The following is a 56,763-nucleotide window of genomic DNA, read 5'->3' as shown; positions in this document are numbered from 1 at the left end:
AGCGCCGCGCTCGTCGACGCCGTCGTGGGGGAGAACGAGGAGAACCTCACCGAGCTGCTGGGCAACCTGACGTCCTCGATCGAGCCGCTGTCGCGCCGCACGGCCGGCCTGCAGGCCATCTACATCCTGTACCCGTACCTCGTCCAGGGCTCCTACAGCGTGGTCGACAAGGGCCCCGACGGACGCTACGACGCGTCCTTCGGCCTGGTCCTGACGCCGCAGCCCAAGGCCTGCGAGGCTGGATACACTGCCGCGGACCGGCCTCCGGAGGACCGTTCGCCGGCCGAGTTCGACGTCGGCACCGACTGCGCCGACCCCGACCTGGTGCCGCGCGGCTCGAGGACGTCCTCCGTGAACCGACCGCCTGCGGCTTCGGAGGGGAAGCCGTCCACCGAGGGAGAGAACACATGGAGCGCGCTGCTTCTGGGACCGAGCACGGCGAGGTGACCGACGCACCGCCCCGAGGGATCGTCCGGCTGCTCACGGCGCTCGTCGTCGTGGGCGTGCTGGTCGGCGTCGTCGGGCTCGTCGTGCCGCGCGCCTTCGCCGGCGACGACGACGCGTCGTCCCGCCAGGACCTCGTCACGGCGGCGAACGACTTCGCCACCGCGTACAACACCTACGACGTCGCCGAGCTCGACGACTACCAGGAGCGCATGTCCGGGCTCCTGACCACGGACTACCGCGAGCAGTTCGACCAGGTCACCGAGGCGATCTTCGGCACCCTGGCCTCGCGCAAGCAGCGCAGCAGTGACCCCGAGGTGCTGGCCGTCGCCATCGACTCCTTCGACCCCGACTCGGCCGAGGTGCTCGTGGCCGTCGACGCGTCGGTGTCCAACACCGACCAGAAGGCCGCGGTGCGCCGCCACTTCCGCTGGAAGGTGGCCTTCCTGCGCCAGGACGGCGCCTGGAAGGTGGACGACTTCGAGAGCATCGCGGCGATGACCGCCGAGACCGGTCAGCCGCCGTCCGAGGGAGAGCCGCAGCAGCAGGAGGAGGGCCAGTGAGCGAGCGCAGCGAGCGAACCATGCCGACTCTCGCGGGCGGCCGTCCGCACCATGACTTCCTCCAGGAGGGACGCCCGTGAGCGAGCGCAGCGAGCGAACCATGCCGACTCTCGCGGGCGGCCGTCCGCACCATGACTTCCTCCAGGAGGGACGCCCGTGAGCGAGGCGCAGCGCCCCCAGCGCCGCCGGATCGCCGGCGAGACCCGCCCGGGAACCGGCGCCCCGGCGCGGCGTCCGGCCACGTCGGCACCGCGTCCGACCCGGCCGGTCGCCCCGGCGCGACCGGCGTCGAGCGGCGCCGGGCCGGCCGACGTGGCACCGAGCGAGCCCGCCGGCCCCACCCGGTCCGAGCGCCGCGCGGAGAAGCGCGCCCGTCGCGAGGAGTCCAAGGCCGCGCGTCCGCCGCGCCGCCGGCTGTCGCGCGCCGCGCTGCGGGTCGTCGTCCCGCTGACCGTGCTGGCGCTCGTCGCGCTCGGGCTCGGCGCCTGGGCGGCGGTCGACGGCTACGACCGCTGGCAGGGCGACGACGACGTGGCCTCCGCGCAGCGCCAGGCGGCCGCCGCCGCGGGCACGGCGATGGAGACGGTGTTCAGCTACCGCTTCGACGAGCTCGAGCAGCACGAGCAGGACGCGACCGCGCTGATGACCGACGGCTTCGCCGAGCAGTTCGACTCGATCGCGCCGGCGCTGGACGAGCTGGCCCCGCAGCGCCAGGTGCAGGTGCGCACCGTGACGCGGAGCGCTGCTCCGCGCGAGTGCGGCGACGAGTGCGCCGACGACCGGGCGTCCGTGCTGGTGTTCTTCGACCAGGCCCGGGTCACCGCCGACACCCAGGAGCCCACCGTGTTCGGCAACCGGGTCGTGGTCTCGATGAAGCGGGTCGACGGGCGCTGGCTGGTCGACGACATTCGCGCGTTGTGAGGTGCACGACGTCGTCCGGCCCGGACATGACGACGGCCCCGCTCGGGGCGGGGCCGGAAGCGACCTACTTTGACCGTTCCTCAGGAACTTGTCAAGGACCGGGGTTGAGTTCTGGAGTGTCGTGGGGCTAGACTGATCTTTCGCGCCTGCCTTGACCTCCCTGTGCCCTTGACCGGGATCTCGTGGCGTGCGCCGAAACAGAGTTTACATCGCTTGCGAGCCCTCGGAAGGATCACTCTTGGCCGCCTCGCGCACTCCCGTCGCACAGTCCGCCCCCCGTCGCATCTCCTTCGCAAAGATCGAGGAGCCGCTCGCGGTTCCTGAGCTGCTGGCCCTCCAGACCGACAGCTTCTCCTGGCTGGTCGGCGATGGTAAGTGGAAGGCCGAGGTCGAGCAGGCGCTCGCCGAGGGCCGTACGGACGTCTCCACCAAGTCGGGTCTGGAGGACATCTTCGAGGAGATCTCCCCGATCGAGGACTTCTCCGAGACGATGAGCCTGTCGTTCCGCGACCACCGCTTCGAGCCGCCGAAGTACTCGGTCGAGGACTGCAAGGACCGCGACGTCACGTACGCCGCGCCGCTGTTCGTCACCGCCGAGTTCATGAACAACGAGACCGGCGAGATCAAGAGCCAGACCGTGTTCATGGGCGACTTCCCGCTCATGACCGACAAGGGCACCTTCATCATCAACGGCACCGAGCGTGTCGTCGTGTCCCAGCTCGTCCGCTCGCCGGGCGTCTACTTCGAGCGCACCCCCGACAAGACGTCCGACAAGGACATCTACACGGCCAAGGTCATCCCGTCGCGCGGCGCGTGGCTGGAGTTCGAGATCGACAAGCGCGACCTCGTCGGCGTCCGTCTGGACCGCAAGCGCAAGCAGAGCGTCACCGTCCTGCTCAAGGCGCTCGGCTGGACCGAGGCGCAGATCCTCGAGGAGTTCGGCCAGTACGAGTCGATCCGCCTGACCCTGGAGAAGGACAACACGTCCGACCAGGACGAGGCCCTGATCGACATCTACCGCAAGCTGCGTCCGGGCGAGCCGCCGAGCAAGGAGGCCGCGCAGACGCTGCTGGACAACTACTACTTCAACGGCAAGCGCTACGATCTGGCGAAGGTGGGCCGTCACAAGCTCAACCGCAAGCTGGGCCAGACCGCCGCGTTCGACCAGCAGACGCTGACGATCGACGACATCGTCGCCGCGATCAAGTACATCGTCGCGCTGCACGCCGGCGAGACCGAGATGGAGATGCCGGCCGGCCCGACGATCGTCGAGGCCGACGACATCGACCACTTCGGCAACCGCCGCATGCGCACGGTCGGCGAGCTGATCCAGAACCAGCTCCGCACCGGCCTGGCGCGCATGGAGCGTGTCGTCCGCGAGCGCATGACGACCCAGGACGTCGAGGCCATCACGCCGCAGACCCTGATCAACATCCGCCCGGTCGTCGCGGCGCTGAAGGAGTTCTTCGGCACCAGCCAGCTGTCGCAGTTCATGGACCAGAACAACCCGCTCGCGGGCCTGACGCACAAGCGTCGTCTGTCGGCCCTCGGCCCGGGTGGTCTGTCGCGTGAGCGCGCCGGCTACGAGGTCCGTGACGTCCACCCGTCGCACTACGGCCGCATGTGCCCGATCGAGACCCCCGAGGGTCCGAACATCGGCCTCATCGGCTCGCTGGCCTCCTACGCGCGGATCAACGCGTTCGGCTTCGTCGAGACGCCGTACCGCAAGGTCGTCGACGGCGTCGTCACCGACCAGATCGACTACCTCACCGCCACGGAGGAGGACCGCTTCATCGTCGCGCAGGCGAACTCGCCGCTGACCGACGACAAGCGCTTCGCCGACGACCGCGTCCTGGTCCGCCAGCGCGGTGGCGAGGCCGAGCTCCGTCCGTCGGCCGAGGTCGACTACATGGACGTCTCGCCGCGCCAGATGGTGTCGGTCGCGACCGCGCTCATCCCGTTCCTCGAGCACGACGACGCCAACCGCGCGCTCATGGGCGCGAACATGCAGCGTCAGGCCGTCCCGCTCCTGGTGAACGACGCCCCGCTCGTCGGCACCGGCATGGAGTACCGCGCCGCCGTCGACGCCGGTGACGTCGTCGTCGCCAAGGCGTCGGGCGTCGTCAAGGAGGTCTCGGCCGACGCGGTCGAGATCATGCAGGACGACGGCAACAACTTCACCTACCGCCTGGCGAAGTTCCGTCGCTCGAACCAGGGCACGTGCATCAACCAGCGTCCGCTCGTCGCCGAGGGGCAGCGCGTCGAGGTCGGCACCCCGCTGGCCGACGGCCCGTGCACCGACGAGGGCGAGATGGCGCTCGGCACGAACCTGCTCGTGGCGTTCATGCCGTGGCAGGGCCACAACTACGAGGACGCGATCATCCTCTCCCAGCGGATCGTCCAGGACGACCTGCTGACCTCGATCCACATCGAGGAGCACGAGGTCGACGCCCGCGACACCAAGCTGGGCCCCGAGGAGATCACGCGGGACATCCCGAACGTCTCCGAGGAGATGCTGGCCAACCTCGACGAGCGCGGCATCATCCGCATCGGCGCCGAGGTCAGCAACGGCGACATCCTCGTCGGCAAGGTCACGCCCAAGGGCGAGACCGAGCTGACCCCCGAGGAGCGCCTGCTCCGCGCGATCTTCGGCGAGAAGGCGCGCGAGGTGCGCGACACGTCGCTCAAGGTCCCGCACGGCGAGTCCGGCACCGTCATCGGCGTGCGCGTCTTCGACGCGTCCGAGGGTGACGAGCTCAGCCCCGGCGTCAACCAGCTCGTCCGCGTCTACGTCGCGCAGAAGCGCAAGATCAGCGACGGCGACAAGCTGGCCGGCCGCCACGGCAACAAGGGCGTCATCTCCAAGATCCTCCCGATCGAGGACATGCCCTTCCTCGAGGACGGCACGCCCGTCGACATCGTGCTCAACCCGCTCGGTGTCCCCGGCCGCATGAACATCGGCCAGGTCCTCGAGCTGCACCTGGGCTGGATCGCGAAGCAGGGCTGGGACGTCAGCGGCATCGCCGAGGAGTGGGCCGAGCGGCTCACGTCCATCGGTGCCGACACGGCCCCGTCGGGCAGCAACGTCGCGACCCCGGTCTTCGACGGTGCGCGCGAGGACGAGCTGCAGGGCCTGCTGGCGAACACGCTCCCGAACCGCGACGGCGACCGCATGGTCGGCCCCGACGGCAAGGCGCGCCTGTTCGACGGTCGTACCGGCGAGCCCTTCCCGGGCCCGATCTCGGTGGGCTACATGTACATGCTCAAGCTGCACCACCTGGTCGACGACAAGATCCACGCCCGTTCGACCGGCCCGTACTCGATGATCACCCAGCAGCCGCTCGGCGGTAAGGCCCAGTTCGGTGGCCAGCGCTTCGGTGAGATGGAGGTCTGGGCGCTCGAGGCCTACGGCGCCGCGTACGCGCTGCAGGAGCTGCTGACGATCAAGTCCGACGACATCCTCGGCCGCGTGAAGGTGTACGAGGCCATCGTCAAGGGCGAGAACGTCCCCGAGCCGGGCATCCCCGAGTCCTTCAAGGTGCTCGTCAAGGAGATGCAGTCGCTGTGCCTGAACGTCGAGGTGCTGTCCAGCGACGGCACCGCGGTCGAGATGCGCGACGCGGAGGAGGATCTCTTCCGCGCCGCCGAGGAGCTCGGCATCGACCTCTCGCGTCGTGAGCCGTCCAGCGTCGAAGAAGTGTGACGTCACACTTCCCCGCCTTCGTTCGAATTTTTGGTGAAAGGTAACTGAGCTACATGCTCGACGTGAACTTCTTCGATCAGCTGAAGATCGGTCTTGCCACCGCTGACGACATCCGTCAGTGGTCGCACGGCGAGGTCAAGAAGCCTGAGACCATCAACTACCGCACGCTCAAGCCCGAGCGCGACGGCCTGTTCTGCGAGAAGATCTTCGGTCCCACCCGGGACTGGGAGTGCTACTGCGGCAAGTACAAGCGCGTGCGCTTCAAGGGCATCATCTGCGAGCGCTGCGGCGTCGAGGTGACCCGCTCCAAGGTCCGTCGTGAGCGCATGGGCCACATCGAGCTGGCCGCCCCGGTCACGCACATCTGGTACTTCAAGGGTGTGCCGAGCCGTCTGGGCTACCTGCTCGACCTGGCGCCGAAGGACCTCGAGAAGGTCATCTACTTCGCGGCCTACATGATCACGCGCGTCGACGAGGAGGCGCGTCACCGCGACCTGTCCTCGCTCGAGGCCAAGATCGACATGGAGCGCAAGCAGCTCGAGAACCGTCGTGACAACGAGGTCAACGAGCGCATGCAGAAGCTCGAGGAGGACATCGCCGCCCTCGAGGCCGAGGGTGCGAAGGCCGACGCGAAGCGCAAGGTCAAGGACGCCGCCGAGCGTGAGGCCCGTCAGCGTCGTGACCGCGTTCAGCGCGAGATCGACCGCCTCAACGAGGTCTGGGACCGGTTCAAGAGCCTCAAGGTCCAGGACCTCGAGGGCGACGAGCTGCTCTACCGCGAGATGACCTACCGCTTCGGCAAGTACTTCGAGGGCTTCATGGGCGCGCGCGCCATCAAGGAGCGCCTGGAGTCCTTCGACCTCGACGCCGAGGCCGAGAACCTGCGCGAGATCATCGCCACCGGCAAGGGCCAGAAGAAGACCCGTGCGCTCAAGCGCCTCAAGGTCGTCTCGGCGTTCCTGGCCAGCGGCAACCACCCGCGCGGCATGGTGCTGGACGCGGTCCCGGTGATCCCGCCGGAGCTGCGCCCGATGGTCCAGCTGGACGGTGGCCGCTTCGCGACCTCCGACCTCAACGACCTGTACCGCCGCGTCATCAACCGCAACAACCGGCTCAAGCGCCTGCTCGACCTCGGCGCGCCCGAGATCATCGTCAACAACGAGAAGCGGATGCTGCAGGAGGCCGTCGACTCGCTGTTCGACAACGGCCGCCGCGGCCGTCCGGTGACCGGCCCGGGCAACCGCCCGCTCAAGTCGATCTCGGACATGCTCAAGGGCAAGCAGGGTCGCTTCCGCCAGAACCTGCTCGGCAAGCGCGTCGACTACTCCGGCCGTTCGGTCATCGTCGTCGGCCCGCAGCTCAAGCTGCACCAGTGCGGTCTGCCCAAGCAGATGGCCATCGAGCTGTTCAAGCCGTTCGTGATGAAGCGCCTGGTCGACCTGAACCACGCGCAGAACATCAAGAGCGCCAAGCGCATGGTCGAGCGCGGCGTCCGGGCCGAGGTCTGGGACGTGCTCGAGGAGGTCATCACCGAGCACCCGGTGCTGCTGAACCGCGCGCCCACCCTGCACCGTCTGGGCATCCAGGCGTTCGAGCCGCAGCTCATCGAGGGCAAGGCCATCCAGATCCACCCGCTCGTCTGCTCGGCCTTCAACGCCGACTTCGACGGTGACCAGATGGCCGTGCACCTGCCGCTGAGCGCCGAGGCGCAGGCCGAGGCCCGCATCCTCATGCTGTCGACGAACAACATCCTGAAGCCGGCCGACGGACGTCCCGTCACCATGCCGACCCAGGACATGATCATCGGTCTGTACTTCCTCACGCTCGAGCGCGAGGGCCTGCAGGGCGAGGGTCGCGCGTTCACGTCGCCGGCCGAGGCGCAGATGGCGTTCGAGCGGGGCGAGATCACCCTGCAGAGCAAGATCAAGCTGAAGGTGAACGACGAGCTGACGACCACGACGCTGGGTCGCGCGCTGTTCAACGCGACGCTGCCGGAGGACTACCCCTTCGTCAACTACCAGGTCGGCAAGAAGCAGCTCGGCGTGATCGTCAACGACCTGGCCGAGCGCTACAGCAAGGTCGACGTCGCCAACGCGCTGGACGCGCTGAAGGACACCGGCTTCCACTGGGCCACCCGCTCGGGCGTCACGATCTCGATCGACGACGTCTCGACGCCGGGCAACAAGCCCGAGATCCTCGGCAAGTACGAGGACCAGGCGGCCAAGGTCCAGACGCAGTTCGACCGCGGTCTCATCACCGAGGACGAGCGTCGTCAGGAGCTCATCGAGATCTGGACCCAGGCCACGGCCGAGGTGTCCGGCGAGATGGAGAAGACCTTCGACCACGACAACCCGATCTACATGATGGTCAACTCGGGTGCTCGTGGAAACATGATGCAGCTGCGTCAGATCGCCGCCATGCGTGGACTGGTCGCCAACCCCAAGGGCGAGATCATCCCGCGTCCGATCAAGGCGAACTTCCGCGAGGGCCTGAGCGTCGTCGAGTACTTCATCGCGACGCACGGCGCCCGCAAGGGTCTGGCCGACACCGCCCTGCGCACCGCCGACTCGGGCTACCTGACGCGTCGCCTGGTCGACGTCAGCCAGGACGTCATCATCCGCGAGGAGGACTGCGGCACCGAGCGCGGTCTGCCCAAGGTCATCGCGACCCGCCTCGAGGACGGCACGCTGGTGCCCGAGGAGCACGTGGAGACCTCGGTCTACTCGCGCACCGCGGCGGTCGAGATCGCCAACCCCGAGACGGGCGAGGTGCTCGTGCCCGCCGGTGGCGAGATGGGCGACGTCGAGATCAGCGCGCTGGTCTCGGCCGGCGTGGAGTCGATCCGCGTCCGCACCGTCCTCACCTGCGAGGCGGCGGCCGGTTCGTGCGCCAAGTGCTACGGCCGCTCGCTGGCGACCGGCAAGCTCGTCGACATCGGCGAGGCGGTCGGCACCATCGCCGCCCAGTCGATCGGTGAGCCCGGCACGCAGCTGACGATGCGTACCTTCCACACCGGTGGTGTGGCCGGTGACGACATCACGCACGGCCTGCCGCGCGTCGTGGAGCTGTTCGAGGCCCGCCAGCCCAAGGGCAAGGCCCCCATCACGGAGGCCGCCGGCCGGGTCGAGATCAACGACACCGACAAGACCCGCAAGCTCGTCGTCACCCCCGACGACGGCTCGGAGCCGCTGGAGTACCCGGTCACCAAGCGTGCCCGTCTGCTCATCGCCGACGGCGACCACGTCGAGGTCGGCCAGCAGCTCACGCACGGCACCCCGGACCCGCAGGAGGTCCTGCGCATCCTCGGTGTCCGCCGGGCGCAGGAGCACCTCGTGGACGAGGTCCAGGAGGTCTACCGCAGCCAGGGCGTGGCGATCCACGACAAGCACATCGAGATCATCGTGCGCCAGATGCTCCGTCGCGTGACGGTCATCGAGCAGGGCGACTCGAACCTCATCCCGGGCGACCTGGCGGACCGCGCCACGTTCGAGGAGGAGAACCGTCGCGTCGTGGCCGAGGGCGGCACTCCCGCCTCGGGCCGTCCGGTGCTCATGGGCATCACGAAGGCCTCGCTGGCCGTCGAGTCGTGGCTGTCGGCCGCCTCCTTCCAGGAGACGACCCGCGTCCTCACCGACGCCGCCATCCACGGCAAGTCGGACTCGCTGCGCGGTCTGAAGGAGAACATCATCATCGGCAAGCTGATCCCGGCCGGTACCGGCCTGGACCGCTACCGCCAGATCCGGGTGGAGCCGACCGAGGAGGCGCGTGCGAACGCGTACTCGGTGAGCTCGTACGAGTCGTACGACTACGGCTTCGGCAACCCGACCGGCGAGTCGGTGCAGCTGGACGACTACGACTTCACGTCGTACGACAGCTGAGCAGCTGAACACGAAGGGCCCCGCACCTCACGGTGCGGGGCCCTTCGTCGTCCCCGGCGCGGACGCCGGGTGCGGGGCGGGCTACTTCTTGAACAGCCAGGTCAGCTGGGGCTCGAAGACCGGGCGGAACAGGTCGGCCACCGACTTGGTCATGAGCAGGTTGGCCAGCACGACGGCCGCGGCGATGCAGCCCAGGACCGACACGGCACCGTACGGCTCGAGCTTGGCCCACAGGTCGAACTGGCGGTCCAGCAGGATGATCACGTAGCCGTGCAGCAGGTAGCAGTAGAAGGTGCGTGAGCCGAAGCGCGTCGTCCACGACTCGCGCCGCGGCACGAGCGACAGGAAGGCCAGCGACAGCACCAGGCCGACGACGATGAGGAAGGCGCGCACGGCCAGGCCGTCCATCGGGCCGGCTTCCAGCGGCGCCTCGTCGTAGCGCATCTTCCACAGCAGCCACTCGGTCGTCCAGTCCGACGCGTACAGCTGGCAGACGACGAACGAGCCGGCGAGCAGGGCGGCGGACGCGATGCGGATGCGCCACTGGCCGAGGGCCATGAAGCGGTCCCGGCTGAAGTGCATGCCGATGACGTAGAACGGCAGGAAGCCCAGCACCTTGGGCAGGGCCAGGACGTTGGGGATCTCGATCAGGCCGGCGAGCAGCGAGATGACGATCGAGATGGTGATCGGGTAGCGCACCGTCCGCCAGATCGGCGTCGTGAGGCGGTAGATGATCAGCGCCGCCATGAACCAGCCCAGCCACTGCGGCGACAGCGGCATCAGGTGCTCGGGGGAGCCGTCGTAGTGCTTGGTGATGAGCTGCAGGCTCAGCTCGACGAGCAGGTACGGCACCACGAGCGTGCTGATCATGCGCCGCACCTGGCGCTGGTCGCCGACGTAGTTGCGGGCCGTGTAGCCGGAGATGAGCACGAAGAACGGCATGTGGAACAGGTAGATCCACGTGTAGACGCCGCGCGCGGAGTCCATCACCACGAGGTCGGTGAGCGAGTGGCCGATCACCACGAGCAACATCACCCAGTAGCGGGCGTTGTCGAGGTACGCGACCCGCTTCTTCACGGGCTGGGTGGTCGTCTGCAGCGGGGCGAGCTCAGTCATCGTGTGCTTGACTCTAGAGGCGAAGCCTGAGGGCTTCCTGTCGAGAACGAGGCCGGAGGAGACCCCCGTGACGCGCCGCACCCAACGCCTCGGCGCGTACGCCGTGGCCCTGCGCGACTCGCGCATCCTGCTCACCCGCATCAGCCCGGTCGGCTTCCCGGCCGGAACCTGGACGCTGCCCGGGGGCGGCGTCGACCACGGGGAGTCCCCGCACGACGCGGTGCGCCGCGAGCTGCACGAGGAGACCGGGCTGGCCGCCCTCGACGCGCGGCTGGTGGACGTCCACGACGTGCACGTGGTGGACGTCGGCCGCGACGACGCCTACGAGGACTACCACGGGGTGCACGTGCTCTACGCCGTGCGCGTGGACGTAGCGCAGGAGCCGCACGTCGTCGACGTGGGCGGCAGCACCGACGTGGTGCGCTGGGTGGAGCTCAGCGAGGTCGGCGGCCCGGACTACCCGGTGCTGCCGATGGTCGAGCACGTCCTGCGGACGCTCGACGGCTACCGCTGGGCCGGCGCGGCCTGACGCATGAGGAAGGCGTAGGCGCCGCGGCCGGTGGCCACGTACGCGCCGAACGCGCGGCTGCCGTCGATCGTGCGACCGGTGTAGGTCGTGGTGATCTCGTTCAGCTCCTCGATCGTGTTGGTGACCGGCTCACCGGCACCGGACGCCCAGGAGCGGGCGAGCTCGTCGGCGTCGGCGAACTGCGGGAGCTGGACCATGACGAACGACGGACGGTCGCTGGTGAGCAGCAGGGTCGCGTCCTCGGGGAGCGTCCACGTGCCGCCCAGCAGCGGGGAGTCGGCCGGGGCGGCCAGGTCCATCCGCGGCCAGACCGCCTCGGTGACCGGGGCGGTGGCGTCGGGGTCGGGCATGTCGTCGATGCCCTCGGTCTCCTTGCCCTCCTGGCCCTCGCGCGGGTCGCCGGCGTAGGCGATCTGCAGGACCATCACCGGGTCGCCGTCGGAGGCGGGGAAGCCTGTGCGGGTCTGCAGCGAGCCCACGGCGACGTCCAGGGTGATCGAGACGTCGCGGCCGCCGCCGGTCAGGCCACGCTCGGCCAGGTGGCAGCCGGTGTAGCGGCCGGCCTGCACGGGGCAGTAGGCGGCCAGGTTCGCCGGGTCGATCTCGTTGTCGGGCAGGACGGCCGCGATCTGGCCGAGCATGCGGTGCACGACGTCGGACGGCTCCCCGTCGATGCGCATGGCCGAGATGGTGACGTCGGGCGACGGCTGCTCCTCGAGCAGGTCGTAGGTGTCGTCGCTGGGTCGGTTGGTCGGCGTCGGCGTGGGGGTGGGCGGGGTCTCGCCGTCCTCCAGCTCCTCCTGCAGCGCGGCCTCGTCCTCGGCCTTCTTCTGCGCCACGGCCGCGTCGAGGTCGGCCTGGTAGGCGGCGACGAGCGCGTCGCTGCGGTAGCGGACGAGCGGACCGAGCTGGGTGGCGCCGCGCGGGACGCGCATGCCGTAGCCGATCGGGCTGTCGGGACCGGACTCGTGGTCGCCGACCTGGTCGCTCAGCGACGCGGTCGAGGCGGTCGCCTCGGGGTCGGCGGTCTCCGCGGAGCCACCGTCGCAGGCGGCGGTCGCGGTGAGCATGCCGAGCGTCGCCACGGCGGCGAGCAGTCGCTTCGTCCTCATGAGTCCTCTTCTCCCGGGTCCGCACCAGGGTAGTGGAGCCCGCCCAGCCCGACGGCAGTCGTATCCTCGGAGGGCATCGCCCCGAGGAGGCCGCGTGACCAGCATCGTCCCGACCAGCCCCGAGACCGTCTTCACCTATGGAGCGCCCGGTCTCAAGTTCGGCGTGGGAGCGCGCCACGAGCTCGGCCACGACCTGCGCCAGCTCGGCGCCCGGCGCGTCCTGCTGGTGACCGACCCGGGGGTCGCGGCCACCGGGCGTCCGGCCGAGATGGCCGAGGCCGTGCGGGCCGCGGGCGTCGAGGTCGTCGTCTTCGACCGGGTCCGGGTCGAGCCGACCGACCGCAGCCTGGCCGAGGCGGTGGACGCCGCCCGCGCGGCCTCCCCGTTCGACGCGGTCGTCGCCGTGGGCGGCGGCAGCGCGATCGACACCGCCAAGGCGGTCAACCTCATGCTCACCAACGACGGCGAGCTCATGGACTACGTCAACGCCCCGGTCGGCGGGGGCAAGGCGCCCGAGAAGCCGCTGCTCCCCCTCGTCGCGGTGCCGACCACCACCGGCACCGGCAGCGAGAGCACCACCATCTGCGTCCTGGACGTCGTCGACCAGCACGTGAAGACCGGCATCTCGCACGCGCGGCTGCGCCCGACGATGGCCGTCGTCGACCCCGAGCTGACGATCACCCAGCCGTCGCAGGTCACCGCCGCGGCCGGCATGGACATCCTGTGCCACGCCCTGGAGAGCTACACCGCCCGCGGCTACACCAGCTACGAGCGCAAGACCGCCGAGCAGCGGGTGCCGTACTGCGGCGCCAACCCGATCTCGGACATGTGGAGCGAGAAGTCGATGAGCCTGCTCGCCGGCTCGTTCCGCCGGGCGGTCAGCCACGGCGACGACCTGGACGCGCGCACCGAGGTCGCCCTCGCCGCGACGTTCGCCGGCCTGGGCTTCGGCAACGCCGGCGTCCACATCCCGCACGCCAACGCCTATCCCGTCGCCGGGCAGGTGCGCGACTTCCGGCCCGAGGGCTACCCCGTGCTGGACGGCGACGACCACGCGATGGTGCCGCACGGCATGGCCGTGTCGCTCACCGCGCCCGAGGCGTTCCGGTTCACCTTCTCCTCGGCCCCCGAGCGCCACGTCCGCGCGGCCCAGCTGCTCGAGCCCGGCGCGACCCCGGGCGACGACCCGGCCTCGCTGCTGCCCGACGTGCTGACCCGGCTCATGCGCGACATCGGCGTGCCGTCGGGCCTGGCCGAGGTCGGCTACGGCGAGGGTGACGTCGACTCGCTGGTCGAGGGCACGCTCAAGCAGCAGCGCCTGCTCGCCACCGCGCCGCGCGAGGCCTCGGCCGACGACCTGGCCGGCATCCTGCGCGGCTCGCTCGAGCTGTGGTGAGCGTCGTCCCGGACGCCGCGGTCGACGTCGTCGCCGCGCTCCGGAGCCGGGGCGTCGCGGACGTCGACGACTCGACGCTGACCCGGGCGATGTACAGCACGGACGCCTCGCTGTACCGCGTCGTGCCGCAGGTGGTCGTCCGCCCGCACGACGCCGACGAGGTCGCCGCCGTGCTCGACGCGTGCCGCGAGACCGGCACCCCGCTCACCTCCCGCGGTGCCGGCACCTCCATCGCCGGCAACGCGATCGGCACCGGCGTCGTCCTGGACTTCCTGCGGCACATGAACCGCGTGCACGACGTGGACGCCGAGTCGCGCACCGCCCGGGTCGACCCCGGCGCCGTGCACGCCGTCGTCCAGCGCGCCGCAGCGCCGCTCGGCCTGCGCTACGGCCCCGACCCGTCCACGCACACCCGCTGCACGGTCGCCGGCATGATCGCCAACAACGCGTGCGGCAACCGCGCGTTGGGCTACGGCCGCGCCGCCGACAACGTCGCCGGCCTGGACGTGCTCACCGCCGCGGGGGAGCGGCTGACGCTGCGCCGCGGCGAGCGCACCGCGTCCCCGACCCTGGACCGGCTCGAGCAGGTGGTCGGCGCCGACCTCGGCACCGTGCGCACCGAGCTCGGGCGCTTCGGCCGCCAGGTCTCCGGCTACAGCCTCGAGCACCTGCTGCCCGAGCGCGGCTTCGACGTCGCCTCGTTCATGGCCGGCACCGAGGGCACGCTGGGCGTCTTCCTCGGCGCGACCATCGACCTGGTCGACGAGCCGCCGCACCGGCACATGGTGCTGCTGGCCTACCCCACGATGGCCGAGGCCGCCGACGACGTGCCGGCGCTGCTCCCGTTCGAGCCGGTCGCCTGCGAGGGACTCGGCGCGCGCATCGTGCAGGTCTACCGCGCGGCCAAGGGCGCGTCCGCGGTGCCCGACATGCCCGAGGGCGGCGGCTACCTCTACGTCGAGATCGCCGGCCACGACGAGACCGAGCTGGCCGACCGCGCCGCGCGGATCGAGCAGGCGTCGTCGGCCCGCGCCGCGCGCTACGTGACGTCGCGCGCCGAGCAGGCCGTGCTGTGGCGCATCCGCGAGGAGGGCGCCGGCCTCGCGTCGCGCGTCTGGGACCGGCCCGCGCTCGCCGGCTGGGAGGACGCCGCGGTGCCGCCCGAGCGGCTCGGGGCCTACCTGCGCGACTTCGAGCGGCTCATGGACGACCACCAGGTGCAGGGCGAGCCGTTCGGCCACTTCGGCGACGGCTGCGTGCACGTGCGCATCACGTTCCCGTTGGACGAGGTGGGCGGCCGCAGCGTCTACCGCTCCTTCCTGCAGGACGCCGCCGCGCTGGTGGCGAGCCACGGCGGCTCGCTGTCCGGCGAGCACGGCGACGGCCGTGCCCGCTCCGAGCTGCTGCCGGCCATGTACTCGCCGAAGGCCATCCGGCTGTTCGAGCAGGTGAAGGGCGTCCTGGACCCCGACGACGTGCTCAACCCCGGCGTCCTGGTGCGCCCGGCCCCGTTCGACGACGACCTGCGCGGCTCCGGCCGCGGCCACGCCCCGCCGCTGCGCCGCACCGGGCTGCGCCTGCTGCACGACGACGGCGACCTGGGCCAGGCCGTGCACCGCTGCACCGGCGTGGGCAAGTGCCTGGCCGACAACCGCGGCACCAACGGCGTCATGTGCCCCTCCTTCCAGGCGACCCGCAACGAGAAGGACTCCACGCGCGGCCGTGCCCGCACGCTGCAGGAGATGGTCGACGGACGCCTGGTCGACCAGGGCTGGCGCTCGCCGGAGGTGCACGAGGCGCTCGACCTGTGCCTGTCGTGCAAGGGCTGCCTGCACGACTGCCCCACCGGCGTCGACATGGCCAGCTACAAGACCGAGGTGCTGCACCAGACGTACGCCGGACGCGTGCGCCCGCGCAGCCACTACGTCATGGGCAAGCTGCCGCTGTGGGCCCGGCTGGGCGCGCCGTTCGCGCGGCTCACGAACGTCCTGCTGCGCACGCCCGGAGTCGCCCACCTGGCCCGCTGGGTCTCGGGCATCGACCAGCGGCGCAGCATCCCGGCCTTCGCCGCGAAGCCGTTCACCCGGCACGCCCGCACCCGCCCCGCCGCCGCGCGGCCCCGCGTGCTGCTGTGGTCGGACTCGTTCACCGAGTACTTCGCCCCCGCCGGCGGGCACGCCGCCGTCGAGGTGCTGGAGGCCGCCGGCTACGACGTCGAGCTGCTCGACCGCTCCGCCTGCTGCGGCCTGACCTGGATCACCACGGGCCAGCTCGACGCCGCCCGGCGCATCCTCGGCCGCACCGTCGAGGTGCTGCACGAGTACGTCGCCGCCGGTGTGCCGGTCGTCGGGCTCGAGCCGTCGTGCCTGGCCGCGCTGCGCTCGGACGCCGTGGAGCTCGTCGACGACCCGCGCGCCGCGCAGGTGGCCCTGGGCGTCTTCACCCTGTCGGAGCTGCTCACCCGCACCGAGGGCTGGAACCCGCCGGACCTGACCGGCACCGAGGTCGTCGTCCAGCCGCACTGCCACCAGTCCAGCGTCCTGGGCTTCGAGGCCGACCTCGCCGTGCTCGAGCGCGCGGGCGTCACCGTCACGCGGCTCAGCGGCTGCTGCGGGCTGGCCGGCAACTGGGGCGTGGAGAAGGGCCACTACGAGACGTCCGTGGCCGTCGCGGAGACCCAGCTGCTGCCGGCGGTGCGCGCCGCGGGCCCGGACGCGGTCGTGCTGGCCGACGGCTTCTCGTGCCGCACCCAGCTCGACGACCTCGTCGACGTTCAGGCCGTCCACCTGTCCCAGCTGCTGTCCGGAGGATCCGTCCATGACTGAGCACGCACCGATGCGCCTGGACCACCTGCCGGTGCTGGGCGAGCAGATGGCCCGCTTCGTGACGCTGCTGGGGGAGGCCGACGAGAACCTCCCGGTGCCGACCTGCCCCGGCTGGTCGGTGCGCGACCTGGCCGTCCACCTCGGCACGATGCACCGCAAGGCGGGCGCGGTCGTCCTCGGCGGCACGCTGGTCGAGACGCCGGAGCCGCTCGTGCTCGGCTCGCTCACCGACTGGTACGCGGGTTGCGCCTCCGCCCTCGTGCTCGCGCTCCAGGCCGTCGACCCGGCCGAGCCGGTGCCGAACTGGGCACAGCTGCACGAGACGGCGGGCTTCTGGCGCCGGCGCCAGCTGCACGAGACCCTCGTCCACACCGTCGACCTGGCGGTGGCCCTCGGGCTGCCCGAGGACGGCTGGCCGGGTGCCGAGGGCTGGGGCCCCGACGCCCAGGTGGCGGCGGACGGCGTCGACGAGCTGCTCACCGTGATGCTGCGCGTGCGGGCGCTGCGCGGCGTGCCGCCGACCCTCGAGGCGCCGATCCGGCTGGAGACCACCGACACCGACGACGCGTGGGTGCTGGAGCCGGGCGACCTGCCCGTCGTGCGTCCGGCCGGCACGCCGCACGAGGCCCTGGTGCGCGGCACCGCGGCCGACCTCTACCTGGGCCTGTGGGGCCGCGTCGGCACCGACCGGCTGGACGTCCGGGGCGACGCCGCGACCGCGTTCCTGGCCGGCCCGCTCGGCCTGTGACCCGGACGGCGTCCCGGCGTGTCACGCTTGACGGGGCGATTTTGACCCGCCAGACCCCACCCGGTAGTCTTTGAGACCGTGCCCGAAATCTTCGGGCCGACGTGCGTGCCCACTTCGAGGGCCCGCGCCCTCCAGGCAACATCCATTCTGCAGAAGGAAGTTCGTAGTGCCCACGATCAACCAGTTGGTTCGCAAGGGCCGCCAGAGCAAGGTGGTCAAGACCAACACGCCGGCCCTCAAGGGTTCGCCTCAGCGTCGCGGTGTCTGCACTCGCGTGTACACCACGACCCCCAAGAAGCCGAACTCCGCGCTGCGCAAGGTTGCACGTGTCCGCCTCTCGAGCGGCACCGAGGTCACCGCGTACATCCCCGGTGAGGGTCACAACCTGCAGGAGCACTCGATCGTCCTCGTCCGCGGCGGTCGTGTGAAGGATCTCCCGGGCGTCCGTTACAAGATCATCCGTGGCTCGCTCGACACCCAGGGTGTCAAGGGCCGCAAGCAGGCTCGCAGCCGTTACGGCGCGAAGAAGGAGAAGAGCTGATGCCGCGCAAGGGTCCCGCCCCGAAGCGTCCCATCGAGACCGATCCGGTCTACGGGAGCCAGCTGGTCACCCAGCTGATCAACAAGATCCTGCTCGACGGCAAGAAGCAGGTCGCGCAGCGCATCGTCTACACCGCCCTGGAGGGCACCCGCGAGAAGACCGGCACCGATCCGGTCATCACGCTGAAGCGCGCACTCGACAACGTGAAGCCGACCCTCGAGGTCAAGAGCCGCCGCGTCGGCGGTGCGACCTACCAGGTCCCGATCGAGGTCCGCGCCTCGCGCCAGACCACGCTCGCCCTGCGCTGGCTGGTCAAGTACTCCAGCGAGCGTCGCGAGAAGACGATGGCCGAGCGCCTGATGAACGAGCTCCTCGACGCCAGCAACGGCCTCGGCGGCTCGGTCAAGAAGCGTGAGGACACGCACAAGATGGCCGAGGCCAACCGCGCCTTCGCCCACTACCGCTGGTAAGTCGAGTCACCGGGGAGTCCGCGCTCGCGCGACGCCCGCTGGACTTCCCAGACCTGACAGCAGACTTTCGAAGGAACTGACGCCACGTGGCAACCGACATCACCACCGACCTGAAGCGGGTCCGCAACATCGGCATCATGGCGCACATCGATGCCGGCAAGACCACCACGACCGAGCGCATCCTCTTCTACACCGGCATCACGTACAAGATCGGTGAGGTCCACGAGGGTGGCGCCACGATGGACTGGATGGAGCAGGAGCAGGAGCGCGGCATCACCATCACGTCCGCCGCGACGACCTGCTGGTGGAAGAACCACCAGATCAACATCATCGACACCCCCGGCCACGTCGACTTCACCGTCGAGGTCGAGCGCTCGCTGCGCGTCCTCGACGGCGCGGTCGCGGTGTTCGACGGCGTCGCCGGTGTCGAGCCCCAGTCCGAGACCGTCTGGCGTCAGGCCGACAAGTACGGCGTCCCGCGCATGTGCTTCGTCAACAAGCTCGACCGCACGGGCGCGTCCTTCGACTTCTGCGTCAAGACGATCCGTGAGCGCCTCGGCGCCACGCCGCTCGTCCTGCAGCTGCCGATCGGCGCCGAGTCCGACTTCATCGGCGTCGTCGACCTGGTCGGCATGCGCGCCCTCGTCTGGCGCGGCGAGACCGCGATCGGCGAGGACTACGCCGTCGAGGAGATCCCGGCCGACCTGGCCGACGCGGCCGCCGAGGCGCGCGAGGCGCTCCTGGAGACGCTGTCCGACGTCGACGACGAGATCGCCGAGAAGTTCCTCGAGGGCGAGGACATCTCGGTCGACGAGCTGAAGGCCGCGATCCGTCGCGCCACGCTCGGCACCAAGCTCAACCCGGTCCTGTGCGGCACCGCGTTCAAGAACAAGGGCGTCCAGCCCCTGCTCGACGCGGTCGTCGACTTCCTGCCCTCGCCGATCGACGTCGGCGCGGTCAAGGGCCACAGCGCCAAGGACGAGTCGGTCGAGGACACCCGCGAGCCCTCCGACGAGGCGCCCTTCTCGGGCCTGGCGTTCAAGATCGCCACCGACCCGCACCTGGGCAAGCTGACCTTCGTCCGCGTCTACTCGGGTCGCCTCGAGGCCGGCACGCAGGTGCTCAACGTGACCAAGGGTCGCAAGGAGCGGATCGGCAAGGTCTACCAGATGCACGCCAACAAGCGTGAGGAGATCGCGTCGGTCGGCGCCGGCCAGATCGTGGCCGTCATGGGTCTCAAGGACACGACCACCGGCGAGACGCTGGCCGACTCGGCCAAGCCGATCGTCCTGGAGTCGATGACCTTCCCCGACCCGGTCATCCAGGTCGCCATCGAGCCCAAGACCAAGAGCGACCAGGAGAAGCTGGGCGTCGCGATCCAGAAGCTCGCCGAGGAGGACCCGACGTTCCAGGTCCACACGGACGAGGAGACGGGTCAGACGATCATCGCCGGCATGGGCGAGCTCCACCTCGACATCCTGGTCGACCGCATGAAGCGCGAGTTCCGCGTCGAGGCGAACGTCGGCAAGCCCCAGGTCGCGTACCGCGAGACCATCAAGGGCACCGTCACCGGTCACAGCTACACGCACAAGAAGCAGACCGGTGGTTCGGGCCAGTTCGCCAAGGTCGTCATCGGCGTGGCCCCCAACGGCCCCGACGCCGGTGGCGAGGGCGGCTACGAGTTCGTCAACGAGGTCAGCGGCGGTCGCGTCCCGAAGGAGTACATCCCCTCGGTCGACGCCGGCGGCCAGGCGGCCATGGAGTTCGGCGTCCTCGCCGGCTACCCGATGGTGGACGTCAAGTTCACCCTCGAGGACGGCGCCTACCACGACGTCGACTCCAGCGAGCTCGCGTTCAAGCTGGCCGGCAACATGGCGTTCAAGGAGGCTGCGCGCAAGGCCAACCCGGTCCTGCTCGAGCCGATGTTCGCCGTCGAGGTCACGACGCCCGAGGACTACATGGGCGACGTGATCGGCGACCTCAACTCCCGCCGTGGCCAGGTTCAGGCCATGGAGGAGGGCTACGGTGGCGCCAAGCTCGTCAAGGCGCTCGTGCCCCTGTCCGAGATGTTCGGCTACGTGGGCGACCTGAGGTCCAAGACCTCCGGCCGTGCCTCGTACTCGATGCAGTTCGACTCCTACGCCGAGGTCCCGAAGGCCGTGGCCGAAGAGATCATCAAGAAGGCCCGCGGCGAGTAATCCACGGTCCGTCCGTTAAGGTGGCCTGAGGTGTCCGTTCGCGGGACCCAACGGCGTTCAACAGCAACAACAATCCCAGGAGGAGCCCACAGTGGCTAAGGCGAAGTTCGAGCGGACCAAGCCGCACATGAACATCGGCACCATCGGTCACATCGACCACGGCAAGACGACGCTGACCGCGGCGATCACCAAGGTGCTGCACGACAAGTACCCGGACCTCAACGAGGCTTCGGCGTTCGACCAGATCGACAAGGCTCCCGAGGAGCGTCAGCGCGGCATCACGATCTCGATCTCGCACGTCGAGTACCAGACCGAGAACCGCCACTACGCGCACGTCGACTGCCCCGGTCACGCCGACTACGTCAAGAACATGATCACCGGCGCGGCTCAGATGGACGGCGCGATCCTGGTGGTCGCCGCCACCGACGGCCCGATGCCGCAGACCCGTGAGCACGTCCTCCTGGCCCGCCAGGTCGGCGTCCCCGCGATGGTCGTCGCGCTGAACAAGTGCGACATGGTCGACGACGAGGAGATCCTGGAGCTCGTCGAGCTCGAGGTCCGCGAGCTGCTCAACGAGCAGGAGTTCGACGGCGACAACGTCCCGGTCGTCCCCGTGGCCGCCTTCCCGGCGCTGCAGGGTGACGAGAAGTGGGCCGAGTCGATCCTCAACCTGATGAACGCGGTCGACGAGTACATCCCGCTGCCCCCGCGTGAGACGGACAAGCCGTTCCTCATGCCGGTCGAGGACGTCTTCACGATCACCGGTCGTGGCACCGTCATCACGGGTCGTATCGAGCGCGGCATCATCAAGGTGAACGAGACCGTCGAGATCGTCGGCATCCGCGAGGAGAAGCAGACGACGACCGTCACCGGCATCGAGATGTTCCGCAAGCTGCTCGACGAGGGCCAGGCCGGCGAGAACGTGGGCCTCCTGCTTCGTGGCACGAAGCGCGAGGACGTCGAGCGCGGCATGGTCATCATCGCGCCCGGCACCACGACTCCGCACACGGACTTCGAGGGCCAGGTCTACATCCTGTCGAAGGAGGAGGGCGGCCGTCACACGCCGTTCTTCAACAACTACCGTCCGCAGTTCTACTTCCGCACGACGGACGTCACCGGCGTCGTCACGCTGCCCGAGGGCACCGAGATGGTCATGCCCGGCGACAACACCGAGATGAGCGTCAAGCTCATCCAGCCGATCGCCATGGAGGAGGGCCTGCGCTTCGCCATCCGCGAGGGCGGCCGTACCGTCGGCGCCGGCCGTGTCACGAAGATCAACGCGTGACCTGCTGACACCAGCGCTGAAGCCCCTCGGACCTTCGGGTCCGGGGGGCTTCGTCGTTCTCACGCGCGGCCACCGGCGGCTGTGAGCGGTTCGTCACCGGAAGTCACCGGCGGACGACCGCAGGCGAAACATCGGCTTCCTAGCCTCGACGCGAGCGCCGGCACCGGGCCGGCCCGCACAGGGGAGCGGCGATGACGACCGACGTACGCGAGATCGCGCCGGAGCGGACCTCCGGGACCCGGCGTCCCGGACGCTGGATCGACCACTGGGAGCCCGAGGACCCGGAGTTCTGGGCCCGGACCGGGCAGCGCGTCGCCCGGCGGAACCTGGCCTGGTCGATCTTCGCCGAGCACCTGGGCTTCTCGGTGTGGCTGCTGTGGAGCGTCAGCGCCGCCATGATGGCGAGCGCCGGGTTCGACCTCACCGCCCAGCAGCTGTTCTGGCTGCTCGCCGTGCCGAACCTGGTCGGCTCGCTGCTTCGGGTGCCGTACACCTTCGCGGTGCCGCGGTTCGGCGGCCGCAACTGGACGATCGCCAGCGCGGTGCTGCTGCTCGTCCCGACGTTGCTGTTCGTCGTGGTCGTGCAGCGTCCCGGCACGCCGTACTGGGTGCTCGTGCTCGTCGCGGCCACCGCGGGCCTGGGCGGCGGCAACTTCGCCTCGTCCATGGCCAACATCAACTTCTTCTACCCGGCCGAGCGCAAGGGCGCGGCGCTGGGGCTCAACGCCGCGGGCGGCAACCTCGGCGTGGCGATCATCCAGCTGTTCCTGCCCGTGGTCGTCGGTGGCGCCGGGCTGTTCGGGCTGGTCAAGGCGGCCGAGTCCGGCATCCACCTGGAGCGGGCCGGTCTGCTGTACGCCGCGCTGGCCGTGGTCGCGGCCGCGGGGGCCTGGGCCGGCATGGACAACCTGCGCAGCGCCCGCTCGACGGTGCGCGAGCAGCTGTCGGTCGTCCGCTACCGGCACACCTGGGTCATGTCGTTCCTGTACGTCGGCACGTTCGGCTCGTTCATCGGCTACTCCGCCGCGATGCCGCTGCTCATCAAGCTGAACTTCTGGAACCAGCCGGTGCCGGGGGTGGACGGCATCGGCGTGAACTTCGCCTACTTCGCCTTCCTCGGGGCGCTCGTCGGCTCGGTGGCCCGCCCGTTCGGCGGGTGGCTCGCCGACCGGCTCGGCGGCGCGCGGGTGACCGTCGGCTGCTTCGCGCTCATGGTGGCCGGGACCCTGGGCGTCCTGGCCACGCTGCGGTCGCTCGAGCCGGTGCCGGCCCAGCCGACCGACGGCGTCGACCCGGCCACGTTCGCCTACGCGCCCGACGTCGTCGCGGCGGTCGACCACAACACCGGCCTGTTCGGCTGGTTCCTGCTCACCTTCCTGGTCGTGTTCGCCGCCGCGGGCGCCGGCAACGGGTCGACGTACCGGATGATCCCGGCGATCTGGCGCTCGTACGCCGACACCGGCACCGAGGAGGGGACGCCGGCGCGGGCCGCGGCACGCGCCCGCTCGGTGAAGGAGGCGTCCGCGGTCATCGGACTGGCCGGGGCGGTCGGCGCGATCGGCGGCTTCCTCATCCCGATCACCTTCGGGTCCCCGTGGGTGAGCGACCCGATCGAGGCGGTGCAGACCGCGTTCGTCGTCTTCACCGGCTTCTACGTCGTGTGCGCGGTCGTCGCGTGGGCGGTCTACCTGCGGCGGGGCGCACCGATGGCGAGGGCCGGCGTGTGACCGACACCCACTGCCCGTACTGCGCCCTGCAGTGCGCCCAGCGGCTGAGCGGCACGGAAGCCGGCGACCTGGCCGCGGAGCCGCGCGACTTCCCGACGAACCGCGGCGGCATGTGCCAGAAGGGCTGGACCAGCCCGGAGCTGCTCCGCGTGCCCGACCGGCTCACCGAGCCGCTGCGGCGCACGGCGTCCGGAGCGCTCGAGCCGGTCGGATGGGACGAGGCGCTGGACGACGTCGCCGACCGGCTGCGGGCGCTGGGCCGTGACGAGGTCGCGGTGTTCGGCGGTGGCGGCCTGACGAACGAGAAGGCCTACCAGCTGGGCAAGCTCGCCCGGCTCGCGCTGCGGACCCGGTTCATCGACTACAACGGCCGGTTCTGCATGGCCGCCGCGGCGGCGGCCGCCAACCGGACTCTCGGGCTGGACCGCGGGCTGCCGTTCCCGCTGGCCGACCTCGCCGACGCCGACGCCGTCCTGCTGCTCGGCAGCAACCTGGCCGACACGATGCCGCCGAGCGTCCAGCACCTGGCCGCCGTGCGCGAGCGCGGTGGGCTGGTGGTCGTCGACCCCCGGCGCTCGGCCACCGCGGCGCTGACCGACGACGGCGCCGGCGTCCACCTCGCCCCGGTGCCCGGCACCGACCTCGTCCTGCTGCTGGGCCTGCTGCACGTCGTGCTGGGGGAGGGGCTGGCCGACGAGGCGTACCTGGCCGAGCGGGTCGAGGGGGTGGACGACGTCCGGGCCGCGGTCGCCGAGTGGTGGCCCGAACGGGTCGCGTCCACGACCGGCGTGCCGGCGACGGCGCTGCGCCGGGTGGCCCGGCTGCTCGCCGACGCCAGCCCGCACCGGGGCGGACGGGGCGCGTTCGTGCTGACCGGCCGCGGCAGCGAGCAGCACGTCGACGGCGCCGACACGGTGACCGCGGCGATCGACCTCGCCCTGGCGCTGGGCCTGGTCGGGGCCGAGCGCGGCGGCTACGGCGCGCTCACCGGCCAGGGCAACGGGCAGGGCGGGCGCGAGCACGGGCTCAAGGCCGACCAGCTGCCCGGGTACCGCTCCATCGCCGACCCTGCCGCGCGCGAGCACGTCGCGGGGGTGTGGGGCGTGGACCCCGACGTGCTGCCCGGTCCCGGCGTCCCGGCCGTCGAGCTGCTGGCGTCACTCGGGCGTCCCGGCGGCCCGCGCGCCCTGCTCGTGCACGGGAGCAACCCCGTCGTCAGCGCCCCCGACGCCCGCGCGGTCCGGCGCCGGCTCGAGTCGCTCGACCTGCTCGTCGTGTGCGACGTGGTGCCGTCGGAGACCGCGCTGCTGGCCGACTACGTCCTGCCGGTCACCCAGTGGGCCGAGGAGGAGGGCACCATGACCGGCATCGAGGGCCGCGTGCTGCGCCGGCGCCGCGCGGTCGAGCCGCCGCCGGGCGTCCGCGACGAGCTGTGGGTCATGGCCGAGCTGGCTCGACGGCTCGACGCACCGGGCACCTGGTCGACCGACCCGCGCGAGGTGTTCGACGAGCTGCGCCGGGCCAGCGCCGGCGGCCGTGCCGACTACGCGGGCATCAGCTACGAGCGGCTGGACGCGGGGGAGGCGCTCTTCTGGCCGTGCCCCGACACGTCCCACCCCGGCACGCCGCGCCCTTTCGGCGAGCGGTTCCCCACGGCGTCCGGCCGGGCCCGGATGGTGCCGGTGCGGCCCCGTGGTCCGGACGACGTCGTGCGGGCGGACGCCCCGGTGTGGCTGGTGACCGGACGCCTGCTCGAGCACTACCAGTCCGGCGCCCAGACCCGTCGGGTCGAGCGGCTGAACCGCAGCCAGGCCGGCGCCTACGTCGAGATCCACCCCACGCTCGCGGCCCGCATCGGGCTCGACGGGCACGAGGACGTGGTCGTCACCTCGGCGCGCGGCACGATGACCGCGCCGGCGCGGGTCAGTGCGCAGGTGCGCCCGGACACCGTGTTCGTCCCGTTCCACTTCGCCGGGGACGACCTGGTCAACGCCGTGACCAACGACGCGACCGACCCCGTCTCGGGCATGCCCGAGCTGAAGGTGTGCGCGGTGACCGTCGAGCGGGCCGTCCGATGAGGGTCGTGGTGGTCGGCGCCGGCATGGTGGGCCACCGGTTCGCCGACGACCTCGCCCGGCTGGCGCCGCACGCCGAGGTCGACCTGGTGGGCGCCGAGCCGGACGCGCCGTACAACCGCGTGCTGCTGACCGAGCTGCTGGCCGGCCGGGTCGAGGCCGCCTCGTTGACGCTTCCCCGTCCGGCCGCCGGTGTGCGGGTGTGGGGCGGGTCCGAGGCGCTGCACGTCGACCGCGAGCGCCGCGTCGTGGCGACGGCCGAGCGGACGTTCGCCTACGACCACCTGGTGCTGGCCACCGGCGCCCGGGCCCGCCGGCTGCCGGTCGACGGTCTGGGCGACACGATGCCGCGGGGCGTGCACGTGCTGCGCTCGTTGGACGACGCCCGGGCCGTCGAGGTCGCCGCGCGCGGTGCGCGGCGCGCGGTGGTGGTGGGGAGCGGCCCGCTGGGGCTGGAGGCGGCGTGCGCCCTGGCCCACCGCGGCGCGCCCGTCACGCTCGTCTCGGCGTCTCCGACCGTGCTCGCCCGCGACCTCGACCCGGTGGCCGGCGAGGTCGTCGGCCGCGCGCTGCACGGGCTGGGCCTGGACGTCCGCGCGTCCGCGGTGCTGCAGGCGGTCGAGACCGTCGACGGGAGGGTCGCCGGGGTGCGGCTCGACAGCGGCACCGTCGAGGCCGACCTGCTGGTGCTGGCCTGCGGCTCGGAGCCCGAGACCCGGCTGGCCCGGGCGGCCGGGCTCGCGGTCGACCGTGGCGTGGTGGTCGGTGCCGACCTGGCGACCGACGACCCCCGGGTGTCGGCCATCGGCGACTGCGCCCGCACGCCCGAGGGCACGAGCGGACTGGTGGGCCCCGGCTGGCAGCAGGCCGCCGCCCTCGCGCGCCGCCTGGCCGGGGCCGCGGCAGCGCCGGCCCCGACCGTCGCCGGCGCCGCGATGCGGCTCAAGGCGGTGGGCCTGGACGTCGTCACCGAGGGGGTCCGTGGCTCCGGAGCCGGGCCGGAGGACCGGGTGCTCGCCGTCCACGACCCGCACGCCGGACGCCACGTCGAGCTGGTCGTGCGCCACGACGAGCTGGCCGGCTTCACCTGCGTGGGCGACGGCGACCTCGCCGCCCACCTGGCGACGCAGGTCGGACGGCCCGGCGTCCTGCCCCCGGACCCGCTCCAGCTGCTGCTCGGGACGTCCGGGGCGGCGCCCACGACGTCCGGAAGTCCCACGACGATGCCGGCGGCGACCACCGTCTGCCGCTGCAACGGGGTGACCAAGGGCGACCTCGTGGCCGCCTGGGAGGACGGGTGCACGAGCGTCCCCGCGCTGGCCGACCGCACCCGCGCCACGACGGGCTGCGGCGGGTGCCGGGTGCTCGTCCAGGGCGTCGCGCAGTGGCTGGAGCAGGTGGACCCGCCGGCCTCACAGCCGGCGACGACGCCGCGTGAGCGATCCGTTCCGGCGACGTAACCGCGGGCGCCGGGGCAGGAAACCTGGCCTTCCTACCGTCGAGCCATGACCCAGAAGAAGAGGCTCGTGGTCGTCGGGGCCGGCATGGTCGCCCGGCGGCTGGTCGAGGCGCTGGTCGAGCGCGGCGCCACCCGGGACTGGACGATCGAGGTGTTCGGCGAGGAGAGCCGGCCGCCCTACGACCGCGTCGCGCTGACGTCGTTCTTCACGCTGCGCGACGCCGACGAGCTGCTGCTCGGCGACCAGGCGCTGTGGCGCGAGCCGGATGTCCGGCTGTACCGCAGCTCGCCGGTCTCGGCGATCGACCGCGAGGCCCGCACCGTCACCGCGCGCGGCACGACCCACGCCTACGACGCGCTCGTGCTGGCCACCGGCTCGTACGCCGCCGTCCCGCCGATCGAGGGCACGGACGCCGAGGGGTGCTTCGTCTACCGGACGGTCGACGACGTGGCCGAGCTGCGCGCCTGGGTGACCGAGCGCCAGGGCGAGGGACGTCCGCCGGTCCGCGGCGTCGTGGTCGGCGGTGGGCTGCTCGGTCTCGAGGCGGCGGGCGCGCTGGACCAGCTGGGCGCCCACGCGACGGTCGTCGAGTTCGCCGACCGGCTCATGCCGGTGCAGGTCGACCGGGCCGGCGGCGAGGCGCTGCGGCGCATCGTCGAGGGTCTCGGCGTGGACGTCCGCACGTCCACCGCCACCTCGCGCATCCGCCGCGACCGGCGGGGCCGGGTCAAGCAGATGGACTTCGCCGACGGCGACAGCCTGGCCACCGACGTGGTCGTGCTCGCCACCGGCGTCCGCCCGCGCGACGAGCTCGCCCGGGCCGCCGGGCTGGACGTGCACGAGCGCGGTGGCGTGCTGGCCGACGACGCCTGCCGCACCAGCGACCCCGACGTGTACGCGATCGGCGAGGTCGCGTGCATCGCCGGACGGGTCTGGGGCCTGGTGGGGCCGGGCTACACGATGGCCGAGGTCGTCGCCGACCGGCTGCTCGGCGGCGAGGCCACGTTCGAGGGTGCTGACATGTCGACGAAGCTGAAGCTGCTCGGCGTCGACGTGGCCAGCTTCGGCGACGCGTTCGCCGCCACGGCCGGGAGCCTCGAGGTCGTGTACGCCGACCCGGTCGCGGGCGTCTACAAGAAGCTCGTGCTGAGCGACGACGCCTCGACCCTGCTCGGCGGCGTGCTGGTCGGCGACGCGTCCGCCTACACGACGCTGCGGCCGCTGGTCGGCAACCCGCTCGGCGGCGACCCGACCGCCTGGCTCCTGCCGGACGGCGTCGAGCCGCCCAGCGCCGGGGCCCTGCCGGACGAGGCGACGGTGTGCTCGTGCAACAACGTCACCGCCGGTAGCGTCCGATGCGCCGTCTCCGACGGCGGGTGCACCGACGTGGCCGGGGTGAAGGCGTGCACCCGCGCGGGGACGAGCTGCGGGTCCTGCCTGCCGCTGGTCAAGACGCTGGTGAACGCCGAGCTCGAGGCCGCGGGCGTCGAGGTCAGCGACGCCCTGTGCGAGCACTTCGCGCTGAGCCGGGCCCAGCTGTTCGACGTCGTGCGGGTCAGCGGCATCACCACGTTCAGCGAGCTGGTCGACCGGCACGGCACCGGGCGCGGCTGCGACATCTGCCGCCCGGTGGTGGCCTCGATCCTGGCCAGCCTCGGTCACGGGCACGTCCTGGACGGCGAGAACGCCGCGCTGCAGGACACCAACGACCACGTCATGGCCAACATGCAGAAGGACGGCACGTACTCCGTCGTCCCGCGCATCCCCGGCGGGGAAGTGACGCCCGAGGGGCTGATCGCCATCGGTCAGGTCGCGGCGGACTTCGGGCTGTACACCAAGATCACGGGCGGCCAGCGGATCGACCTGTTCGGCGCCCGCATCGAGCAGCTGCCGGCCATCTGGCAGCGGCTCGTCGACGCCGGCTTCGAGTCCGGGCACGCCTACGGCAAGTCGCTGCGCACCGTGAAGTCCTGCGTCGGGCAGACCTGGTGCCGGTTCGGCGTGCAGGACTCGGTCGGCCTGGCCGTCGCGCTCGAGCTGCGGTACCGCGGCCTGCGCTCGCCGCACAAGATCAAGCTCGGCGTCTCCGGCTGCGCCCGTGAGTGCGCCGAGGCCCGCGGCAAGGACGTCGGCGTGATCGCCACCGACCAGGGCTGGAACGTGTACGTCGGCGGCAACGGCGGCTTCACCCCGCGCCACGCCCAGCTGCTCGCCGAGGACCTGAGCACCGAGGAGCTGGTGCGCACGATCGACCGGTTCCTCATGTACTACGTGCGCACCGCCGACCGGCTGCAGCGCACGGCGACGTGGCTGGAGTCGGTCGAGGGTGGGCTGGACGCCGTCCGGGCCGTCGTCATGGACGACTCGCTCGGCATCGCCGCCGACCTCGACGCCGCGATGGCCGGCCACGTCGACCGGTACGAGGACGAGTGGGCCGCCACCCTGGCGGACCCCGAGAAGCTGCGCCGGTTCAGCGCGTTCGTCAACGCCCCGGACGTCGGCGACCCCGACCTCGCGTACGTCCAGGAGCGCGGCCAGAAGCGTCCGGCCACCGAGCAGGAGCGGGCCGTGCTCATCGGCGGGGCGACCATCCCGGTGCGTGGGGCGGAGGTCCCGGCATGAGCGGATGGACGCAGGTGTGCGCGCTGGACGACCTGGTGCCCGACCGGGGTGCGGCCGCCCTGGTCGGTGGGGAGCAGGTGGCGCTGTTCCGGCTCGCGTCGGGCGCGGTGCACGCGGTCGACCACCGCGACCCGTTCACCGGCGCCAACGTCCTGGCCCGTGGCCTGGTCGGGTCCCGTGGGGAGCTGGCGACGGTAGCATCGCCCCTGCACAAGCAGGTCTTCTCGCTCGCGACCGGCCAGTGCCTGGACGACCCGGCGGTGCGCCTGCGCGTGTGGCCGGTGCGGGTCGCCGGCGGACAGGTCGAGGTCGCGGTGGCGGCGGACGAGGCGAAGGGGGTGGCGTGAGCGACGCGGTGCCGACGTCCCCGCTCGGTCCGGTCCTCAGCGGCGCGCGCGTCCTGGTGACCGCGCAGCGCCGTGCCGACGACATCGTCAACGCCCTGCAGCGCCGCGGGGCGTCCGTCGTCGTCGCCTCCTCGCTCGGCGTCGAGTCCCACATCGACGAGGAGAGCCTCGTCGCCGAGACGCGCGCCCTGGTCGAGCGGCCCGCGGACGTCGTCGTCGTGACCACCGGCATCGGCTTCCGCAGCTGGCTGGACACCGCCGAGGCCGTGGGCCTGGGCCACGAGCTGATCGAGTCGCTGCAGCACAGCCGCGTGGTCGCCCGCGGTCCCAAGGCCCGCGGCGCCCTGCAGGCCGCCGGCCTGGTGCCCGACTGGGTGGCCGAGTCCGAGACGTCCGCCGAGATCGCCGACTTCCTGCGCGCGGACGGCGTCGCGGGCCAGCGCATCGTCGTGCAGCACCACGGGGCCGGCGACGACGGCCTCGAGCGGCACCTCACCGCCGCCGGGGCCACCACCTCGAGCCTGGTCGTCTACCGCTGGGGCCCGCCGGCCGACCCCGAGGCGGTCCGCCGCTCGGCGCGCGAGGCCGCCGCCGGCGGCTACGACGCGGTCATGTTCACGTCCGCGCCCGGCGCCGCCGCGTGGCTGGAGGCGCTGCGGGCCGAGCAGGCGCTCGGACCGGTCATGGGGCTGGTCGACGCCGGGATGCTGCGGCTGGCCGCGGTCGGCGAGGTGACCGCCGCCCCGCTGCGCGACCTCGGCCTGGACGTCCTGGTGCCGCCCCGCGCCCGGCTGGGCGCGCTGCTGCGCAGCCTCGTGCTCGACCTCGGCGACGACGAGGGAGCCCTGCCCACGCCGGCCGGGATGCTGCGCGTGCGGGCCACCGCCGCCACGCTTGACCACACGCCGCTCCCGGTCTCGCCCGGCGGGCTGGCGCTGCTGCGCTGCCTGGCCGCCGACCCCGGACGCGTCCGCAGCCGCGACGAGCTGCTCGACGTCCTGCCCGGCGACAGCCGCGACCCGCACACCGTCGAGGTCGCCGTGGCGCGGCTGCGCGAGGCGGTCGGGCGCGAGGTCGTCCGCACCGTGGTCAAGCGGGGCTACCGGCTCGAGCTCGCCGGCGCCTGACCTCACAGCCGCACGCCCGGTGACGAGAGGTCGCCGTCACGCAGGGTTTGCGCGCGGCGGACGGGCCCGAAACACGCGCTTCCTAGCGTGGTCGGTGACCCAGGAGGTACCCGTGCACCAGATCGTCGTCGCCAGCCACGGCACCCGCGACCCCCGCGGACGCCGCGCGGTCGCGTCGCTCGCCGACGCCCTGCGCCGCGTGGTCGGCCCGCTCGAGGAGTCGTTCGTCGACGTGCAGGAGCCGAGCCTGGAGGCGGTGCTCGCCGCCGGCGACGGACGCTGGGCCACCCGCCGGGTCGTCCCGCTGCTGCTGTCGGCCGGCTTCCACACCCGCGTGGACGTCGCGCGGGCCGCCGACCGTCCGGGCGTGAGCGTCGCCGGGCCGATGGGGCCGGACCCTCGCCTGGTCGACGTGCTGCTGGACCGGCTCGCCGAGGCCGGCGCGAGCCCGGATGACCAGGTCGTGCTCGGCGCCGCGGGCACCCGGGACCCGTCCGGGCAGGCGCACCTCGCGCTCACCGCCCGGCGCCTGTCCCGGGCGTGGGGGGCGCCCGTGCCGGTCGGCGTGCTCGGCGGCACCGGCGAGCGGCTGCCCGACGTGGTGGCGCGCGTGCGGCGTCCGGGACGCCGCGTGGTCGTGGCCGACTACCTGCTCGCGCCCGGCTACTTCGACGACCTCATGCGCGAGGCGGGGGCCGACCGGGTCTCCGCGCCGCTGCTCGACGACCGCACGCCCGACCACCGGCTGGTCGACCTCGTCGCCGACCGCTGCGCGGTGCCGGCGGCGCTGGCCGCCGCGCGCTGAGCGGCGGTCAGCCGAAGGTCATCGAGAACGGGTCGGCGGCCACCGAGACGAGCGGACGTCCGGCGGTGAGCCAGGCCAAGGGGCTGCGGGCGGGCACGTGCCAGGTGAGCCGGGCCGGTCGCAGCCGCCCGGACGCCGCGACGCGGCTGACCAGCGTCCGGCCGTCCCGCTCCTGGGCGATGCGGCTGGCGACGCGCACCGGTGCGGCCAGGCGGCCGACGCCGTCCTCGCCCACCGTGGCCAGCAGCCGGCCGTCGGCGGCCACCGACGTCTGGCGTCCGGGACCGAACGAGGCCAGCTGCTTGGGCACGGCCCACAGCGCGCGTCCGCCGGCGAGCGAGGCCTCGCTGTCGACCCAGATGTCGGTGACGCTCAGCGCCGGACGGCGCCCGACCCGCACGAGCACGCCGGCCAGCAGCTCGCGGTAGGCCAGGTCGCCGCCGGGACGGTAGTCGACCAGCATCGTCACGGCCGCCGCGTGTCCGGGCCCGAGGGGCAGCGGACGGGCGCCCGGCGGCAGCGCCGGGACCGCGCCGACCGGCACGCGCCACGTCGTGATCAGCCCGCGGCCGACCAGGTGCCAGGGCTCCGGCGGGTACGGCGTGCTCACGCCGGCTCCGGCTGGGCGGCGCGGCGGGCGGCGTCGCCCTGGCGCACCTCGACGACCGGCAGCCGCAGCGCGGCCGGGGCGGTCTCCGGCACGACCGGACGGCGCGGGGCGACGGGGGAGAGCCGGCGGTAGGGCTCGCCCGGCGCCGGGCGCGGGTCGGCCTCGCCCTTGTTCGGCCACAGCGACACGGCCCGCTCGGACATCGCGGTGATGGTCAGCGACGGGTTGACGCCCAGGTTCGCGCACACCGCCGAGCCGTCGATGACGTGCAGGCCCGGGTAGCCGTGCACCCGGTGGTACGGGTCGATGACGCCGCGGTCGGCGTCCTCGCCCATGGGCACGCCGCCGAGCAGGTGCCCGGTGGTCGGGATGTCGACCAGGTCCAGCCACGTGCCGGCCGGCTCGCCGCCGGTGTGCTTCGCGATCGCGCGCGCCGCCTCGTGGCCGAGCCGGATCCAGGTCGGGTTCGGCTCGCCCTCGCCCTGGCGCGTCGACATCACCCGGCGGCCGAGCCGCTTGCGGGTGAACGTCGACAGCGAGTTGTCGTACGTCTGCATGATCAGCAGCGGGATGGTCTCCTGCGACCAGCGCCGCGGGTCGTGGAACCAGAGCAGCGACCGCCGCTTGCGCCACATGTTGCGCAGGCCGACGCCGAGGCGGCGCTTGCCGTCGACCGGGTCGACCATCATCGCCATGAGCAGGCCCATGGTGTTGCTGCCCGGCCCGTAGCGGCACGGCTCGAGGTGGGTGTGGTCGTCCAGGTGGATCGAGGACGTGATGGAGACGCCCTGGCTGTAGTCGGCCGCCGGCTTGTGCGTGCGGACGCCCAGGATCGCCTCGGAGTTGGTGCGGGTGAGCTGGCCCAGCCGCGGCGACAGCCCGGGCAGCGACCCGTTGTCGCGCAGCCGGTGCAGCAGCCGCTGGGTGCCGATCGCGGCGGCGCTGAACACGACCTGGTCGGCGGTGAGCACCGTCGTGCGGTGGCGCGCGGCGTTGTTCGTCCCGCGCGTGTGCACCGCGTAGCCGCCGCCGGGCAGCGGCCGGACGTCGGTGACGGTGGTCAACGCGTGCACCCGGGCCCCGGCCTGCTCGGCCAGGTAGAGGTAGTTCTTCACGGTGGTGTTCTTGGCCCCGACGTTGCACCCGGTCATGCAGTCGCCGCAGTGGATGCAGGTGGTCCGCTCGGGCCCGACGCCGCCGAAGTAGGGGTCGGCGACCTTCGTGCCCGGTGCGATCCCGCGGCTCTCGCCGAACAGCACGCCGACGTCGGTCGGGCCGAACGTGTCCTCCACGCCCATCGCCCGGGCGGCACCGAGCACCGCCTCGTCCGACGGGGTGATGCGCGGGTACGCCTCGACGCCGAGCATCCGCTTCGCCTGGTCGTACGCGGGCGCGAGCTCGGCCTTCCAGTCGGTGAACCGCGCCCAGCTCGTGTCGCGGAAGAAGCCCTCCTTCGGCTCGTACAGCGTGTTGGCGTAGACCAGCGACCCGCCCCCGACGCCCGCGCCGCTCAGCACGAGGACGTCCTTGAGCAGGGTGATCTTCTGGATGCCGAGCAGCCCGGCGGCCGGCGCGAACAGGTAGTCGCGCGCCCGCCAGGACGTCTTCGCGAGCTCGTCGTCGGCGAACCGGCGGCCGGCCTCGAGGACGCCGACGCGGTAGCCCTTCTCGGTGAGCCGCAGGGCGGTGACGCTGCCGCCGAACCCCGAGCCGATGACCAGGACGTCGTAGTCGTGCTGGGCCTCGCTCACGCGGGCACCTCCTCGTAGTCGGACCACCGGACGGTCTCGAGCCGGTGGGCGTACTCGGCCGTGCGGCCGGGCCAGTTCGTGCTGATGTGCCCGTCGCTGCCGCGGTACCAGCTGGCGCAGCCGGTCCACACGCTGCCGTCCAGGCGGGTGCGCATCTCGTCCTCGAAGGCGGCGGCGACGTCGGGCCGGACGTCCAGCCGCGTGCCGGGCCGCTCCGCGCGGCGCTGCACCAGCTGGGCGACGTAGCGCGCCTGGGGCTCGAGCATGCCCAGGATCGAGCTGCCGCCCAGGTTGGTGTGCGGGCCGTACAGGCAGTAGAAGCCGGGGAACCCGGGCACCGCGACGCCCAGGTGCGCGCTGGCGCCGTCGGCCCACTGCTCGTGCAGGTCGCGCCCGCCGACGCCGGTGACGGTGAGCGTCGACAGGAAGTCGGTGGCCGCGAACCCGGTGCCCCACAGCAGCACGTCCGCCTCGTGCAGCACGCCGTCGGCGGTGCGGACGCCGGCGGGCTCGATGCGCTCGATCCGCTCGGTCACCACGTCCACGTGGGGCCGGTCGAGCGCCGGGTACCACTCGTTGGAGAACAGCAGCCGCTTGCAGCCCAGCGGGTAGTCGGGCACCAGCCGCGCCCGCAGCGCCGGGTCCTTGACCTGGTGGCGCAGGTGCATCCGCCACACGCCGCGCAGCACCCAGGTGAGCAGGCCGTCCTGCCCCAGCGCGGCGTTGAGCTGCTCGGTGAGCCGGAAGATCGCGGTGCGCTCGAGCCGGCGCAGGCGGGGGAGCCGGTCCAGGACGGCGTGGTGGAGCCGGCCGTGCCGGTGGTCGGGCTTGGGGACGACGTAGGGGGCCGAGCGCTGCACGACCGTGACGTGCGCGGCCTGCTCGGCCACGCGCGGCACGAACTGGATCGCGCTGGCGCCGGTGCCGACCACCACCACCCGCTTGCCGGTCAGGTCGACGTCGTGGCGCCACTGCGCGGAGTGGAAGGCCGGGCCGGCGAACGTCTCGCGGCCGGGCAGGTCGGGGACGACCGGCTCGGACAGCTGGCCGACCGCCGACACGACGACGTCGGTCTCGATCGTCTCGCCGTCGGCGGTCGTGACGTGCCAGGTGCCGCTCGTCTCGTCGTAGCGCGCGCCGGTCACCGCGGTCTTGGTGCGGACCAGGTCGCGCAGGCCGCGCTGGGCGGCGGTCTCGCGGATGTAGTCGAGGATCTCCGGCTGGGGTGCGTACCGCCGGCCCCAGGGGCGGTCGGACGCCCACGACCACGAGTACAGCGCCGACGGCACGTCGCAGGCGGCGCCGGGATAGGTGTTGTCGCGCCAGACGCCGCCGACCTCGTCGGCGCGCTCCAGCACCTGCACGTCGGCGACGCCGGTGCGCTGCAGCTCGGCGGCCGCGGCCAGGCCGCCGAAGCCGGCGCCGACGACCAGGACTCGGACTCGTGGGGTGCTCACCCTCGGCAGGCTAGGCGCGGACGAGTGTGACCGGGAGCACGTCAGCGGCCAGATACGGCATGATGACGGCCATGTCCCTCGCGCTGCTGCCCTCGCAGGCCGGCTGGGACTTCCCGCGCGCCGCGGCCGGGCTCGAGCCGGTGCTGAGCCTCACCGACGCGCTCAAGGTGCCCCGCTCGGCCGTGTTCGCCGGCGTCCGGCTGCCCGTGGACGGCCGCGACCCCGACGCGATGATGACCGCCCGCCAGGAGCTGGACGTCATGGCCAACGTCGCCCGTGAGCTCACCCGGCGGGGCGTCCCCGCCGTCGAGCTGGGCCGGCGCTACCACCTGACGACGTTCGGGGTGCTCGGCTTCGCCATGCAGTCCGCCCCCACCTTCGGCGCCGCCATGGAGGTCGGGCTGCGGTTCCTGGACCTCAGCCACTCGTTCGCCACGCCGTCGGTCACCGGCGACGAGCGCGGCGTCCGGGTCACGGTGCGGCGTCCGCCGGACGTCCCGGACGACGTCGGCCGGTTCCTGGCCGAGCGCGACCTCGCCGCCATCTGCCAGCTCATGCGCGAGGCGCTGCCGGGGGCCGAGGCGGGCGTGGCCGTGCAGCTCAGCGGCGAGGCCCCCGCCGACCCGCGTCCGTACCGGGCGGTCCTGGGCACCGAGCCGCGGTGGGGGAGCGCCACCGACGCGCTGGTGCTCGACCCCGCGCTGCTCGACACCCCCTTGCCGCAGGCCAGCGCCGCGACCCACGCCTGGTGCTCGCGGCTGTGTGCCGACCTGGCCTCGGCCCGGCGCGGTGACGCCGGGCTCGACCAGGTGCGGGTCCTGGTCTCCCAGCTGCTCCCCTCGGGCGCGGCCATGAAGGACGTCGCCGAGGCGCTCGGCACGAGCGAGCGCACGCTGCGCCGGCGGCTCGCCGAGTCCGGGGCGACCTACCGCGAGGTGCTCGAGGACGTCCGGCGCAGCGCGGCTCCGGGGCTGCTGGAGTCGGGCCTGTCGACCGACGACGTGGCGGCCCGCCTGGGGTACGCCGACGCGGCCGGGTTCGCCCATGCCTACCGGCGCTGGTTCGGCACGGGACCGCGCACCCGACGCGGCTGAGCCCTCCGGACGTACCGAGGGCCCCGCACCCTCCGGTGCGGGGCCCTCGACGCGAAGCTCAGGACGTCGGCAGGTCGACCTTCCAGACCTTCGTCGGGATGGTCTGGTCGCTGCCGATGACGTTCGCGCCCAGGCGCTTGTACTGCAGCTGGTAGGCGTCGGCCCGCGTGTTCACCTGGAACGCCTGCCAGCCCGTGCCCTGCTCGCCGGCGTCGGGAGCCTCGAAGGGCGTGAACCCCGCGGCCTCCATGTCGCCGTCGACGATCGTGGTGCTCGCGCCGGCGAGCGTGCCGTCCGGGGTGTACAGCGAGAACACGCCCGACAGCCCGCCGGAGTACTTCTCGCCGGACGTGGCGTCGATCTGCACCAGCACCCACTCGCCGCCGCCCTCGGCGATGGCGGTGTTGGACGTCACCGGGAAGTCGCGCACGACGCCGGTGATCTTCACCGTGTCGCCCATGGCGTCGTCCTGGATGGTCTCGTCGACCTTCAGCTGCGTCTGCTCCGCGGCCGGGGCTCCGCTCGTCTCGGCGGGCTCCGGGGTCGCGCTGGTCTCCGCCGAGGCCGACGGGGTCGAGTCCGCGGACTCGGAGTCGTCGGAGCCGCCGCAGGCGGCGAGAGTCAGGACGGCGGCCGCGGCGAGGACGGCGAGGGGCATGGGACGCAAGCTGGCTCCTGGGAGGAAGCGGCGCCGGGTGGACGGACAGGACTCGTCCTGCGTGCCCCCGAGCACCAGATGAGAAAGTTGTCATGTTCACCCTGGCCGAGCCCGGGGGAGCGTGCCACCCGGGGCCGCGACGCGCCACGGACGCCGTGACGCAGGCCGCGCGGACCTGATTTGTGCTATCGGGGGATCGTCTGACAGACTAGTCAGGTTGCTCCGGTGGGTTCGCTGGGGCGTCGTCGCAGGATCTCCCCCTCGGGGCCGGGGTCAGCGACGTCGCCGGACCTGAGAACCTGCCTGGCTCGCGGAACCTCCTCGGAGGGGCTGCAGGCCCAACTCACCAACTCGAGATCGGCACATCGATGGCGCTGCGCGCCGCGACACGCCCGACCTCGGGGGTCGGAGGGGGAGTAGCCGTTCTCCCCCGGCCGGGGCGAGAACGACAAGCGGTAAACGACGAGAAGGACGAACTGAGAGCATGGCGGGACAGAAGATCCGCATCAGGCTCAAGGCCTACGACCACGAGGTGATCGACACCTCGGCGCGCAAGATCGTCGACACGGTCACGCGCACGGGTGCGAAGGTGGCCGGGCCGGTGCCGTTGCCGACCGAGAAGAACGTGTTCTGCGTGATCCGTTCGCCCCACAAGTACAAGGACAGCCGCGAGCACTTCGAGATGCGTACGCACAAGCGGCTCATCGACATCATCGACCCGACGCCCAAGACCGTCGACTCGCTCATGCGACTCGACCTGCCTGCCGGCGTCGACATCGAGATCAAGCTCTGAGGGGTAGACGACCTATGAGCACGACTTCCACCGCGAACGCGCGCGGCCTCCTCGGCCGCAAGCTCGGCATGACCCAGGTCTGGGACGCCGACAACCGCGTCATCCCCGTGACCGTGATCGCTGCCGACACCAACGTCGTCACGCAGATCCGCACGCAGGAGACCGACGGCTACACCGCCGTCCAGATCGGCTTCGGCGAGATCGCCGGCCGCAAGGTGAACAAGCCGGAGTCCGGCCACTTCGCCAAGGCCGGTGTGACCCCCCGCCGCCACGTCGTCGAGATCCGCACCGAGCTGATCGCCGACTACACGCTGGGCCAGGAGGTCTCCCCGGAGATCTTCGCCGCGGGCGACGTCGTCGACGTCACCGGCACCAGCAAGGGCAAGGGCTTCGCCGGCGTCATGAAGCGTCACGGCTTCGCCGGCGTGGGCGCCTCGCACGGCGCGCACCGCAACCACCGCAAGCCGGGCTCGATCGGTGGCTGCGCCACCCCGGGTCGCGTCTTCAAGGGCCTGCGCATGGCCGGCCACATGGGCACCGACACCGTCACCACGCAGAACCTCAAGGTTCACGCGGTCGACGTCGAGAAGGGCCTCATCCTCGTCAAGGGCGCCGTGCCCGGTCCCAAGGGCCAGCTCGTCGTCATCCGCAACGCCGCGAAGGGAGCCTGACGCCATGGCGAAGACCGTCGACGTCGACCTGCCCGTCGACCTGTTCGGTGCGCAGACGAACGTCCCGCTCATCCACCAGGTCGTCACCGCGCAGCTCGCTGCCGCCCGTCAGGGCACGCACGACACCAAGAGCCGCGGCGAGGTCCGCGGTGGTGGCAAGAAGCCGTACCGCCAGAAGGGCACCGGCCGCGCCCGTCAGGGCTCGATCCGCGCTCCCCAGTACACCGGTGGTGGCGTGGTGCACGGCCCGACGCCGCGCAGCTACGACCAGCGCACGCCCAAGAAGATGAAGGCCGCCGCCCTGCGCGGTGCCCTCTCGGACCGGGCCCGCTCGGGTCGCCTGCACGTCGTCGACAGCCTGGTCACGGGTGACAACCCGTCGACCAAGGCCGCCGTCGAGGCGCTGCTCGCCATCTCGACCCGTCCGCGCGTCCTCGTGGTCATCGACCGCAACGACGAGCTGACGATCAAGAGCCTGCGCAACGCCAAGCAGGTCTGGCTGATCAGCTACGACCAGCTCAACACCTACGACGTCGTCCGCAGCGACGACGTGGTCTTCACGCAGGCCGCGTTCGACGCCTTCGTCGCCGCTCGCTCGGCCGAGGGTGTCGAGACGGTCAAGCTGAGCGCCGCCGTCACCGAGGCCCCGGCTCCGGCCGCCGCCCCGAAGAAGGCCGCGCCCAAGAAGGCCGCCGCTCCCAAGGCCGAGACGACCGAGGCTCCGGCCGAGGCCGCCACCGAGGGTGCGACCAAGACCCAGCCGTACGGCCCGGGCTCGAAGGCGCCGCTCAAGAGCGGCAACGCGCCCAAGGGTCACGAGGTCAAGGGTGCTGCCGGCTCCTACTACACCGCGGACGACGCCGGCTACGCCGACGCCGAGGCCGAGGTGTGGTTCGACTCCGCCGAGACGGCCCAGGCCGCGGGCTTCACCGCAGGAGGTAGCAAGTGACCACGCAGCGCAAGGACCACCGTGACGTCCTGCTCGCCCCGGTCGTCAGCGAGAAGACCTACCGTCTGATCGAGGACAACAAGTACACCTTCGAGGTGCACCCGGACGCGAACAAGACCGAGATCAAGATCGCCGTGGAGAACATCTTCGGCGTCAAGGTCACGGCCGTGAACACGCTCAACCGCGTGGGCAAGGTCCGTCGTACCCGCACCGGCGAGGGCAAGCGCAAGGACACCAAGCGCGCCATCGTCTCGGTCGCGGCCGGCCAGACCATCGACATCTTCTCGGCGCCGAGCGCCTGAGACGACGAGGACTGATTTTCCATGGCTATCCGTAAGTACAAGCCGACCACCCCGGGCCGTCGTGGCTCGAGCGTGGCCGACTTCGCCGAGATCACCCGCACCACGCCGGAGAAGTCGCTGGTCGAGCCGCTGCCCAAGAAGGGCGGCCGCAACAACCAGGGTCGTATCACGACGCGTCACCAGGGCGGCGGTCACAAGCGCGCCTACCGCGTCATCGACTTCAAGCGTTACGACAAGGACGGCGTGCCGGCCAAGGTCGCTCACATCGAGTACGACCCGAACCGCACCGCCCGCATCGCGCTGCTGCACTACGCCGACGGCGAGAAGCGCTACATCATCTGCCCCGAGGGTCTGCGTCAGGGCATGACGGTGGAGTCCGGCACCGGTGCCGACATCAAGCCCGGCAACAACCTGCCGCTGCGCAACATCCCCGTCGGCTCGGTCCTGCACAACATCGAGCTCCGCCCCGGTGGCGGCGCGAAGATGGGCCGCTCGGCCGGTGCCCGCGTCCAGCTGGTCGCCCGTGAGGGCAACCGCGCGCAGCTGCGTCTGCCCTCGGGCGAGATGCGCTACGTCGACGTGCGCTGCCGCGCCACCATCGGCGAGGTCGGCAACTCCGAGCAGTCGAACATCAACTGGGGCAAGGCCGGCCGCAAGCGCTGGAAGGGCGTCCGCCCGACCGTCCGTGGTGTCGCCATGAACCCGATCGACCACCCGCACGGTGGTGGAGAGGGCAAGACCTCCGGTGGTCGCCACCCGGTCAGCCCCTGGGGCAAGCCCGAGGGCCGCACGCGCAAGCGCAAGGCCAGCGACCAGCTCATCGTCCGCCGTCGCAAGACCGGCAAGCGGTAAGGAAGGACTGACCCATGCCGCGTAGTTTGAAGAAGGGCCCGTTCATCGACGGCCACCTCGAGAAGAAGGTGGACGCTCAGAACGAGGCCGGAACCCACCAGGTGATCAAGACCTGGTCGCGCCGCTCGATGATCCTGCCGTCCTTCATCGGACACACGATCGCCGTGCACGACGGCCGGAAGCACGTCCCGGTCTTCGTCACCGACTCGATGGTCGGCCACAAGCTCGGAGAGTTCGCGCCCACGCGCACCTTCCGTGGCCACGAGAAGGACGACCGGAAGGCGAAGCGCCGATGACCGCCGCGACCCGTCAGAACTCCAGCGCCCGTCGGGACAGCCTCCTCGGTGACGAGGCCGGCTCCTTCGCGGTCGCGCGCTTCGTGCGCGTCACCCCGCAGAAGGCCCGCCGTGTGGCCGCGCTCGTGCGCGGCGCCGACGTCGACAGCGCCCTGGCGACCCTGCAGTTCGCGCCGCAGGCCGCCTCCGAGGTCTTCTACAAGCTCGTCGCGTCGGCCGTGGCCAACGCGACCAGCACCGAGGAGCTCGACCGCGCCAACCTCGTCGTGAGCAAGGTCCTCGTCGACGAGGGCCCGACCATGAAGCGTTGGCGGCCGCGCGCCAAGGGCGCTGCCAACCGCATCCTCAAGCGCACCAGCCACATCACCGTGGTCGTGCAGCCTGCGGACGACACGAACAAGAAGGGTGGGAACCGCTAGTGGGACAGAAGATCAACCCGCACGGCTTCCGACTGGGCATCTCGACCGACCACAAGAGCCGCTGGTACGCGGACAAGCTGTACAGCAGCTACGTCGGCGAGGACGTCAAGATCCGCAAGCTGCTGACCAAGGGCATGGATCGCGCCGGCATCAGCCGCGTGGAGATCGAGCGCACGCGTGAGCGTGTCCGCGTCGACATCCACACCGCGCGTCCGGGCATCGTCATCGGCCGCCGTGGCGCCGAGGCCGACCGCATCCGCGGCGACCTGGAGAAGCTCACCGGCAAGCAGGTGCAGCTGAACATCCTCGAGGTCAAGAACTCGGAGATGGACGCGCAGCTGGTCGCCCAGGGCGTCGCCGAGCAGCTCTCCGGTCGTGTGCAGTTCCGTCGCGCCATGCGCAAGGCGATGCAGTCGACCATGCGCTCGGGCGCCAAGGGCATCCGCATCCAGTGCTCGGGCCGTCTCGGCGGCGCCGAGATGAGCCGCTCGGAGTTCTACCGCGAGGGACGCGTGCCGCTGCACACCCTGCGTGCGGACGTCGACTACGGCTTCTACGAGGCCAAGACGACCTTCGGCCGCATCGGCGTGAAGGTCTGGATCTACAAGGGCGAGGTCGCCGGCACCCGCGCCGAGCGCGAGGCCGAGGCCGCCAAGCGCGCCGCGGCCCCCGGTGGTCGCCGTCCCGCCCGTGGTGGTCGTCGTCCCGAGCGTCCCGCTCGCGACGCGCAGGCCACCGAGGCTGCGCCCGCGGCCGAGGCCGCTGCGGCGCCGAGTGGAGAGGCCAGCTGATGCTGATTCCCCGCAGGGTCAAGTACCGCAAGCAGCACCACCCGAAGCGCCGTGGAATGGCCAAGGGTGGCACGCAGCTGGCGTTCGGCGAGTACGGCATCCAGGCCGTCGAGGGTCACTACGTGACCAACCGACAGATCGAGTCCGCTCGTATCGCCATGACGCGTCACATCAAGCGTGGCGGCAAGGTGTGGATCAACATCTACCCCGACCGTCCCCTGACCAAGAAGCCCGCCGAGACCCGCATGGGCTCGGGCAAGGGCTCGCCCGAGTGGTGGGTCGCCAACGTCAAGCCCGGACGCGTCATGTTCGAGCTGTCCGGCGTCCCGGAGGACGTGGCCCGCGAGGCGATGCGCCGCGCGATCCACAAGCTGCCCATGAAGGCCCGATTCATCACGCGAGAGGGTGATCAGTGATGGCGAACGCCACCACCGCCGCCGACCTGCGTGGCCTGTCGGCCGACGACCTGGCCGAGAAGCTGCGCGAGGCGAAGGAGGAGCTGTTCAACCTCCGCTTCCAGAACGCGACCGGTCAGCTCGAGAACAACGCCCGCCTGCGCACCGTCCGCAAGGACATCGCCCGGATCTACACGGTCCTGCGCGAGCGCGAGCTGGGCATCGTCGAGGACAACGAGGTCTCGGCATGAGCGCGAACAAGAAGGAAGATGCCGTGAACGAGCGGAGCGCCCGCAAGGTCCGTGAGGGCCTGGTCGTCAGCGACAAGATGGACAAGACCGTCGTCGTGAACGTCGAGGACCACGTCAAGCACGCCCTCTACGGCAAGGTCCAGCGCCGTAACACCAAGCTCAAGGCCCACGACGAGACCAACGCCGCCGGCGTCGGCGACCGCGTCCGCATCATGGAGACGCGACCGCTGTCGGCGACCAAGCGCTGGCGCGTCGTCGAGGTCCTCGAGAAGGCCAAGTAGGAGACGATCGATGATTCAGCAGGAGTCGCGACTCAAGGTCGCCGACAACACCGGTGCGAAGGAGATCCTCTGCATCCGTGTGCTCGGCGGCTCCGGCCGGCGCTACGCCGGCATCGGTGACACGATCGTCGCCACCGTCAAGGACGCCATCCCCGGCGGAAACGTCAAGAAGGGTGATGTCGTCAAGGCCGTCATCGTCCGGACCGTGAAGGAGCGCCGTCGTCCCGACGGTTCCTACATCAAGTTCGACGAGAACGCGGCCGTCATCCTGAAGGCCGACGGAGACCCGCGCGGCACGCGCATCTTCGGCCCGGTCGGCCGTGAGCTTCGCGACAAGAAGTTCATGCGCATCATCTCGCTCGCTCCGGAGGTGCTCTGAGATGGCTCTGTCCATCAAGAAGGGTGACCAGGTCAAGGTCATCGCCGGCAAGGACAAGGGTGTCGAGGGCAAGGTCATCGAGGTCCTGACCGACGCGCAGCGCGTCGTCGTCGAGGGCGTCAACCGCGTCAAGAAGCACACCAAGGCCGGCCAGCCCGGCGCCGGCACCACGGGCGGCATCATCACCGCCGAGGCGTCGATCCACGTCTCGAACGTGCAGCTGCTGGTCGACGGCGACGACGGCAAGACGACGTCGCGCGTCGGCTACCGCCGCGACGACGTCACCAAGCGTCGCCCCGACGGCTCCACGTACGAGGCCCAGCGCTCCGTGCGCATCGCCAAGAAGACCGGAAAGGAGATCTGAGCATGGCGACCACGACCGAGATCCCTCGTCTCAAGGCCCGCTACCGCGAGGAGATCCTCCCCGCGCTGCGTGACCAGCTCGAGATCAAGAACGTCATGCAGGTCCCCGGCCTGACCAAGATCGTCGTCAACATGGGTGTCGGCGACGCGGCCAAGGACGGCAAGCTGATCGAGGGCGCCGTGCGCGACCTCACCGCGATCACCGGCCAGAAGCCGCAGGTCACCAAGGCCCGCAAGTCCATCGCGCAGTTCAAGCTGCGCGAGGGCATGCCGATCGGCGCGCACGTCACGCTGCGCGGCGACCGCATGTGGGAGTTCCTGGACCGCCTGCTGACGCTGGCGCTCCCGCGCATCCGCGACTTCCGCGGCCTGTCGCCGAAGCAGTTCGACGGCCGGGGCAACTACACGTTCGGTCTCACGGAGCAGGTCATGTTCCACGAGATCGATCAGGACAAGGTCGATCGTCAGCGCGGCATGGACATCACCATCGTCACGACGGCGACCACCGACGAGGAGGGGCGCGCGCTCCTCAAGCTCCTCGGCTTCCCCTACAAGGAGAACTGACATGGCGAAGACTGCCCTCCGGGTCAAGCAGGCCCGCAAGCAGAAGTTCGCGGTGCGCGAGTACACCCGCTGCCAGCGCTGCGGTCGTCCGCGTGCGGTCTTCCGCAAGTTCGGCCTCTGCCGCATCTGCCTTCGCGAGATGGCGCACCGCGGCGAGCTCCCGGGCATCACCAAGAGCTCCTGGTAATTCACCTCTGATGCCGTAGGTCCTCCCACACCGTCCGCTCCGGCGGCTGGGACGGGATGTGAAACCGCGGCAGGAACGGAAACACAGCAATGACAATGACGGACCCGATCGCGGACATGCTCACGCGTGTGCGCAACGGCAACCAGGCGTACCACGACTCCGTGACCATGCCGTTCTCGAAGCTGAAGGCCGGCGTCGCCGAGATCCTGAAGCGCGAGGGCTACATCACCGACTTCTCGGTGAAGGAGCCCAGCGAGGGCGAGGTGGGCAAGTCGCTCACCATCACGCTGAAGTACGGCAAGCACCGCGAGCGCTCGATCGCCGGCATCCGCCGCATCAGCAAGCCGGGCCTGCGCGTGTACGCGAAGTCCAACAACCTGCCCAAGGTCCTGGGCGGTCTCGGCGTGGCGATCATCTCCACGTCCCAGGGACTGCTCACCGACCGTGAGGCCAACAGCAAGGGTGTAGGCGGAGAAGTCCTCGCCTACGTCTGGTGAGAGGGGACGTTTCATGTCGCGCATTGGCAAGATCCCCGTTCCCGTGCCCGCGAACGTCACCGTGACGATCGACGGCCAGGACGTCACCGTCAAGGGTCCGAAGGGCGAGCTCTCGCACTCGGTCGCCGAGCCGATCACCGTCGCCAAGAGCGAGGACGGATCGCTGCTCGTCGAGCGCCCGAACGACGAGCGTCGTAGCAAGGCCCTCCACGGCCTGTCGCGCACCCTCGTCAACAACATGATCGTGGGCGTCACCGACGGCTACGAGAAGAAGCTCGAGATCGTCGGCGTCGGCTACCGCGTGCTGGCCAAGGGCCCGTCCGCGATCGAGCTGAACCTCGGTTTCAGCCACTCGGTCCCGATCGAGGCGCCCGAGGGCATCACCTTCACCGTCGAGTCGGCCACGAAGTTCGCGGTCCTCGGCATCGACAAGCAGAAGGTCGGCGAGGTCGCGGCGAACATCCGCAAGCTGCGCAAGCCCGAGCCGTACAAGGGCAAGGGTGTCCGGTACGCCGGCGAGCGTGTCCTGCGCAAGGCCGGAAAGGCTGGTAAGTAACCATGGCGATCTCCATCAAGCACAACAAGACCGTCAAGGGCCGCACCGCGTCGCGCCTGCGTCGTCAGATCCGCGGCCGCAAGAAGCTCAGCGGCTCGGCCGAGCGTCCGCGCCTGGTCGTCACCCGCTCGAGCAAGCACATCGTCGCTCAGGTCGTCAACGACCTGGAGGGCCGCACGCTCGCGTCGGCCTCGACGATGGAGTCGGACCTGCGTTCGTTCGAGGGCGACAAGTCCGCCAAGGCGCGCAAGGTCGGCGAGCTCGTCGCCGACCGTGCGAAGGCCGCCGGCATCGACACGGTCGTCTTCGACCGCGCCGGCAACAAGTACGCCGGCCGTGTCGCCGCGCTGGCTGACGGCGCGCGCGAGAAGGGGCTGACGTTCTGATGACCGGCTGCACGAACATGACTGACAAGAGGAGTGCCTCATGAGCGGAACCCAGCGTCGAGGCGGCGGCGATCGCCGCGGCGGACGCGGCGGAGACCGCAACGCCGAGAAGTCCAACTACATCGAGAAGGTCGTCACGATCAACCGTGTCGCCAAGGTCGTGAAGGGTGGACGTCGCTTCAGCTTCACCGCCCTCGTGATCGTCGGTGACGGTGACGGCATGGTCGGTGTCGGCTACGGCAAGGCCAAGGAAGTCCCCACGGCCATCGCCAAGGGTGTCGAGGAGGCGAAGAAGAGCTTCTTCCGCGTCCCCCGCATCCAGGGCACCATCCCGCACCCGGTCCAGGGCGAGAAGGCGGCCGGCGTCGTCTTCCTGCGTCCGGCCTCGCCCGGTACCGGCGTCATCGCCGGTGGTCCGGTGCGCGCCGTGCTGGAGGCCGCTGGCGTCCACGACATCCTGAGCAAGTCGCTCGGCTCGTCGAACGCGATCAACATCGTCCACGCGACGGTCGAGGCGCTGCGTTCGCTCGAGTCCCCCGAGTCCGTGGCCGCGCGCCGTGGCCTCGAGGTCGAGCAGGTCGCCCCGGCGGCCCTGCTCAAGGCCGGCAAGGAGCCCTCGGCTCCGGCGGAGGTGACGGTCTGATGACCAAGCTGCAGGTCACCCAGGTCAAGTCGGGCATCGGTCGCCAGCAGAACCAGCGCCACACGCTGCGTTCGCTGGGCCTCAAGCGCATCGGCGACATCAGCGTCGTCGAGGACCGCCCCGAGATCCGCGGGATGATCAACACCATCCCGCACCTCGTCACCGTCGAGGAGGTCGACTGACATGACGCTCAAGCTTCACCACCTGCGTCCTGCCCCCGGCGCCAAGACCGCGAAGACCCGTGTGGGTCGCGGTGAAGGCTCCAAGGGCAAGACCGCCGGCCGTGGCACCAAGGGCACCGGTGCCCGCTACCAGGTGCCGGTCGGCTTCGAGGGCGGCCAGGTCCCGATCCACATGCGTCTCCCCAAGCTGAAGGGCTTCAAGAACCCCTTCCGCGAGGAGTACCAGGTCGTGAACCTGGACCGCATCTCCGAGCTCTTCCCCGAGGGCGGCGCGATCGACGTCGACGCCCTCGTGGGTGCGGGCGCCGTGCGCAAGGGCCACAAGGTCAAGGTGCTCGGCCAGGGCGACCTGACCGTCAAGGTCCAGGTCACCGCGCACAAGTTCTCGGCCTCGGCCAAGGACAAGATCGAAGCCGCCGGAGGCAGCACCACCGAGGTGTGAGTCCGTCACAGGATCCGCCGGGACCCCACGGGAGTCCCGGCGGATTTTGTGTCTTGTTAGAGTCTGCGAGGCGGGTCTGCCGCCCGCCCATCCATGGCCGCCCGGGGAGACCCCGGGCACTCGAGGAGGAACGTCGTGCTCAGCGCCTTCGCTAACGCGTTCAAGACGCCCGAGCTGCGTCGCAAGATGCTGTTCGTCCTGGGCATCCTGGTGCTCTTCCGACTGGGCTCGACCGTGCCCGCACCCGGCATCAACGTGCCGAACGTGCAGCGCTGCGTCGACCTCGCGTCGTCCGGTGACAACAGCAGCCTGTTCGCGCTGATCAACGTCTTCTCCGGCGGAGCACTGCTCCAGCTGACGGTGTTCGCGCTGGGCATCATGCCCTACATCACCGCCAGCATCATCCTTCAGCTGCTCGTCGTGGTCATCCCGCGACTGGAGGCGCTGAAGAAGGAGGGCCAGTCCGGCCAGGCCAAGATCACGCAGTACACGCGCTACCTGACCCTCGGTCTGGCCGTGCTGCAGGCCACCGGCATCGTGGCGCTCGCCCGCAGCGGCCAGCTCTTCGGCGGCATCGACTGCGGCGCCCTGCTCTACAACCAGGACAGCGTGCTGTCCTTCCTGCTCATCGTCCTGGTGATGGTCGCCGGCACGTCGGTGATCATGTGGTTCGGCGAGCTCATCACCGACCGCGGCGTCGGCAACGGCATGTCGCTGCTGATCTTCACGCAGGTCGTCGCCACGTTCCCCGGCGCCATGTGGCAGATCAAGCAGCAGAACGGCTGGACGACCTTCTCGATCGTCTGCCTGGTCGGCCTCGTCGTCGTCGCCGGCGTCATCTTCATCGAGCAGGCCCAGCGCCGCATCCCGGTGCAGTACGCCAAGCGCATGGTCGGACGCCGCATGTTCGGCGGCTCGTCCACCTACATCCCGCTCAAGGTCAACCAGGCCGGCATCATCCCGGTCATCTTCGCCTCGAGCCTCATGTACCTCCCGGCCCTGGCCGCGCAGTTCAACCAGGACAAGCCCTGGGCGCAGTGGATCAACGACAACTTCGTCAAGGGCGACCACCCGCTCTACATGACGGTGTTCGTCCTGCTCATCATCTTCTTCGCCTACTTCTACGTGTCGATCACCTTCAACCCGGAGGAGATCGCCGACAACATGAAGAAGTACGGCGGCTTCATCCCGGGCATCCGCGCGGGCCGCCCGACGCAGGAGTACCTCGGCTACGTCCTGAGCCGCATCACGGCTCCCGGCGCGACGTACCTGGCGCTCATCTCGCTGATCCCGATGATCGCGGTCGCGGTCCTCGGCGCAAGCCAGAACTTCCCGTTCGGCGGCACGACGATCCTCATCATCGTCGGCGTCGGCCTGGACACCGTGAAGCAGATCGAGAGCCAGCTCCAGCAGCGCAACTACGAAGGGTTCCTGCGTTAATGCGACTCCTCATCATGGGCCCGCCCGGTGCGGGCAAGGGCACCCAGGCCGTGCAGCTCGCCGAGCGCCTGGGGGCGGCCCACATCTCGACCGGTGACATCTTCCGGGCGAACGTCTCGCAGCAGACCGAGCTGGGCCGCACGGCCCAGCGGTACATGGACGCCGGCGAGTACGTGCCCGACGAGGTCACCAACGCCATGGTGAAGGACCGGCTCGCGCAGCCGGACGCGCAGGCCGGGTTCATCCTCGACGGCTACCCGCGCACGACCGACCAGGTCGCGACGCTCGACGCGATCCTCGACGAGCTGGGCACGAGCCTGGACGCCGTACTGTCGCTCAAGGTCGACCCCGAGGAGCTCATCGCCCGCCTGCTGAAGCGCGCGCAGGACAGCGGCCGCTCCGACGACACCGAGGACGTCATCCGGCACCGCCAGGACGTCTACGCCAAGGAGACGTCCCCGCTGCTCGCCGTCTACGCCGAGCGCGGCCTGCTGCGCGAGGTCGACGGCATCGGCTCGGTCGACGAGGTCGCTGGGCGCATCCACGCCGCCCTCGACCGCTGAGCTCCGTGCTGTTCGACCGCGGGATCGAGCTCAAGACCCCGGCCCAGCTGCGCGTCATGCGCGAGGCCGGCCTGGTCGTCGCCCACACGCTGGCCCGCCTGCGCGAGCAGGTCGCCGCCGGCATGACGACCGCCGACCTCGACGCGATCGCGCGTGACGCGATCGCCGAGCTGGGCGCGACGTCGAACTTCCTGGGCTACCACGGCTTCCCGGCCGTCATCTGCACGTCGGTCAACGACGAGGTCGTCCACGGCATCCCCGGTGACCGCGTGATCGCCGCGGGCGACGTCGTCTCGATCGACTGCGGCGCCGTCGTCGACGGCTGGCACGGCGACTCCGCGATCACCGTCGCGGTGGGGGAGGCCCCCGACCGTGTGCAGGGGCTGCTGGACGTCACCGAGCAGGCCATGTGGCACGGCATCGCGGCCCTGCGCGACGGCGGACGGGTCGGCGACGTCGGCCACGCCGTGCAGACCTACGTCGCCGCCCAGGGCGAGTACGGCATCGTCACCGGGTACACCGGCCACGGCATCGGCACGGCCATGCACCAGCCGCCGGACGTCCCGAACGTCGGTCGCCCGGGCAAGGGTGCGCGGCTGAAGGCCGGCATGGCCGTCGCGGTCGAGCCGATGATCACCCTCGGCACGTCGCAGACCCGCACGCTCGAGGACGACTGGACGGTCGTCAGCCTGGACGGGTCGTGGGCCGCCCACTTCGAGCACAGCGTCGCCGTCACTGCGGACGGGCTGTGGGTGCTGACCGCCCCCGACGGCGGCCGTGCCGCGCTCGAGGCGCTCGGCGCCCCGTACGCCGGCGACTGACCGGCGCGTCCCGCGACCGACGTACCGCGCCCGCCGCCCCGAGGGGACGGCGGGCGCGGTCGCGTCCGGCGGGCGTCGTGCCCGCCCGGCTCAGCGGACGGTGCCGGTGCGCCGGCTGGTGATCCGCTTGGTCGTGTAGCCCGACGAGCCGACCGTGACCTTCACCGACACCCGGTGGCCGCGGTCCGCCGTCGCGAGGCGGTACGTCGAGCTCGTCGCACCCTTGATCGAGCGGCCGTCGCGCAGCCACTGGTAGCGGACCGTGCGCTGCCCGGTGGTCGGGCGCTTGACCGCCACGGTCGCCTTGAGCTTGCCGCGCACCTTCGCGGTGCCCTTGACCGTCACCGAGGCGCTGATCGTGCCGTTGGCCACCCGGACGGTGGCCGCCGAGGTCGCGGTGGCGGCGTCGTACCCGGACGCGGTGCCCGTCACCTGCACCGAGATGCGCTTGCCGCGCAGCTGCGGGGTCAGCGTCAGGCGCGCGCCCGTCGCGCCGCTCACGACGCGTCCGTCGGCGAGCCAGCGGTACTGGTAGCGCGCACCCGGCGCCCACGACAGGCCGTTGACGGCCAGGTCGCGGCCCACCGCGGGCGTGCCGCGCAGCGTCGGGGCGGTGCGGCGCATGGTGCCGTTCACGATCGCCGACCCGGCCACGGACGTGGACGAGACGTCGACGTAGCCGCTGCGTGAGGCCGTGGTGACGACGGCGAGCCGCTTGCCGCGGTCCTGCGCCCGGGGCGTGTACGTGCGTCCGGTCGCGCCCGGGACGGGCACGCCGTCGAGCGTCCAGGCGTAGCGGACGGTGACGTCGTCGCGCGAGAACGCGGCGTCGGCCGTCGCGGTCGCGCCGACCGCGCCGCCGCCCTTGACCGTGGCGGGACGCTTGACCGTCAGGGTGCCGAACGGGACGGCGACGGCGACCGACGAGACGGTGGTGGTGCTGTAGGCCGCTCGGCTGGCCGACACGGCCACCGTGAGCTTCTTGCCCGCGGCCGAGCCGGGGACGGTCAGCGTCGCCGACGTGGCGCCGGGGATCGGCTTCCCGTCGGCCATCCACTGGTAGCGGAAGGTCGTGCCGGGGACGTTCCAGGTGCCGCTGGTGGCGCGGACGACCTGGTCGACGCGCGCGGTGCCGGACAGGGCGGGGCGGACCGTGGTGGCCAGGCTGCCGGGCAGGACCCGGCTGGCGGCGGAGTAGAGCGTGGACGTCTCGAGGGTGCCGCGCTTGACGACGACGCGGACGGACAGGGACTTGTCCAGCTGCTCCTGGGTCGGCTTGAACGACTGCGTGCCGGCGCCGGAGATCGACTTGCCGTCCGCCTGCCAGCGGTAGGTGATCGAGTCGGCGGCGACCTTCGGCGCGGGGGTGATGGTGGACGCGTTCAGCGTCGCGCCCACCTTGACCGTGCCCGACACCGTCGGCTTGGCCAGGTTCGGCAGGCTCATGACCAGGAAGCCGCTGGGCCAGCGACCGGAGTCGTCACGGTTGATCTGGCGCCAGCGCAGCATGGGGCCGCCCCAGCTGGACTCGGAGATGATGATCGACTTCGTGCCGACCTTCTCGACGTAGGCGACGTGGCCGGCCGACCCGCTGTACGGGAACCAGGCGATGGCGCCCACCGTCGGCGTCTGCGTCAGGTACTGCGACATCGCGACGCCCCAGTTCTTGGCGTTGCCGCTGCCCGACCACGGCCGGGTGCTGGTGACGCCCTGGCTGGTGATCAGGCGGTACGCGGCGTAGTTCGTGCAGTTCGCGCCGCTGAACATGTTCCAGTACATCTTGGTGTTCGCGGTGCCGTACCCGAAGTCGGAGTAGCCGGCCTTGCGGCACGCCTCCACCCCGGTGCACAGGGTGGCGCTCGCGGAGGCCGCGCTGCTGGGCGCGGCAGGGAGCAGGGCGGCCAGCACGGCACCTAGCACCAGGGCGGCAAGACGGGGTCGCGACACGCCGTGAGAGTACACGAAAAATCTCAACCTGGAATCGAGAGTTGGGACGGGAGTGACGGATGGGACCACCCGTCGATCCGTTCCCATCGGCCGGACGAGCCCCGACCTGAGCGCTGGGAGCGTCCCTCGGACGTCCGGGCGAACCGCCCCGCGTCGCCCCGTCCAGGGCATACGCTGCGCCGGTGAGCGACGACAAGACGACCGCCCCGCGCGCCCGCCGCGTGGGCTCCGTCGGCGCCGGGCTGGTGGGGGCCCTGGTGTTCGTGGAGCTGGTCAGCGGCTTCCTGCAGGGCTACTACACGCCACTGGCGACCGACGTGGCCCGCCACCTCGACGTCAGCGACGCCGACATCAACTGGCTGGAGGCCGCGCAGCTGCTGGTCTCCGCGCTGGTCGTGCCGGCGCTGTCGAAGCTGGGCGACCTGGTCGGGCACCAGCGCCTGCTGCTCGTCGCGGCCGTCGTCACGGCGGTCGCCACCTGGGGCATCGCGCTGTCGTCGAGCTTCCCGGCCTACCTCGTCTTCTGGGCGCTCCAGGGCGTCTTCACCGTCTGGCTCCCGCTCGAGGTCGCGCTCATCTACCGGCGCAGCATCGGCCTGCCCGACCGGGCGGCGGCCACCCGCCGGGCGACCGGCGTCATCGTCGCCGCGCTCGAGGCCGGGGCCATCGCCGGCGCCCTGAGCGCCGGTGTCTTCACCGGCCTGACCGACTCGCTGTGGATCGTGCTGGCCGTCCCGGCCGTGCTCACCACCGCCGTCGTGGTGGTCGTGCACCGCTACGTCGAGAGCGACCACGAGCGGGCCGAGGGCGTGCTGGACGGCGTCGGGCTCGCGCTGGTCAGCGTCAGCCTGCTCGCCGTGACCGGCGGGCTGTCGCTCGTCCGCCTGGTCGGCGCGGGATCGCCGTGGCCGTGGCTGACGATGGCCGCCGGCCTGGCGGTGCTGGTGCCGTTCGCGCGGCACGAGCTGCGCACCGCCGACCCGCTCATCGACCTGCGGGTCATGCGCCAGCCGGCGATGTGGCCCGTGCAGGCGACCGCGCTGCTGTTCGGCGTGAGCGTGCTCGGCGCGCAGATCCCGCTGTCGACCTTCGCGCAGACCGATCCGGACGAGTACGGGTTCGGGCTCGGCCTGGACTCGTCCAGCGTGGCCCCGATCATCGGCGGCTACGTGCTCTCGCTGCTCGTCGGCGCGCTGCTGTTCGGGCGGGTGTCGCAGGCGATCGCGCCGCGGGCCTGCCTCATCGGCGCCACCGGCCTGGTCGCCGTCGGCTACGCCGCGCTGGTGCCGCTGCACGACTCCGTCGCGCAGGTGCTGGCCTGCATCGTCGTCGCGGGCCTCGGGTCCGGGGCGCTGGTCGCCGCGCTGCCCGCGACCGCCGCGGCCGCCGCGCCCGAGGGACGCACCGGCGTCGCCACCGGCCTGACCAACACCGCCAAGACCGTGGGCGGCTCGTTCGCCTCGTGCGTCTTCGGCGTCGCCCTGGCCGTCGAGGCCGGCACGGTCGCGTCCGACCACACCGCCGGGTCGCTGTCGGGCTACTACACCGTGTGGATCGTGTGCTCGGCCACCGCGGTGGTGGCCACGGTGCTGCTGCTGTTCGTCCCGCGGCTGGCCTTCGCCGACCCGGACGCCGCCGCGGTGACGGAGGTGCTCCGATGAGCGAGCGCAGCGAGCGACGGTCCAGCACCGCGGTCGGCGGACGTCCGTACCGTTCGACCCTCACGGAGGTCCGCCGATGAGCGAGCGCGACGCCGCGGCGAACCTGGCCGAGCTGATCTCGTGCCGCACCGTCTCGGCCGCCGACGAGCGCGACGAGGCCGAGTTCGTCCGCTTCCGTGAGACGTTCGCCCGGCTGTACCCGCTGCTGCACGAGCGGCTCGAGCTGACGATGATCGGCGGCTCGATGCTGTTCCGCTGGCCCGGCCGGTCGGCGGAGAAGCCGATCGTCCTCATGGCCCACTACGACGTCGTGCCGGCGCCGGCCGAGCAGTGGCGACGGGACCCGTTCGACGGCGCCGTCGTCGACGGTGCGGTGTGGGGCCGCGGGGCGCTGGACGACAAGGGCCACCTGGTCGCCGTGGCCGAGGCGGTCGAGCGGATGCTCGCCGACCGCGTGATCCTGGAGCACGACGTCTACCTGTCCTTCGGCGACGACGAGGAGGTCTTCGGCGACGGGGCCGGCCGCGTCGTCGACCACCTCGAGGCCGCGGGAGTCCGGCCGTGGCTGGTCAACGACGAGGGCGGGGCGGTCGTCGAGGGCGCGTTCCCCATGGTCAAGGGCCCGACCGCGATGATCGCCATCGTCGAGAAGGGCACGGTCGACGTCGAGCTGGTCGCCCGCGGTGCTGGCGGCCACGCCTCCACGCCGCCGCGCGACGGGGCCACCGCACGGCTCGCCCGCGCCATCGTCCGGCTCGAGGAGAACCCGGCGCCCGCCCGGTTGAGCGAGCCGGTGGTCGAGATGATGCGCCACCTGGCCGACCTGACCCCGGCGCCGGTGGGCGCCGTGCTGCGCCGCGCCGACAAGGTCAACCGGCCCATGGCGATGCTGCTGAGCCGGCTCGGACCCGAGACGAACGCGATCGCCCGCACGACCATGGCGGTGACGCGACTGTCCGGCAGCCCGGCCTCGAACGTGCTCGCGCAGGAGGCCCGCGCCACGGTCAACGTCCGGCTCGCGGTCGGGGACACCATCGAGCAGCTCACCGAGCGGCTCACGTCGCTTCTCGAGGGCCTCGACGTTGAGATCGCCTCGGCCCGGGGCGCCAACCCGCCACCGGTCTCGCGCACGGACAACGAGGCGTTCGCCCTGCTCAGCGACGTCATCGTCGAGGAGCTCGACGGGGCCGCGCCGGTGCCGTACGTCCAGACCGGCGGCACCGACAGCCGGCACTTCACGCGGATCAGCGACGCGGTCTACCGGTTCAGCCCGTTCGACATGACCCGCGAGCAGCGCGACGCGATCCACGCCGCCGACGAGCACCTGCGCGTCGACAGCCTGGAGCGCGGCATCGTGTTCTTCCGCGAGCTCCTGACCCAGCACGTCTAGGCGCGCGGCGTCTCCACCAGGGCGATCGGATCGGACGACGGACCGTCGGAGCCGCCGGCCGGCTCGACCGTGAGGGCGACGGCCGAGACCTGGTCGACGTCGTCCATCACGTGGGTGCCGACGGCGCCCTGCTCGTCGCGCGGCACGACGCCGGCGCTCACCATCTCGTCGCCGACCTGGGTCCACATCTGGTAGTCCTGGTCGTCGCCGAGCTCGGGCAGGTCGGCGAGCACCATCACGGCGCGGTCGGCCTCGGCCGACACCACCACCTTGACGGTGCCGCCGCCGCGCGCCTCGGTGGTCGCGAGCTCGGCGTCCGGAGCGGCCAGCACGCGGTTCACCTCGGACTGGTGGACGCGGAGCTGCTCGGCCTCCTGGTGCTGGTCGACGGCGTAGACCGTCACGCCGCCCAGCACGGCGGCGGCGACGGCCGCCGCGGCCAGCGAGCCGGCCAGGCGCCGGCGGCGCCGCATCGGCACGACGACCGGACGCTCCTGCGGCGTCCGGCGGACCTGGTCGAGCACGGCGGCGCGCAGGTGGTCGGGCACGGGGACGGACGCCGCGTCGCCCAGCCGCGCGGCGGTCGCCTCGAAGCCGCGGACCTCCTCGGCGCAGTCGGGGCACTCGGCCAGGTGCTGCTCGAAGGCGCGGCGCTCGTCGTCGTCCAGGGCGTCGAGCGCGTAGGCGCCGCTCAGCAGGTGCGGGTCGATGGTCATGCGGGCACCCCCAGGCAGTCGCGCAGGCGGATGAGTCCGTCGCGCATGCGGGTCTTGACGGTGGCCGGGTTGGCCTCGAGCAGGGACGCGACCTCGGCGTAGGTGTAGCCGCGGTAGTAGGCCAGGTTCACGGCCTCGCGCTGCAGGTCGGTGAGCGAGCCCAGGCAGCGACGCACCTGCTCGTGCTCCAGGCGCGTCGTCACCTCCTCGACGACCTCGTCGTGCTCGGGGCCGCCGGTCCAGTCGTAGCGCTTGTCGCGGTCGGCCGCGGCCTGGTCGTGACGCACGGCGTCGACGGCGCGGCGGTGCGCGAGGGTGAGCACCCAGGTGCGGGCGCGGCCGCGGTCGGCGTCGAAGCGGTGGGCGCGCTGCCACACCTGCAGGAAGACCTCCTGGGCCACCTCCTCGGAGCGGGCGGGGTCGCGCAGGACGCGGCGCACGAGGCCGAGCACCGCGGGGGCGAGCTCGTCGTACAGCGCCGCGAACGCCTTCTCGTCGCCGCGCGCGACCCGGTTCAGCAGCGCGTCCGCGGACGGCTCCGGGTCGACCGCGACGGCCCGCAGG

The 56,763-nt window shown here is 71.6% G+C and carries 56 protein-coding genes (1 of these 56 only partly in view); 47 read left to right on the top strand and 9 right to left on the bottom strand.

Annotation, left to right across the window (positions count from 1 at the left end):
- The 5 genes from E0W78_RS14425 to E0W78_RS14405 form a co-directional block, all read left to right on the top strand.
- Positions 1 to 447, top strand: partial view of an MlaD family protein gene (locus E0W78_RS14425; RefSeq protein ID WP_131404630.1) — the final stretch only. Its footprint begins 744 nt before the window's first position; 447 of the gene's 1,191 nt are visible here — the last part of the coding sequence; its start codon lies beyond the left edge, outside the window; the stop codon is at positions 445 to 447.
- A complete protein-coding gene (locus E0W78_RS14420; protein ID WP_131404629.1) occupies positions 444 to 1,007 on the top strand; it encodes a hypothetical protein in 564 nt (187 codons plus the stop codon). The genes E0W78_RS14425 and E0W78_RS14420 overlap by 4 nt, the downstream gene beginning before the upstream one ends.
- A 156-nt stretch (positions 1,008 to 1,163) precedes the next feature.
- Positions 1,164 to 1,928, top strand: a complete 765-nt coding sequence (locus E0W78_RS14415; RefSeq protein ID WP_131404628.1) for a hypothetical protein — start codon at positions 1,164 to 1,166, stop codon at positions 1,926 to 1,928.
- A gap of 238 nt (positions 1,929 to 2,166) precedes the next feature.
- On the top strand, positions 2,167 to 5,631 hold the full coding sequence (gene rpoB, locus E0W78_RS14410; protein WP_165570524.1) for a DNA-directed RNA polymerase subunit beta: 3,465 nt from the start codon (positions 2,167 to 2,169) through the stop codon (positions 5,629 to 5,631).
- A 53-nt stretch (positions 5,632 to 5,684) separates the two neighbouring features.
- Positions 5,685 to 9,509 (top strand): DNA-directed RNA polymerase subunit beta', encoded by a 3,825-nt coding sequence (locus E0W78_RS14405; RefSeq protein ID WP_131404626.1) that lies wholly within the window; start codon positions 5,685 to 5,687, stop codon positions 9,507 to 9,509.
- An 81-nt stretch (positions 9,510 to 9,590) separates the two neighbouring features.
- Here E0W78_RS14405 and E0W78_RS14400 read toward each other — a convergent pair whose 3' ends face one another.
- A complete protein-coding gene (locus E0W78_RS14400) occupies positions 9,591 to 10,625 on the bottom strand; it encodes an acyltransferase family protein (protein ID WP_165570523.1) in 1,035 nt (344 codons plus the stop codon).
- A gap of 67 nt (positions 10,626 to 10,692) precedes the next feature.
- Between E0W78_RS14400 and E0W78_RS14395 the strand changes: the two genes are divergently transcribed.
- Complete coding sequence (locus tag E0W78_RS14395; RefSeq protein ID WP_165570522.1) at positions 10,693 to 11,154, top strand: NUDIX domain-containing protein; 462 nt, start codon at positions 10,693 to 10,695, stop codon at positions 11,152 to 11,154.
- Here E0W78_RS14395 and E0W78_RS14390 read toward each other — a convergent pair.
- The gene (locus E0W78_RS14390; protein ID WP_131404623.1) at positions 11,130 to 12,266 is read right to left on the bottom strand and encodes a hypothetical protein; all 1,137 of its coding nucleotides are present in this window, start codon (positions 12,264 to 12,266) and stop codon (positions 11,130 to 11,132) included. The two genes, E0W78_RS14395 and E0W78_RS14390, sit on opposite strands and share 25 nt — an antisense overlap.
- 94 nt (positions 12,267 to 12,360) lie before the next feature.
- Between E0W78_RS14390 and E0W78_RS14385 the strand changes: the two genes are divergently transcribed.
- From E0W78_RS14385 to E0W78_RS14320, 14 genes are all read left to right on the top strand, one after another.
- Complete coding sequence (locus tag E0W78_RS14385) at positions 12,361 to 13,662, top strand: hydroxyacid-oxoacid transhydrogenase (RefSeq protein WP_242686364.1); 1,302 nt, start codon at positions 12,361 to 12,363, stop codon at positions 13,660 to 13,662.
- On the top strand, positions 13,656 to 16,487 hold the full coding sequence (locus E0W78_RS14380; protein WP_347559452.1) for an FAD-binding and (Fe-S)-binding domain-containing protein: 2,832 nt from the start codon (positions 13,656 to 13,658) through the stop codon (positions 16,485 to 16,487). Before E0W78_RS14385 ends, E0W78_RS14380 begins: the two co-directional genes overlap by 7 nt.
- Entirely contained in the window at positions 16,480 to 17,235 is a 756-nt protein-coding gene (locus tag E0W78_RS14375; protein WP_131404621.1) for a maleylpyruvate isomerase family mycothiol-dependent enzyme, read from the top strand. Before E0W78_RS14380 ends, E0W78_RS14375 begins: the two co-directional genes overlap by 8 nt.
- A 166-nt stretch (positions 17,236 to 17,401) precedes the next feature.
- On the top strand, positions 17,402 to 17,776 hold the full coding sequence (gene rpsL, locus E0W78_RS14370; protein ID WP_019143662.1) for a 30S ribosomal protein S12: 375 nt from the start codon (positions 17,402 to 17,404) through the stop codon (positions 17,774 to 17,776).
- Entirely contained in the window at positions 17,776 to 18,246 is a 471-nt protein-coding gene (rpsG, locus tag E0W78_RS14365; protein WP_019143661.1) for a 30S ribosomal protein S7, read from the top strand. The genes rpsL and rpsG overlap by 1 nt, the downstream gene beginning before the upstream one ends.
- Positions 18,247 to 18,332: 86 nt before the next feature.
- A complete protein-coding gene (fusA, locus tag E0W78_RS14360; RefSeq protein ID WP_131404620.1) occupies positions 18,333 to 20,444 on the top strand; it encodes an elongation factor G in 2,112 nt (703 codons plus the stop codon).
- 91 nt (positions 20,445 to 20,535) lie between these two features.
- Positions 20,536 to 21,729, top strand: a complete 1,194-nt coding sequence (gene tuf / locus E0W78_RS14355; protein WP_019143659.1) for an elongation factor Tu — start codon at positions 20,536 to 20,538, stop codon at positions 21,727 to 21,729.
- 191 nt (positions 21,730 to 21,920) lie between these two features.
- Positions 21,921 to 23,456, top strand: a complete 1,536-nt coding sequence (locus E0W78_RS14350; protein ID WP_131404619.1) for a nitrate/nitrite transporter — start codon at positions 21,921 to 21,923, stop codon at positions 23,454 to 23,456.
- Positions 23,453 to 25,534: a molybdopterin oxidoreductase family protein gene (locus E0W78_RS14345; protein ID WP_131404618.1), complete on the top strand. Its 2,082-nt coding sequence runs from the start codon at positions 23,453 to 23,455 to the stop codon at positions 25,532 to 25,534. Before E0W78_RS14350 ends, E0W78_RS14345 begins: the two co-directional genes overlap by 4 nt.
- Positions 25,531 to 26,991, top strand: coding sequence for an FAD-dependent oxidoreductase (locus E0W78_RS16905; RefSeq protein WP_131404617.1), 1,461 nt, complete (start codon positions 25,531 to 25,533; stop codon positions 26,989 to 26,991). The genes E0W78_RS14345 and E0W78_RS16905 overlap by 4 nt, the downstream gene beginning before the upstream one ends.
- Positions 26,992 to 27,036: 45 nt before the next feature.
- A complete protein-coding gene (gene nirB / locus E0W78_RS16900; RefSeq protein WP_131404616.1) occupies positions 27,037 to 29,613 on the top strand; it encodes a nitrite reductase large subunit NirB in 2,577 nt (858 codons plus the stop codon).
- Positions 29,610 to 29,960: a nitrite reductase small subunit NirD gene (gene nirD, locus E0W78_RS14330; protein ID WP_131404615.1), complete on the top strand. Its 351-nt coding sequence runs from the start codon at positions 29,610 to 29,612 to the stop codon at positions 29,958 to 29,960. Before nirB ends, nirD begins: the two co-directional genes overlap by 4 nt.
- The gene (locus E0W78_RS14325; protein WP_131404614.1) at positions 29,957 to 31,087 is read left to right on the top strand and encodes a uroporphyrinogen-III synthase; all 1,131 of its coding nucleotides are present in this window, start codon (positions 29,957 to 29,959) and stop codon (positions 31,085 to 31,087) included. Before nirD ends, E0W78_RS14325 begins: the two co-directional genes overlap by 4 nt.
- Before the next feature lie 112 nt (positions 31,088 to 31,199).
- Complete coding sequence (locus E0W78_RS14320; RefSeq protein WP_207392776.1) at positions 31,200 to 31,892, top strand: CbiX/SirB N-terminal domain-containing protein; 693 nt, start codon at positions 31,200 to 31,202, stop codon at positions 31,890 to 31,892.
- 7 nt (positions 31,893 to 31,899) lie between these two features.
- On the opposite strand, the gene E0W78_RS14315 is transcribed toward E0W78_RS14320, so the two are convergent.
- Genes E0W78_RS14315 through E0W78_RS14305 form a run of 3 tightly spaced genes read right to left on the bottom strand, consistent with a single transcriptional unit; the run spans position 31,900 to position 35,710 of the window.
- The gene (locus E0W78_RS14315) at positions 31,900 to 32,502 is read right to left on the bottom strand and encodes an acetoacetate decarboxylase family protein (RefSeq protein WP_131404612.1); all 603 of its coding nucleotides are present in this window, start codon (positions 32,500 to 32,502) and stop codon (positions 31,900 to 31,902) included.
- Positions 32,499 to 34,253 carry a GMC family oxidoreductase gene (locus E0W78_RS14310; protein WP_131404611.1) on the bottom strand — a complete coding sequence of 585 codons (1,755 nt, stop codon included), beginning with the start codon at positions 34,251 to 34,253 and terminating at the stop codon, positions 32,499 to 32,501. Before E0W78_RS14310 ends, E0W78_RS14315 begins: the two co-directional genes overlap by 4 nt.
- Positions 34,250 to 35,710 (bottom strand): NAD(P)/FAD-dependent oxidoreductase, encoded by a 1,461-nt coding sequence (locus tag E0W78_RS14305; protein ID WP_131404610.1) that lies wholly within the window; start codon positions 35,708 to 35,710, stop codon positions 34,250 to 34,252. The genes E0W78_RS14310 and E0W78_RS14305 overlap by 4 nt, the downstream gene beginning before the upstream one ends.
- A 71-nt stretch (positions 35,711 to 35,781) precedes the next feature.
- Between E0W78_RS14305 and E0W78_RS14300 the strand changes: the two genes are divergently transcribed.
- Positions 35,782 to 36,804: an AraC family transcriptional regulator gene (locus E0W78_RS14300; protein ID WP_165570521.1), complete on the top strand. Its 1,023-nt coding sequence runs from the start codon at positions 35,782 to 35,784 to the stop codon at positions 36,802 to 36,804.
- Between the two features lie 58 nt (positions 36,805 to 36,862).
- On the opposite strand, the gene E0W78_RS14295 is transcribed toward E0W78_RS14300, so the two are convergent.
- The gene (locus tag E0W78_RS14295) at positions 36,863 to 37,462 is read right to left on the bottom strand and encodes a hypothetical protein (RefSeq protein ID WP_131404608.1); all 600 of its coding nucleotides are present in this window, start codon (positions 37,460 to 37,462) and stop codon (positions 36,863 to 36,865) included.
- Positions 37,463 to 37,946: 484 nt separating this feature from the next.
- Between E0W78_RS14295 and rpsJ the strand changes: the two genes are divergently transcribed.
- The 24 genes from rpsJ to map all read left to right on the top strand — a co-directional run bounded on the left by rpsJ (position 37,947) and on the right by map (position 50,485).
- Entirely contained in the window at positions 37,947 to 38,255 is a 309-nt protein-coding gene (gene rpsJ / locus E0W78_RS14290) for a 30S ribosomal protein S10 (RefSeq protein WP_007078637.1), read from the top strand.
- A 14-nt stretch (positions 38,256 to 38,269) separates the two neighbouring features.
- Positions 38,270 to 38,926, top strand: coding sequence for a 50S ribosomal protein L3 (rplC, locus tag E0W78_RS14285; protein WP_131404607.1), 657 nt, complete (start codon positions 38,270 to 38,272; stop codon positions 38,924 to 38,926).
- Between the two features lie 4 nt (positions 38,927 to 38,930).
- Positions 38,931 to 39,875, top strand: coding sequence for a 50S ribosomal protein L4 (gene rplD, locus E0W78_RS14280; RefSeq protein ID WP_131404606.1), 945 nt, complete (start codon positions 38,931 to 38,933; stop codon positions 39,873 to 39,875).
- Positions 39,872 to 40,177 carry a 50S ribosomal protein L23 gene (gene rplW / locus E0W78_RS14275; protein WP_131404605.1) on the top strand — a complete coding sequence of 102 codons (306 nt, stop codon included), beginning with the start codon at positions 39,872 to 39,874 and terminating at the stop codon, positions 40,175 to 40,177. The genes rplD and rplW overlap by 4 nt, the downstream gene beginning before the upstream one ends.
- Before the next feature lie 21 nt (positions 40,178 to 40,198).
- Positions 40,199 to 41,029 carry a 50S ribosomal protein L2 gene (gene rplB, locus E0W78_RS14270; protein WP_131404604.1) on the top strand — a complete coding sequence of 277 codons (831 nt, stop codon included), beginning with the start codon at positions 40,199 to 40,201 and terminating at the stop codon, positions 41,027 to 41,029.
- Positions 41,030 to 41,043: 14 nt separating this feature from the next.
- Positions 41,044 to 41,325 (top strand): 30S ribosomal protein S19, encoded by a 282-nt coding sequence (rpsS, locus tag E0W78_RS14265; RefSeq protein WP_038951459.1) that lies wholly within the window; start codon positions 41,044 to 41,046, stop codon positions 41,323 to 41,325.
- Entirely contained in the window at positions 41,322 to 41,744 is a 423-nt protein-coding gene (gene rplV, locus E0W78_RS14260) for a 50S ribosomal protein L22 (protein ID WP_131404603.1), read from the top strand. Before rpsS ends, rplV begins: the two co-directional genes overlap by 4 nt.
- Complete coding sequence (gene rpsC, locus E0W78_RS14255) at positions 41,744 to 42,535, top strand: 30S ribosomal protein S3 (RefSeq protein WP_131404602.1); 792 nt, start codon at positions 41,744 to 41,746, stop codon at positions 42,533 to 42,535. The genes rplV and rpsC overlap by 1 nt, the downstream gene beginning before the upstream one ends.
- Positions 42,535 to 42,951 carry a 50S ribosomal protein L16 gene (rplP, locus tag E0W78_RS14250; protein WP_019143639.1) on the top strand — a complete coding sequence of 139 codons (417 nt, stop codon included), beginning with the start codon at positions 42,535 to 42,537 and terminating at the stop codon, positions 42,949 to 42,951. Before rpsC ends, rplP begins: the two co-directional genes overlap by 1 nt.
- Positions 42,951 to 43,181 carry a 50S ribosomal protein L29 gene (gene rpmC, locus E0W78_RS14245; protein ID WP_131404601.1) on the top strand — a complete coding sequence of 77 codons (231 nt, stop codon included), beginning with the start codon at positions 42,951 to 42,953 and terminating at the stop codon, positions 43,179 to 43,181. The genes rplP and rpmC overlap by 1 nt, the downstream gene beginning before the upstream one ends.
- Positions 43,178 to 43,462 (top strand): 30S ribosomal protein S17, encoded by a 285-nt coding sequence (rpsQ, locus tag E0W78_RS14240; protein ID WP_020691490.1) that lies wholly within the window; start codon positions 43,178 to 43,180, stop codon positions 43,460 to 43,462. The genes rpmC and rpsQ overlap by 4 nt, the downstream gene beginning before the upstream one ends.
- 10 nt (positions 43,463 to 43,472) lie before the next feature.
- Positions 43,473 to 43,841 (top strand): 50S ribosomal protein L14, encoded by a 369-nt coding sequence (rplN, locus tag E0W78_RS14235; protein WP_019143636.1) that lies wholly within the window; start codon positions 43,473 to 43,475, stop codon positions 43,839 to 43,841.
- Position 43,842: 1 nt separating this feature from the next.
- Positions 43,843 to 44,205 carry a 50S ribosomal protein L24 gene (gene rplX, locus E0W78_RS14230; protein ID WP_242686363.1) on the top strand — a complete coding sequence of 121 codons (363 nt, stop codon included), beginning with the start codon at positions 43,843 to 43,845 and terminating at the stop codon, positions 44,203 to 44,205.
- Between the two features lie 2 nt (positions 44,206 to 44,207).
- Entirely contained in the window at positions 44,208 to 44,768 is a 561-nt protein-coding gene (gene rplE / locus E0W78_RS14225) for a 50S ribosomal protein L5 (protein ID WP_019143634.1), read from the top strand.
- 1 nt (position 44,769) lies between these two features.
- Complete coding sequence (locus E0W78_RS14220) at positions 44,770 to 44,955, top strand: type Z 30S ribosomal protein S14 (RefSeq protein WP_019143633.1); 186 nt, start codon at positions 44,770 to 44,772, stop codon at positions 44,953 to 44,955.
- A gap of 89 nt (positions 44,956 to 45,044) precedes the next feature.
- Complete coding sequence (gene rpsH / locus E0W78_RS14215; RefSeq protein ID WP_038951457.1) at positions 45,045 to 45,452, top strand: 30S ribosomal protein S8; 408 nt, start codon at positions 45,045 to 45,047, stop codon at positions 45,450 to 45,452.
- Between the two features lie 13 nt (positions 45,453 to 45,465).
- Positions 45,466 to 46,008, top strand: coding sequence for a 50S ribosomal protein L6 (gene rplF / locus E0W78_RS14210; RefSeq protein WP_020691491.1), 543 nt, complete (start codon positions 45,466 to 45,468; stop codon positions 46,006 to 46,008).
- Between the two features lie 2 nt (positions 46,009 to 46,010).
- Positions 46,011 to 46,394: a 50S ribosomal protein L18 gene (rplR, locus tag E0W78_RS14205; protein ID WP_131404600.1), complete on the top strand. Its 384-nt coding sequence runs from the start codon at positions 46,011 to 46,013 to the stop codon at positions 46,392 to 46,394.
- Between the two features lie 40 nt (positions 46,395 to 46,434).
- On the top strand, positions 46,435 to 47,037 hold the full coding sequence (gene rpsE, locus E0W78_RS14200) for a 30S ribosomal protein S5 (protein ID WP_131404599.1): 603 nt from the start codon (positions 46,435 to 46,437) through the stop codon (positions 47,035 to 47,037).
- Positions 47,037 to 47,219, top strand: a complete 183-nt coding sequence (gene rpmD, locus E0W78_RS14195; RefSeq protein WP_019143628.1) for a 50S ribosomal protein L30 — start codon at positions 47,037 to 47,039, stop codon at positions 47,217 to 47,219. The genes rpsE and rpmD overlap by 1 nt, the downstream gene beginning before the upstream one ends.
- Position 47,220: 1 nt before the next feature.
- On the top strand, positions 47,221 to 47,661 hold the full coding sequence (gene rplO, locus E0W78_RS14190; RefSeq protein WP_131404598.1) for a 50S ribosomal protein L15: 441 nt from the start codon (positions 47,221 to 47,223) through the stop codon (positions 47,659 to 47,661).
- 135 nt (positions 47,662 to 47,796) lie between these two features.
- Positions 47,797 to 49,101, top strand: a complete 1,305-nt coding sequence (secY, locus tag E0W78_RS14185; RefSeq protein WP_131404597.1) for a preprotein translocase subunit SecY — start codon at positions 47,797 to 47,799, stop codon at positions 49,099 to 49,101.
- Entirely contained in the window at positions 49,101 to 49,664 is a 564-nt protein-coding gene (locus E0W78_RS14180; protein ID WP_131404596.1) for an adenylate kinase, read from the top strand. The genes secY and E0W78_RS14180 overlap by 1 nt, the downstream gene beginning before the upstream one ends.
- Before the next feature lie 8 nt (positions 49,665 to 49,672).
- Positions 49,673 to 50,485, top strand: coding sequence for a type I methionyl aminopeptidase (gene map / locus E0W78_RS14175; protein ID WP_131404646.1), 813 nt, complete (start codon positions 49,673 to 49,675; stop codon positions 50,483 to 50,485).
- 90 nt (positions 50,486 to 50,575) lie between these two features.
- On the opposite strand, the gene E0W78_RS14170 is transcribed toward map, so the two are convergent.
- Entirely contained in the window at positions 50,576 to 52,432 is a 1,857-nt protein-coding gene (locus E0W78_RS14170) for a CHAP domain-containing protein (RefSeq protein ID WP_165570520.1), read from the bottom strand.
- A gap of 182 nt (positions 52,433 to 52,614) precedes the next feature.
- Here E0W78_RS14170 and E0W78_RS14165 point away from each other — a divergent pair, with 182 nt between their 5' ends.
- Together E0W78_RS14165 and E0W78_RS14160 are read left to right on the top strand one after the other, a co-directional pair.
- Positions 52,615 to 54,093, top strand: a complete 1,479-nt coding sequence (locus tag E0W78_RS14165; protein ID WP_131404594.1) for an MFS transporter — start codon at positions 52,615 to 52,617, stop codon at positions 54,091 to 54,093.
- A 76-nt stretch (positions 54,094 to 54,169) separates the two neighbouring features.
- Positions 54,170 to 55,483 (top strand): M20/M25/M40 family metallo-hydrolase, encoded by a 1,314-nt coding sequence (locus tag E0W78_RS14160; protein WP_131404593.1) that lies wholly within the window; start codon positions 54,170 to 54,172, stop codon positions 55,481 to 55,483.
- Here E0W78_RS14160 and E0W78_RS14155 read toward each other — a convergent pair.
- Complete coding sequence (locus E0W78_RS14155; protein ID WP_131404645.1) at positions 55,480 to 56,199, bottom strand: anti-sigma factor; 720 nt, start codon at positions 56,197 to 56,199, stop codon at positions 55,480 to 55,482. The genes E0W78_RS14160 and E0W78_RS14155 overlap by 4 nt on opposite strands.
- On the bottom strand, positions 56,196 to 56,762 hold the full coding sequence (sigK, locus tag E0W78_RS14150; RefSeq protein WP_131404592.1) for an ECF RNA polymerase sigma factor SigK: 567 nt from the start codon (positions 56,760 to 56,762) through the stop codon (positions 56,196 to 56,198). Before sigK ends, E0W78_RS14155 begins: the two co-directional genes overlap by 4 nt.
- Position 56,763: the final 1 nt, after the last annotated feature.

This window comes from Aeromicrobium sp. IC_218 (genome assembly GCF_004336805.1).
Classification (GTDB): Bacteria; Actinomycetota; Actinomycetes; order Propionibacteriales; family Nocardioidaceae; genus Aeromicrobium.
Note: the sequence above shows the minus strand (reverse complement) of the source record. Positions and strands in the feature narration are given on the sequence as shown.

What these genes read in the sequence shown, in the direction of transcription:
- E0W78_RS14300 (WP_165570521.1), top strand. Translation starts at nt 35,782, where the DNA reads ATGTCCCTCGCGCTGCTGCCCTCGCAGGCCGGCTGGGACTTCCCGCGC.
- E0W78_RS14375 (WP_131404621.1), top strand. Translation starts at nt 16,480, where the DNA reads ATGACTGAGCACGCACCGATGCGCCTGGACCACCTGCCGGTGCTGGGC.
- E0W78_RS14350 (WP_131404619.1), top strand. Translation starts at nt 21,921, where the DNA reads ATGACGACCGACGTACGCGAGATCGCGCCGGAGCGGACCTCCGGGACC.
- E0W78_RS14155 (WP_131404645.1), bottom strand. Translation starts at nt 56,199, where the DNA reads ATGACCATCGACCCGCACCTGCTGAGCGGCGCCTACGCGCTCGACGCC.
- rpsQ (WP_020691490.1), top strand. Translation starts at nt 43,178, where the DNA reads ATGAGCGCGAACAAGAAGGAAGATGCCGTGAACGAGCGGAGCGCCCGC.
- rplX (WP_242686363.1), top strand. Translation starts at nt 43,843, where the DNA reads ATGGCTCTGTCCATCAAGAAGGGTGACCAGGTCAAGGTCATCGCCGGC.
- E0W78_RS14390 (WP_131404623.1), bottom strand. Translation starts at nt 12,266, where the DNA reads ATGAGGACGAAGCGACTGCTCGCCGCCGTGGCGACGCTCGGCATGCTC.
- E0W78_RS14400 (WP_165570523.1), bottom strand. Translation starts at nt 10,625, where the DNA reads ATGACTGAGCTCGCCCCGCTGCAGACGACCACCCAGCCCGTGAAGAAG.
- rplP (WP_019143639.1), top strand. Translation starts at nt 42,535, where the DNA reads ATGCTGATTCCCCGCAGGGTCAAGTACCGCAAGCAGCACCACCCGAAG.
- rplE (WP_019143634.1), top strand. Translation starts at nt 44,208, where the DNA reads ATGGCGACCACGACCGAGATCCCTCGTCTCAAGGCCCGCTACCGCGAG.
- rplO (WP_131404598.1), top strand. Translation starts at nt 47,221, where the DNA reads ATGACGCTCAAGCTTCACCACCTGCGTCCTGCCCCCGGCGCCAAGACC.
- rpmD (WP_019143628.1), top strand. Translation starts at nt 47,037, where the DNA reads ATGACCAAGCTGCAGGTCACCCAGGTCAAGTCGGGCATCGGTCGCCAG.
- E0W78_RS14180 (WP_131404596.1), top strand. Translation starts at nt 49,101, where the DNA reads ATGCGACTCCTCATCATGGGCCCGCCCGGTGCGGGCAAGGGCACCCAG.
- rplB (WP_131404604.1), top strand. Translation starts at nt 40,199, where the DNA reads ATGGCTATCCGTAAGTACAAGCCGACCACCCCGGGCCGTCGTGGCTCG.
- rplN (WP_019143636.1), top strand. Translation starts at nt 43,473, where the DNA reads ATGATTCAGCAGGAGTCGCGACTCAAGGTCGCCGACAACACCGGTGCG.
- E0W78_RS14160 (WP_131404593.1), top strand. Translation starts at nt 54,170, where the DNA reads ATGAGCGAGCGCGACGCCGCGGCGAACCTGGCCGAGCTGATCTCGTGC.
- rplV (WP_131404603.1), top strand. Translation starts at nt 41,322, where the DNA reads ATGACCGCCGCGACCCGTCAGAACTCCAGCGCCCGTCGGGACAGCCTC.
- E0W78_RS14295 (WP_131404608.1), bottom strand. Translation starts at nt 37,462, where the DNA reads ATGCCCCTCGCCGTCCTCGCCGCGGCCGCCGTCCTGACTCTCGCCGCC.
- rpsH (WP_038951457.1), top strand. Translation starts at nt 45,045, where the DNA reads ATGACAATGACGGACCCGATCGCGGACATGCTCACGCGTGTGCGCAAC.
- nirB (WP_131404616.1), top strand. Translation starts at nt 27,037, where the DNA reads ATGACCCAGAAGAAGAGGCTCGTGGTCGTCGGGGCCGGCATGGTCGCC.
- rpsJ (WP_007078637.1), top strand. Translation starts at nt 37,947, where the DNA reads ATGGCGGGACAGAAGATCCGCATCAGGCTCAAGGCCTACGACCACGAG.
- rpsG (WP_019143661.1), top strand. Translation starts at nt 17,776, where the DNA reads ATGCCGCGCAAGGGTCCCGCCCCGAAGCGTCCCATCGAGACCGATCCG.
- rplC (WP_131404607.1), top strand. Translation starts at nt 38,270, where the DNA reads ATGAGCACGACTTCCACCGCGAACGCGCGCGGCCTCCTCGGCCGCAAG.
- rplR (WP_131404600.1), top strand. Translation starts at nt 46,011, where the DNA reads ATGGCGATCTCCATCAAGCACAACAAGACCGTCAAGGGCCGCACCGCG.
- nirD (WP_131404615.1), top strand. Translation starts at nt 29,610, where the DNA reads ATGAGCGGATGGACGCAGGTGTGCGCGCTGGACGACCTGGTGCCCGAC.
- rplF (WP_020691491.1), top strand. Translation starts at nt 45,466, where the DNA reads ATGTCGCGCATTGGCAAGATCCCCGTTCCCGTGCCCGCGAACGTCACC.
- E0W78_RS14220 (WP_019143633.1), top strand. Translation starts at nt 44,770, where the DNA reads ATGGCGAAGACTGCCCTCCGGGTCAAGCAGGCCCGCAAGCAGAAGTTC.
- rpmC (WP_131404601.1), top strand. Translation starts at nt 42,951, where the DNA reads ATGGCGAACGCCACCACCGCCGCCGACCTGCGTGGCCTGTCGGCCGAC.
- rplD (WP_131404606.1), top strand. Translation starts at nt 38,931, where the DNA reads ATGGCGAAGACCGTCGACGTCGACCTGCCCGTCGACCTGTTCGGTGCG.
- rpsE (WP_131404599.1), top strand. Translation starts at nt 46,435, where the DNA reads ATGAGCGGAACCCAGCGTCGAGGCGGCGGCGATCGCCGCGGCGGACGC.
- E0W78_RS14405 (WP_131404626.1), top strand. Translation starts at nt 5,685, where the DNA reads ATGCTCGACGTGAACTTCTTCGATCAGCTGAAGATCGGTCTTGCCACC.
- E0W78_RS16905 (WP_131404617.1), top strand. Translation starts at nt 25,531, where the DNA reads ATGAGGGTCGTGGTGGTCGGCGCCGGCATGGTGGGCCACCGGTTCGCC.
- rpsS (WP_038951459.1), top strand. Translation starts at nt 41,044, where the DNA reads ATGCCGCGTAGTTTGAAGAAGGGCCCGTTCATCGACGGCCACCTCGAG.